44 protein-coding genes and 1 tRNA gene are annotated in these 43,880 nt (G+C 64.3%); 36 read left to right on the forward strand and 9 right to left on the reverse strand.

The window, feature by feature from the left end:
* The 6 genes from mbhE to RBT42_RS13185 form a co-directional block, all read left to right on the forward strand.
* On the forward strand, positions 1 to 1,947 hold a 1,947-nt coding region (gene mbhE, locus RBT42_RS13160), incomplete at its 5' end, for a hydrogen gas-evolving membrane-bound hydrogenase subunit E (protein ID WP_320365850.1).
* Between the two features lie 8 nt (positions 1,948 to 1,955).
* The gene (locus RBT42_RS13165) at positions 1,956 to 2,294 is read left to right on the forward strand and encodes a Na+/H+ antiporter subunit C (RefSeq protein ID WP_413785903.1); all 339 of its coding nucleotides are present in this window, start codon (positions 1,956 to 1,958) and stop codon (positions 2,292 to 2,294) included.
* Positions 2,291 to 3,928 carry a monovalent cation/H+ antiporter subunit D gene (locus tag RBT42_RS13170; RefSeq protein WP_320365852.1) on the forward strand — a complete coding sequence of 546 codons (1,638 nt, stop codon included), beginning with the start codon at positions 2,291 to 2,293 and terminating at the stop codon, positions 3,926 to 3,928. Before RBT42_RS13165 ends, RBT42_RS13170 begins: the two co-directional genes overlap by 4 nt.
* Positions 3,925 to 4,434, forward strand: a complete 510-nt coding sequence (locus tag RBT42_RS13175; protein WP_320365854.1) for a Na+/H+ antiporter subunit E — start codon at positions 3,925 to 3,927, stop codon at positions 4,432 to 4,434. Before RBT42_RS13170 ends, RBT42_RS13175 begins: the two co-directional genes overlap by 4 nt.
* On the forward strand, positions 4,431 to 4,700 hold the full coding sequence (locus RBT42_RS13180) for a K+/H+ antiporter subunit F (protein ID WP_320365855.1): 270 nt from the start codon (positions 4,431 to 4,433) through the stop codon (positions 4,698 to 4,700). The genes RBT42_RS13175 and RBT42_RS13180 overlap by 4 nt, the downstream gene beginning before the upstream one ends.
* Before the next feature lie 22 nt (positions 4,701 to 4,722).
* Positions 4,723 to 5,079, forward strand: coding sequence for a Na+/H+ antiporter subunit G (locus RBT42_RS13185; protein WP_320365857.1), 357 nt, complete (start codon positions 4,723 to 4,725; stop codon positions 5,077 to 5,079).
* 33 nt (positions 5,080 to 5,112) lie between these two features.
* On the opposite strand, the gene RBT42_RS13190 is transcribed toward RBT42_RS13185, so the two are convergent.
* Complete coding sequence (locus RBT42_RS13190; RefSeq protein ID WP_320365859.1) at positions 5,113 to 5,712, reverse strand: TIGR00645 family protein; 600 nt, start codon at positions 5,710 to 5,712, stop codon at positions 5,113 to 5,115.
* 142 nt (positions 5,713 to 5,854) lie between these two features.
* On the opposite strand from RBT42_RS13190, the gene acs reads away from it, so the two are divergent.
* Positions 5,855 to 7,831, forward strand: coding sequence for an acetate--CoA ligase (gene acs, locus RBT42_RS13195; RefSeq protein ID WP_320365861.1), 1,977 nt, complete (start codon positions 5,855 to 5,857; stop codon positions 7,829 to 7,831).
* Positions 7,832 to 8,086: 255 nt separating this feature from the next.
* Complete coding sequence (locus tag RBT42_RS13200; protein WP_320365863.1) at positions 8,087 to 9,742, forward strand: MFS transporter; 1,656 nt, start codon at positions 8,087 to 8,089, stop codon at positions 9,740 to 9,742.
* Between the two features lie 97 nt (positions 9,743 to 9,839).
* On the opposite strand, the gene RBT42_RS13205 is transcribed toward RBT42_RS13200, so the two are convergent.
* Positions 9,840 to 10,160, reverse strand: a complete 321-nt coding sequence (locus RBT42_RS13205; RefSeq protein ID WP_320365865.1) for a c-type cytochrome — start codon at positions 10,158 to 10,160, stop codon at positions 9,840 to 9,842.
* 118 nt (positions 10,161 to 10,278) lie between these two features.
* Between RBT42_RS13205 and RBT42_RS13210 the strand changes: the two genes are divergently transcribed.
* Together RBT42_RS13210 and ilvD are read left to right on the forward strand one after the other, a co-directional pair.
* Complete coding sequence (locus RBT42_RS13210) at positions 10,279 to 10,533, forward strand: TIGR04438 family Trp-rich protein (RefSeq protein WP_320365867.1); 255 nt, start codon at positions 10,279 to 10,281, stop codon at positions 10,531 to 10,533.
* Positions 10,534 to 10,611: 78 nt separating this feature from the next.
* Positions 10,612 to 12,462: a dihydroxy-acid dehydratase gene (gene ilvD / locus RBT42_RS13215; RefSeq protein WP_320365869.1), complete on the forward strand. Its 1,851-nt coding sequence runs from the start codon at positions 10,612 to 10,614 to the stop codon at positions 12,460 to 12,462.
* On the opposite strand, the gene RBT42_RS13220 is transcribed toward ilvD, so the two are convergent.
* Complete coding sequence (locus RBT42_RS13220) at positions 12,453 to 13,793, reverse strand: chloride channel protein (protein ID WP_320365871.1); 1,341 nt, start codon at positions 13,791 to 13,793, stop codon at positions 12,453 to 12,455. The genes ilvD and RBT42_RS13220 overlap by 10 nt on opposite strands.
* A 22-nt stretch (positions 13,794 to 13,815) precedes the next feature.
* On the opposite strand from RBT42_RS13220, the gene RBT42_RS13225 reads away from it, so the two are divergent.
* From RBT42_RS13225 to lgt, 3 genes are all read left to right on the forward strand, one after another.
* Positions 13,816 to 14,331 carry a MarR family winged helix-turn-helix transcriptional regulator gene (locus tag RBT42_RS13225; protein ID WP_320365873.1) on the forward strand — a complete coding sequence of 172 codons (516 nt, stop codon included), beginning with the start codon at positions 13,816 to 13,818 and terminating at the stop codon, positions 14,329 to 14,331.
* A gap of 195 nt (positions 14,332 to 14,526) precedes the next feature.
* Positions 14,527 to 15,288 (forward strand): 4-hydroxy-tetrahydrodipicolinate reductase, encoded by a 762-nt coding sequence (locus RBT42_RS13230; RefSeq protein WP_320365875.1) that lies wholly within the window; start codon positions 14,527 to 14,529, stop codon positions 15,286 to 15,288.
* Between the two features lie 39 nt (positions 15,289 to 15,327).
* Positions 15,328 to 16,146, forward strand: a complete 819-nt coding sequence (gene lgt, locus RBT42_RS13235; protein ID WP_320365877.1) for a prolipoprotein diacylglyceryl transferase — start codon at positions 15,328 to 15,330, stop codon at positions 16,144 to 16,146.
* A gap of 131 nt (positions 16,147 to 16,277) precedes the next feature.
* Here lgt and RBT42_RS13240 read toward each other — a convergent pair whose 3' ends face one another.
* The 4 genes from RBT42_RS13240 to RBT42_RS13255 all read right to left on the reverse strand — a co-directional run bounded on the left by RBT42_RS13240 (position 16,278) and on the right by RBT42_RS13255 (position 20,180).
* On the reverse strand, positions 16,278 to 17,078 hold the full coding sequence (locus RBT42_RS13240; protein WP_320365879.1) for an ABC transporter ATP-binding protein: 801 nt from the start codon (positions 17,076 to 17,078) through the stop codon (positions 16,278 to 16,280).
* 25 nt (positions 17,079 to 17,103) lie between these two features.
* Positions 17,104 to 18,012 carry a nitrate ABC transporter permease gene (gene ntrB, locus RBT42_RS13245; protein ID WP_320365880.1) on the reverse strand — a complete coding sequence of 303 codons (909 nt, stop codon included), beginning with the start codon at positions 18,010 to 18,012 and terminating at the stop codon, positions 17,104 to 17,106.
* A gap of 18 nt (positions 18,013 to 18,030) precedes the next feature.
* Complete coding sequence (locus RBT42_RS13250) at positions 18,031 to 19,275, reverse strand: CmpA/NrtA family ABC transporter substrate-binding protein (protein WP_320365882.1); 1,245 nt, start codon at positions 19,273 to 19,275, stop codon at positions 18,031 to 18,033.
* Positions 19,276 to 19,547: 272 nt separating this feature from the next.
* The gene (locus RBT42_RS13255) at positions 19,548 to 20,180 is read right to left on the reverse strand and encodes an ANTAR domain-containing response regulator (protein WP_320365885.1); all 633 of its coding nucleotides are present in this window, start codon (positions 20,178 to 20,180) and stop codon (positions 19,548 to 19,550) included.
* Between the two features lie 88 nt (positions 20,181 to 20,268).
* Here RBT42_RS13255 and tsaD point away from each other — a divergent pair, with 88 nt between their 5' ends.
* From tsaD to RBT42_RS13370, 23 genes are all read left to right on the forward strand, one after another.
* Positions 20,269 to 21,384 carry a tRNA (adenosine(37)-N6)-threonylcarbamoyltransferase complex transferase subunit TsaD gene (gene tsaD / locus RBT42_RS13260; RefSeq protein WP_413785901.1) on the forward strand — a complete coding sequence of 372 codons (1,116 nt, stop codon included), beginning with the start codon at positions 20,269 to 20,271 and terminating at the stop codon, positions 21,382 to 21,384.
* Positions 21,385 to 21,543: 159 nt separating this feature from the next.
* The gene (gene rpsO, locus RBT42_RS13265; RefSeq protein ID WP_320365887.1) at positions 21,544 to 21,813 is read left to right on the forward strand and encodes a 30S ribosomal protein S15; all 270 of its coding nucleotides are present in this window, start codon (positions 21,544 to 21,546) and stop codon (positions 21,811 to 21,813) included.
* A 204-nt stretch (positions 21,814 to 22,017) separates the two neighbouring features.
* Positions 22,018 to 24,306 (forward strand): polyribonucleotide nucleotidyltransferase, encoded by a 2,289-nt coding sequence (pnp, locus tag RBT42_RS13270; RefSeq protein ID WP_320365889.1) that lies wholly within the window; start codon positions 22,018 to 22,020, stop codon positions 24,304 to 24,306.
* 5 nt (positions 24,307 to 24,311) lie between these two features.
* Positions 24,312 to 25,058, forward strand: coding sequence for a triose-phosphate isomerase (tpiA, locus tag RBT42_RS13275; RefSeq protein ID WP_320365891.1), 747 nt, complete (start codon positions 24,312 to 24,314; stop codon positions 25,056 to 25,058).
* A 38-nt stretch (positions 25,059 to 25,096) separates the two neighbouring features.
* Positions 25,097 to 25,450, forward strand: coding sequence for a preprotein translocase subunit SecG (gene secG / locus RBT42_RS13280; RefSeq protein ID WP_320365893.1), 354 nt, complete (start codon positions 25,097 to 25,099; stop codon positions 25,448 to 25,450).
* Between the two features lie 127 nt (positions 25,451 to 25,577).
* Positions 25,578 to 25,662 (forward strand) — tRNA-Leu (locus RBT42_RS13285).
* 242 nt (positions 25,663 to 25,904) lie between these two features.
* Positions 25,905 to 26,264 (forward strand): NADH-quinone oxidoreductase subunit A, encoded by a 360-nt coding sequence (locus RBT42_RS13290; RefSeq protein ID WP_306563584.1) that lies wholly within the window; start codon positions 25,905 to 25,907, stop codon positions 26,262 to 26,264.
* Positions 26,265 to 26,309: 45 nt separating this feature from the next.
* Positions 26,310 to 26,786 (forward strand): NuoB/complex I 20 kDa subunit family protein, encoded by a 477-nt coding sequence (locus RBT42_RS13295; protein ID WP_035035151.1) that lies wholly within the window; start codon positions 26,310 to 26,312, stop codon positions 26,784 to 26,786.
* A 14-nt stretch (positions 26,787 to 26,800) separates the two neighbouring features.
* Positions 26,801 to 27,412, forward strand: coding sequence for an NADH-quinone oxidoreductase subunit C (locus RBT42_RS13300; RefSeq protein ID WP_320365903.1), 612 nt, complete (start codon positions 26,801 to 26,803; stop codon positions 27,410 to 27,412).
* A gap of 17 nt (positions 27,413 to 27,429) precedes the next feature.
* A complete protein-coding gene (locus RBT42_RS13305; protein WP_320365905.1) occupies positions 27,430 to 28,683 on the forward strand; it encodes an NADH-quinone oxidoreductase subunit D in 1,254 nt (417 codons plus the stop codon).
* A gap of 15 nt (positions 28,684 to 28,698) precedes the next feature.
* Positions 28,699 to 29,184, forward strand: a complete 486-nt coding sequence (gene nuoE, locus RBT42_RS13310; protein WP_320365907.1) for an NADH-quinone oxidoreductase subunit NuoE — start codon at positions 28,699 to 28,701, stop codon at positions 29,182 to 29,184.
* A 12-nt stretch (positions 29,185 to 29,196) separates the two neighbouring features.
* Positions 29,197 to 30,540 (forward strand): NADH-quinone oxidoreductase subunit NuoF, encoded by a 1,344-nt coding sequence (gene nuoF, locus RBT42_RS13315; protein WP_320365909.1) that lies wholly within the window; start codon positions 29,197 to 29,199, stop codon positions 30,538 to 30,540.
* Between the two features lie 14 nt (positions 30,541 to 30,554).
* Positions 30,555 to 32,870: an NADH-quinone oxidoreductase subunit NuoG gene (nuoG, locus tag RBT42_RS13320; RefSeq protein WP_320365910.1), complete on the forward strand. Its 2,316-nt coding sequence runs from the start codon at positions 30,555 to 30,557 to the stop codon at positions 32,868 to 32,870.
* A 19-nt stretch (positions 32,871 to 32,889) separates the two neighbouring features.
* Positions 32,890 to 33,948, forward strand: a complete 1,059-nt coding sequence (gene nuoH / locus RBT42_RS13325) for an NADH-quinone oxidoreductase subunit NuoH (RefSeq protein ID WP_320365912.1) — start codon at positions 32,890 to 32,892, stop codon at positions 33,946 to 33,948.
* 12 nt (positions 33,949 to 33,960) lie between these two features.
* Positions 33,961 to 34,455, forward strand: a complete 495-nt coding sequence (gene nuoI / locus RBT42_RS13330) for an NADH-quinone oxidoreductase subunit NuoI (protein ID WP_320365914.1) — start codon at positions 33,961 to 33,963, stop codon at positions 34,453 to 34,455.
* 6 nt (positions 34,456 to 34,461) lie between these two features.
* The gene (locus tag RBT42_RS13335; protein WP_320365916.1) at positions 34,462 to 35,109 is read left to right on the forward strand and encodes an NADH-quinone oxidoreductase subunit J; all 648 of its coding nucleotides are present in this window, start codon (positions 34,462 to 34,464) and stop codon (positions 35,107 to 35,109) included.
* Positions 35,106 to 35,417, forward strand: coding sequence for an NADH-quinone oxidoreductase subunit NuoK (gene nuoK / locus RBT42_RS13340; RefSeq protein WP_320365918.1), 312 nt, complete (start codon positions 35,106 to 35,108; stop codon positions 35,415 to 35,417). The genes RBT42_RS13335 and nuoK overlap by 4 nt, the downstream gene beginning before the upstream one ends.
* 17 nt (positions 35,418 to 35,434) lie before the next feature.
* Positions 35,435 to 37,438, forward strand: coding sequence for an NADH-quinone oxidoreductase subunit L (nuoL, locus tag RBT42_RS13345; protein ID WP_320365919.1), 2,004 nt, complete (start codon positions 35,435 to 35,437; stop codon positions 37,436 to 37,438).
* 16 nt (positions 37,439 to 37,454) lie between these two features.
* Positions 37,455 to 38,942, forward strand: a complete 1,488-nt coding sequence (locus RBT42_RS13350) for an NADH-quinone oxidoreductase subunit M (protein ID WP_320365921.1) — start codon at positions 37,455 to 37,457, stop codon at positions 38,940 to 38,942.
* Between the two features lie 13 nt (positions 38,943 to 38,955).
* Positions 38,956 to 40,437, forward strand: a complete 1,482-nt coding sequence (gene nuoN, locus RBT42_RS13355) for an NADH-quinone oxidoreductase subunit NuoN (protein WP_320365923.1) — start codon at positions 38,956 to 38,958, stop codon at positions 40,435 to 40,437.
* A 39-nt stretch (positions 40,438 to 40,476) separates the two neighbouring features.
* Positions 40,477 to 40,782: a DUF2818 family protein gene (locus tag RBT42_RS13360; RefSeq protein WP_320365925.1), complete on the forward strand. Its 306-nt coding sequence runs from the start codon at positions 40,477 to 40,479 to the stop codon at positions 40,780 to 40,782.
* Between the two features lie 24 nt (positions 40,783 to 40,806).
* Positions 40,807 to 41,412 (forward strand): NUDIX hydrolase, encoded by a 606-nt coding sequence (locus tag RBT42_RS13365; RefSeq protein WP_320365927.1) that lies wholly within the window; start codon positions 40,807 to 40,809, stop codon positions 41,410 to 41,412.
* A gap of 22 nt (positions 41,413 to 41,434) precedes the next feature.
* Positions 41,435 to 41,980, forward strand: a complete 546-nt coding sequence (locus tag RBT42_RS13370; protein WP_320365929.1) for a DUF1178 family protein — start codon at positions 41,435 to 41,437, stop codon at positions 41,978 to 41,980.
* A gap of 40 nt (positions 41,981 to 42,020) precedes the next feature.
* Here the strand turns inward: RBT42_RS13370 and RBT42_RS13375 are convergent, their stop codons facing one another.
* Both RBT42_RS13375 and RBT42_RS13380 read right to left on the reverse strand, forming a co-directional pair.
* On the reverse strand, positions 42,021 to 43,496 hold the full coding sequence (locus tag RBT42_RS13375; RefSeq protein WP_320365930.1) for an FAD-binding oxidoreductase: 1,476 nt from the start codon (positions 43,494 to 43,496) through the stop codon (positions 42,021 to 42,023).
* The coding region (locus tag RBT42_RS13380) for a DUF2069 domain-containing protein (protein WP_413785902.1) at positions 43,493 to 43,880 on the reverse strand (388 nt) is incomplete at its 5' end. The genes RBT42_RS13375 and RBT42_RS13380, both read right to left, overlap by 4 nt.

A 43,880-nucleotide genomic window follows, 5' to 3' on the forward strand; every position in this document is an offset into this window, starting at 1 on the left:
CTGCTGGCCTATTCCACCATCAGCCATCTGGGCCTGATCACCTTCCTGATCGGCCTGGCCTCGCCCTTGTCGGCGGTGGCGGCGGTGTTCCACATCCTCAACCACGCCACCTTCAAGGCCGCGCTGTTCATGACGGCGGGCATCATCGACCACGAAACCGGCACCCGCGACATGCGTCGCCTGGGCGGGCTGATGGGCCTGCTGCCCTGGACCGGGACCCTGGGCATCGTGGCGGCGGCGGCGATGGCCGGCATCCCGCTCACCAACGGCTTCCTCTCCAAGGAGATGTTCTTTGGCGAGGCCTTGACGGCCCAGTTCGGCGGGGCCTGGTTCACCGGCACCTGGGTGGCCGTGGTGGCCACGCTGGCGGGCGCCTGCTCGGTGGCCTATTCGCTGCGCTTCGTGCACGATGTGTTCTTCAATGGGCCGGTGCAGGATCTGCCTCATCCGCACCCGCACGATCCGCCCTGGCTGATGCGCCTGCCGGTGCTGCTGCTGGTGATCGTGGCCCTGGCGGTGGGCCTGTTCCCGGCCCACACCCTCGGCCCCCTGGTCGACGTGGCGGCCCGCGCGGTGCTGGGCGGCCCGACCCCGCCGTATCACCTGGCCTTGTGGCACGGTTTCAACGTGCCCTTGCTGATGAGCGGGCTGGCGCTGCTGGGCGGCGTGGTCTTTTACGTCGGGCTGCAGCGCCACTGGAAGCTGCACCTGCACCATCCGCGTGGCTGGACGGGGCGTCTGTTTTTCAACCAGTCGCTCAATGGTCTGATCCGCGGCGCACAGGCCCTCATCCGCCTCACCGACATCGGCTCGCTGCAGCGCCATGTGGCCTGGATGCTGGTGAGCGTCATGGTCGTGGCGGCCTGGCCCTTCATCGAAACGGCCTTGCCGCTGGAGGCCGGGCAGCGGGCCTTGTTGCCCGCGCCTGCCTCGGCGATCGCGGTGTGGGTCATCTTGCTGGTGGGCAGTGCCGCGCTGGTGCTGGGGCACCGCGAGCGCTTCAAGGCCGTCTTGCTGACCGGCGTGGTCGGCATGGTCACAGCGCTCACCTTCCTGGCCTTGTCGGCGCCTGACCTGGCCTTGACACAACTGTCGGTCGAGGTCGTCTCCACGGTGATCATGCTGATGGGTCTGGCCTTGCTGCCCGCGCGCACGCCGCGCGAGTCGTCTGGCGGGCGCCGGCTGCGCGACGCCACGCTGGCCTCGGTGGCCGGTCTGGGCGTCGCCTTCCTGTGCTGGATGGTGCTGACGCGCGACCACGATGCGATCTCCTGGTACTTTCTGGCGCAGTCCTTGCCCGGCGGGGGCGGCACCAACGTGGTCAACGTGACCCTGGTGGACTTCCGGGGCTACGACACCTTCGGCGAGATCACGGTGCTGGGCATCGCGGGTGTGGGTGTGCTGGCCATGCTCGATAGCTTCAAGGTGCGCCGTCCGGCACAGGACGAGGGCGGTCGTCCCTGGTCCTTTGCCCGACAGCCTTTGCTGCTGCGCGTGGCGGCCCGCCTCATCTTGCCCATGGCTTTGGTGATGTCGGTCTACATCTACTGGCGCGGGCACAACCTGCCGGGCGGTGGCTTCATCGCCGGCCTGATCACCGCCGTGGCGCTGGTGCTGCAGTACATGGCGCAGGGGCAGGAGCGGGCCGAGGCCCTGCTGCACGGCGCTCAAGGGCGGCGTTTCACCCGCTGGATTGGCACAGGCCTGGCCATTGCCGGCCTGACTGGGATCGGGGCCTGGCTGTGGGAGCGCAATTTCCTGACCAGTGCGCATGGCCATCCGCATGTGCCGGTGTTCGGTGAGCTGCCCTTGGCCAGCGCGGCGCTGTTTGATCTGGGGGTCTACATCACGGTGGTCGGTGCCACGATGTTGACCTTGTCCGTGCTGGGTCACGCCAGCAAGGATGGGCGGGGCGCTGCGGCGCTCCCTGAGAGGAGTCGGGCATGACGGTGAGTCTGGAATTTCTGGTGGCCAGCGGTGTTGGCTGGGTCACCGCCTGCGGCATCTACCTGATGCTGCGCGGGCGCACGTTTCCGGTGGTGCTGGGCCTGTCCTTGCTGGGCTACGCGGTCAACGTCTTCATCTTTGCCATGGGTCGCCTGTGGTGGAACGCTCCGGCCGTGGTCGGCCAGGAACGCATGGCCGACCCGCTGCCGCAGGCCCTGGTGCTGACGGCCATCGTGATCGGCTTTGCCACCACCGGCTTCATCGTCGAAATGGCGCTGCGCAGCCGTCATGAGTCGGGCACTGACCATGTGGATGGGGCCTCTGCCGGCGGGGAGGAGCGCGCATGAGCGGTCTGTTCTCGGCGGTGTGGCCGCATCTGTCCATCTTGCCGGTGCTATTGCCGGCCTTCACAGGCATGGCGCTGCTCTTGTTGGGTGATGCTCCCAGTGGTCACGGCCAGGCTCGCCACAAGTGGGCGCGGCGCCTCAGCCTGAGCTCGGTGGCCTTGGGCTTGTGGATCGCGGTGTCTCTGATGGGCGAGGCCAGCACGGGCGCCTTGCAGGTCTATCGCCTCGGTGAGTGGCCTGCGCCCTTCGGCATCGTGCTGGTCATCGACCGGCTCTCGGCCCTGATGCTGGTGCTCACGCAGCTGGTGGCGCTGCCGGTGCTCTGGTACGCCAGTGGCGGGTGGGACACGCATGGGCGCTACTTCCATGCCATCTTCCACTTCCAGCTGATGGGGCTGTGTGGCGCCTTCGTCACCGGTGACATCTTCAACCTCTTCGTGTTTTTCGAGATCCTGCTGATCGCGTCTTATGTGCTGATGGTGCACGGTCAGGGCAAGGGGCGCTTCCAGGCCGGGGTGCATTACGTCGTCCTCAACCTGCTGGCATCGGCCCTGTTCCTGATCGGGGTGTCCTTGCTGTACGCGGTCACCGGCACGCTGAACCTGGCCGACCTGGCCTTGCGGGTGACGCAGCTGTCGGGCATGGAGGCCGTGCTGGCGCGCAGCGCCGCCCTGATCCTGCTGGTGGTGTTTGGCTTCAAGGCGGCCTTGCTGCCCCTGTCGCTGTGGCTGCCGGGCACCTATGCTGCGGCGTCGGCGCCGGTCGCGGCCCTGTTTGCCATCATGACCAAGGTGGGCGTCTATGCCATCTTGCGCGTGCATGGTGTGATCTTCGGGGACGCCGCCGGCGAGGTGGCCCGCGTGGCCGAGCCCTGGTTGCTGCCCCTGGCCATGGGCACCAGCGTGCTGGGGGCGCTGGGCGCCTTGGCGTCGCGCACCTTGCCACGCCTGGTGGCCTGGTTGACGGTGGCCTCGGTGGGCACCATCCTCGCGGCGCTGGGCCTGTTCACCCCGGCCGCCTGGTCGGCCGCGTTCTACTACCTGGTGCACAGCACGCTGGTGGTGGCGGGCCTGTTCCTGCTGGTCGAGCTGGTGGCCGCGCAGCGCGGCGATGTGGCCGACGCCCTGGCGCCGGCCAGTCCGGTGGCGCAGCCGGTGCTGCTGGGCTTGATGCTCTTGCTGGCGGCCGCCTCGGTGGCAGGCTTGCCACCCTTGCCAGGCTTCCTGGGCAAGGTCATGTTGCTCAAGGCTGCCTGGAGCACCCCCATGCAGTCCTGGGTCTGGGCGGTGGTGCTGGGCGTGGGCTTCCTGTCCTTGCTGGCACTGGCGCGGGCCGGCAGCCTGTTGTTCTGGAACGTGCGTCCTGACCTGCCGGCGGCCGCTTCGGGGGCCAGCCCACGCCTGGTCATGCCCACGCTGATCCTGTGCCTGATGGGGGTCGTGATGAGCATCTTCGCTGCCCCTTTGCAGCGCTACACCGATGCCACGGCAGCCCAGTTGCTCGATCGCCAGGGCTATTCCCGCGCGGTGCTGGGTGTCGATCCAGCCACGGGCGAGGTGCCGGTGAGCGTGCGCCCCTACCGCATGCCCGAACCAGCCGTCCCGACGACCCCTTCTCCGGAGGCGCAACCATGACGACCACGGTTCACCCCTCGGCCTGGCAGCGCGCGCGCCGGCCGGTCCTGTCGGTGCTGCTGGCACTGGCCTGGTTGATGCTGCAGCAGTCACTTGACCCGGGCAACCTGCTGACGGCCTGTGTGCTGGGCTGGGGTTTGCCGCGTCTGCTGGCGGGCTTCCTGGGCCCCGCCGCGCAGCCGCGCGCCTTCGGGCGCACGGTGCAGCTCACGCTCACGGTCCTGTGGGACATCCTGGTCTCCAACATCACCGTGGCGCGCCTGGTGCTGCACCCGCGCAGTGCGCCGCAACCCGCCTGGGTGCGCGTGCCGCTCACGCTGAAGCAGCCCACGGCGCAGGCTTTGCTCGCGTCCATCATCACGATGACGCCGGGCACCGTCTCGGCCATCATCGACGAAGAGCAGGCCTGCATCTGGGTGCACGCCCTCGATTGCGACGATGCCGCCGGCGTGGCCGCTGACATCCACCGTCGCTACCAACAGCCCCTGATGGAGATTTTCGGATGATCGAAACGGCGCTGCAGATCTGCGTGGCGGCCGTGGCCGTGTCCATGCTCTTGTGTACCTGGCGCTTGTGGCGCGGCCCGACCGCCCCGGACCGCATCCTCGCCATGGACACGCTCTACATCAACGTGGTGGCGCTGGTTGTGCTGCTAGGCCTGACCTGGCAAACCACGCTGCTGTTCGAGGCCGCGCTCATCGTGGCCATGCTGGGCTTCGTGTCCACCGTCGCCCTGGCGCGTTTCATCACGCGCGGCGACGTGATCGAGTGAGCTCGCTCTGGAGACCTGAACCATGAACCTGACACCCGCTGTGTGGCTTGAAGCCCTGGCCGCCTTGCTCTTGCTCGTAGGGGCGGTCTTCCTGCTCGTGGGCGCCCTGGGCATGGTGCGCTTTCGCGACTTCTTCATGCGCCTGCATGCGCCCACCAAGGCCTCGACGCTGGGGCTGGGTGGCGTGTTGCTGGCCAGCATGCTGATCCAGGCGCTGCGGGGGCAATTCAGCATCCATGAGATGCTGATCACCTTCTTCATCTTCCTGACCGCACCTGTGTCGGCCAACCTCATGGCCAAGGCGGCACTGCATCTGCGCGTGCCGTCCAAGGCCGGGCATCAACCGGTCGACGAGGCCGAATCGCCGCGCCAGGGGTGAGCCCTGGCGCCGGCTGCGGCGCGCCCGTCTGTGTCAGTGTTCGCCCGTGTGTGTGGCCTGGTGCAGCAGCTTGTCTGTCATGGCAATGGCCATGGCCGAGAAGAGGAAGGCCACGTGGATCACAGTCTGCGAGATCAGCACCTTGTCCGAGTAGTTGTCGGCATTGATGAAGGTCTTGAGCAGGTGGATCGACGAGATCCCGATGATGGCCGTCGCCAGCTTGACCTTCAGCACCGAGGCGTTCACATGGTCCAGCCATTCCGGCTGGTCGGGATGCCCCTCCAGATTCAGGCGTGAGACAAAGGTTTCGTAGCCGCCGATGATCACCATGATCAGCAGGTTCGAGATCATCACCACGTCGATCAGCCCCAGCACGACCAGCATGATCGTCGTCTCGGTCAGGTGAGTGGGCGCCACCTCAGCCTTCTGGCCCGAGGCCTGGAAAATCAGCTTGAGCGCGTCCTGATTCCCGAACGCAGCCTCGATCAGGTGCACCAGTTCCACCCAGAAATGGAACACGTACACCGCTTGTGCCAGGATCAGGCCGATATACAGCGGCAACTGCAGCCAACGGCTGGCAAAAATGAAGGAGGGCAAGATGCCCGCTTTGAGGGGTTGACGAGGTGTGCTCATGGGCTGTCGGGAAAATCCGGGGTGTGGAATTTTAAAGATAGGCGCATTGTCGCGGGTTGGCAGGGGCCAATGCGCATGATGTGACGCTCCTGTCAATCGATCAGTCAGCGCCATAAGCGCTGCCACCCCAGGAGAACCCACCATGACTGGTACCAACCAGACCCCCAGCACCCTCCACCCCGTTCCCGAGGCCTTTGCACACAACGCCCACATCGGCAGCCGCGCCGCCTACGACGAACTGTGCGCCGAAGCACAGAACGATTACGCCGGTTACTGGTCGCGCCTCGCCCGCGAGTTCCTGACCTGGCACAAGCCCTTCACGCGGGCACTCGACGAGAGCCACGCCCCGTTCTACCGCTGGTTTGACGACGGCCAACTCAACGCTTCGTACAACTGCCTGGATCGCCATGTCGAAGCCGGTCGGGGCGACAAGGTGGCCATCATCTTCGAGTCAGACGATGGCAAGGTGTCCCACGTTACCTACCAGGATCTGCTGTCGCGTGTGAGCCGCCTGGCCAACGCGCTGAAGGCGCAAGGGGTGAAGAAGGGTGATCGCGTGGTGCTGTACCTGTCCATGTCGGTCGAAGGTGTGGTGGCCATGCAGGCCTGCGCCCGCATCGGCGCGACCCACTCGGTGGTCTTCGGTGGCTTCTCCGCCCAAAGCCTGCGCGATCGCATTGAAGACGCGGGCGCCGTCATGGTCATCACCGCCGACGAGCAACTGCGTGGCGGCAAGTCCCTGCCCCTGAAGGCCATCGTGGATGAGGCCATCGGTCTGGGTGGCTGCGACAGCCTGCGCCAGGTCATCGTCTGCCGCCGCACCGGCGGCAACATCAACATGGTGGCTGGCCGCGACGTCTGGATGGACGACGTCCTGAAGAGCGAAAGCGACGTCTGCGCGCCCGAATGGGTCGACGCCGAGCACCCGCTCTTCCTGCTCTATACCTCCGGCTCGACTGGCAAGCCCAAGGGCGTGCAGCACAGCACCGGCGGCTACCTGCTGCACGCGGCGCTGACCACGAAGTGGACCTTCGACATGAAGCCCGACGACGTGTTCTGGTGCACGGCCGACATCGGCTGGATCACGGGTCACACCTATGTCGCCTACGGCCCCCTGGCGCTGGGCGGCACCCAGGTTGTGTTCGAAGGCGTGCCCACCTTCCCGGATGCCTCGCGCTTCTGGCGCATGGTCCAGGCCCACAAGGTCACGATCTTCTACACCGCGCCCACCGCGATCCGTGCCCTGATCAAGGCTGCCGAATCCGACGCTGCCGTGCACCCGCGCAACTTTGACCTCAGCAGCCTGCGCCTGCTGGGCACCGTGGGTGAGCCGATCAACCCGGCTGCCTGGGAGTGGTACCACCGCGAAATCGGTGGCGGCCGCTGCCCCATCGTGGACACCTTCTGGCAGACCGAGACCGGTGGCCACATGATCACCCCGCTGCCGGGTGCCCATGAACTGACCCCGGGCTCGTGCACGCTGCCCTTCCCCGGCATCGATGCCGCCGTGGTGGACGAAACCGGCAAGGAAGTGCCGTGGGGGCAGGGCGGTGTGCTGGTGGTGCGCAAGCCCTGGCCATCCATGATCCGCACCATCTGGAACGACCCCGAGCGCTTCAAGAAGAGCTACTACCCCGATGACTTCGGTGGCAAGTACTACCTGGCCGGCGACGGCGCCATCCGCGATGCCGTGACCGGCTACTTCACCATCACCGGTCGCATCGACGACGTGCTGAACGTCTCGGGTCACCGCATGGGCACGATGGAAATCGAGTCGGCGCTGGTGTCGCATCCGCTGGTGGCCGAGGCGGCCGTGGTGGGCCGCCCCGACGACCTGACCGGCGAAGCCATCTGTGCCTTCGTGGTGCTCAAGCGTCCACGGCCGGAGGGCGACGAGGCCAAGCAGATCGCCACCGAACTGCGCAACCATGTGGGCCACGCCATCGGCCCGATCGCGAAGCCCAAGGACATTCGCTTTGGCGACAACCTGCCCAAGACCCGCTCCGGCAAGATCATGCGCCGCCTGCTGCGTGTGGTGGCCAAGGGGGAGTCGGTCACGCAAGATACGAGCACGCTCGAGAATCCCGCCATCCTTGATCAATTGTCCCAGGCTAATTGATGGGGGATACCTGAAAAGGTATTGATCAAATATATGTAAAGCCGCCGCCGATGTCATTCGGTGGCGGCTTTTTCATTTACGGCTTGAACCTTGGTTTGGTGGTCAGGGGTATGCGTACAAACACCTAGGCGTGGTATGCGTTCTGCGTATCCCTTCCTAGCATTCCCCCTTATTCACATGGGAGGCAAAGCCCCCTAAATTCGGGGTCGAGCTTGCCAAAAGCAGGCTCGTCCCTGTAAACAAGGAGCACCCAATATGGCAAGCACCAAAATCAAAGATGCGCCGATGACGGCCGAGGAGCGGAAAGTTATTTTCGCTTCCAGCTTGGGCACGGTTTTCGAATGGTATGACTTTTACCTCTACGGCTCCTTGGCGGCCATCATCGCCAAACAATTCTTTGCGGGCCTCGATCCGACATCGGCATTCATTTTCGCGCTGCTGGCTTTCGCGGCGGGCTTCATTGTTCGCCCCTTCGGTGCTCTGGTCTTCGGTCGCCTCGGCGACATGATCGGCCGCAAGTACACCTTCCTGGTCACCATCTTGCTGATGGGGGTCTCCACCTTCATCGTGGGCATCTTGCCCAACTACAACACCATCGGTGTGGCCGCCCCCGTCATCCTGATCGCCCTGCGTCTGCTGCAAGGTCTGGCGCTGGGTGGTGAGTACGGTGGTGCCGCCACGTATGTGGCCGAGCATGCCCCGCACGGCCGCCGCGGTGCCTACACCGCCTGGATCCAGACCACGGCCACGCTGGGTCTGTTCCTGTCGCTGCTGGTCATTCTGGGCACCCGTACTGCGGTGGGCGAAGAGGCCTTCGCAGACTGGGGCTGGCGCGTGCCGTTCATCGTGTCGATCGCTCTGCTGGCCATCAGCGTGTGGATCCGCATGAGCATGCAAGAGTCGCCCGCCTTCAAGAAGATGAAGGAAGAGGGCAAGACCTCCAAGGCCCCGCTGTCCGAGTCCTTCGGTCAATGGGCCAACCTGAAGATCGTGCTGATCGCGCTGTTCGCGTTGGTCGCCGGTCAAGGTGTGGTCTGGTACACCGGTCAGTTCTACGCCCTGTTCTTCCTGACGCAAGCGCTGAAGGTCGACGGTGCCACGGCGAACATCCTGGTGGCCGTGTCCCTGCTGATCGCCACGCCGTTCTTCGTGATCTTCGGCACCCTGTCTGACAAGATCGGCCGCAAGCCCATCATCCTGGGGGGCTGCCTGATCGCTGCCTTGACCTACTTCCCGCTGTTCAAGGCCCTGACGGAAGCCGCCAACCCTGACCTGGCTCACGCTCAGGCCAATGCGCCGGTGACCCTGGTCGCGAACCCCGCCGAGTGCTCTTTCCAGTTCAACCCGACAGGCACCGCCAAGTTCACCAGCTCGTGCGACATCGCCAAGCAGGTTCTGGCCAACAACTCGGTGAACTACGAGAACGTGGAAGGCACCGGTACGGCCCAGATCAAGGTGGGCGAGAAGGTCATCGAGTCCTACTCTTCCGTGGGCCTCTCGCCTGAGGAAGCCAAGGCCAAGGATGCTGCGTTCAAGAAGAGCGTGGTCGACGCGGTGCGTGAAGCTGGCTATCCGGCCAAGGCCGACCCTGCCAAGCTGAACAAGCCTCTGGTCGTCGGTATCCTGACCCTGCTGGTGATCTACGTGACCATGGTGTACGGCCCGATTGCGGCCATGCTGGTGGAAATGTTCCCGACCCGCATCCGCTACACCTCGATGAGCCTGCCGTATCACATCGGTAACGGCTGGTTCGGCGGCCTGCTGCCCACCACCGCCTTCGCCATCGTGGCCCAGACCGGCAACATCTACAACGGCCTGTGGTACCCCATCATCATCGCGATGATGACCTTCGTGCTCGGGGTCTTCCTCGTGAAAGAAACCAAGGACGTCGACATCTACAAGGACGACTGATGCCTGCGCGGCGCATGGGCCACAAGCCTGTGTACCGCGGATCTGCAACAGCCGATTTGATGCCCTCCCATGCGGAGGGCATCGTCATTTCAGAGGCTCACTTCAGCGACAGGATCCAGCTGCTGAGTTGCTTGGCTTCGGCGGAGCTCACCTGACTTTGCGCTGGCATGGGCCCCATCGGCATCTTCCAGACGCCGCCGCCGCCCTTGAGCACCTTCTCGGCCAGTTTGGCGTCCATGCCTTTCTGGCCGCGGTATTTGAGGGCGACATCCTTGAAGGAGGGGCCCAGCACGGGTTTGTCCACCCCATGGCAGCTCAGGCAGGCTTTGCGTTTGGCCAGTTCCTGGTTGGCGAGGGCGGGCGTGACCGCTGTGGCGCTCAGGCACAGGGTCAGGAGGCTCAATGCGGCAATCTTCATGGATTTCCTTTCCGCGCGCGGTCATTCCAGTTGAGAATGACTGAACAATAACGTGAAATCCCGCAGGGGGGTGGACCGTGGTGCTTCGTGCCAGTTTCTCGGCAGAAGGAGAGATGCGATGTGGTTTGTGGCAATTGGCGTCGTGATGGCGCTCATGCAGTTTTTCGGGATTGGCCCTTTGGCCAGCTGGACCTGGGCCAACGATTGGTTCATGTTGCTCCTGCCTTTCGCCTTGGCCGTGGCCTGGTGGGCCTGGTGCGATGCCACGGGCTATACCAAGCGCAAAGCCATGGAGCGCGATGACGAGCGCCGTGACGCGCGTCGCCAGAAAGCCATCGATGCGCTGGGCCTGAAACGGGGCGGTCGCAAGTAAGGCCATCCGGCCGCAGGGGCGGATGGTGCGGGCTAAAATCGTTCTTTCACAGAGAACCCACCAGCCCGGAGCCCCTCCATGCCTCAGTACCGTTCCCGTACCTCCACCGCCGGCCGCAACATGGCCGGTGCCCGTGCCCTGTGGCGTGCCACCGGCATGAAGGACGGTGACTTCGAGAAGCCGATCATCGCCATCGCGAACAGCTTCACCCAGTTCGTGCCCGGCCACGTGCACCTGAAGGACCTGGGCCAATTGGTCGCCCGCGAGATCGAGGCCGCCGGTGGCGTGGCCAAGGAATTCAACACCATCGCCGTGGACGACGGCATCGCCATGGGGCACGGCGGCATGCTGTATTCGCTGCCCTCGCGCGACCTGATCGCCGACAGCGTCGAGTACATGTGCAACGCCCACACCGCCGACGCGCTGGTGTGCATCTCCAACTGTGACAAGATCACCCCGGGCATGCTGATGGCCGCGCTGCGCCTGAACATCCCCGTGATCTTCGTCTCCGGCGGCCCGATGGAAGCCGGCAAGGTCAAGCTAGAAGGCAAGGTCATCTCGCTCGACCTGGTCGACGCCATGGTCAAGGCCGCCGACAAGCACTGCTCCGACGAGGAAGTGGCCGCCGTCGAGCGCTCCGCCTGCCCGACCTGTGGCTCCTGCTCCGGCATGTTCACGGCCAACTCCATGAACTGCCTGACCGAAGCCCTGGGGCTGTCCCTGCCGGGCAACGGCACCACGCTGGCCACCCACGCCGACCGTGAGCAGCTGTTCCGCAAGGCCGGCCGCACCATCGTTGAGCTGGCCAAGCGCTACTACGAGCAAGACGACGAAACCGCGCTGCCGCGCAACATCGCCACCTTCCAGGCGTTTGAAAACGCCGTGGCGCTCGACGTCGCCATGGGCGGCTCCACCAACACCGTGCTGCACCTGTTGGCGGCCGCCCGCGAGGCCGGCGTCAACTTCACCATGGCCGACATCGACCGCATGTCGCGCAAGGTGCCTTGCCTGAGCAAGGTCGCCCCCGCCGTGCCCGATGTCCACATCGAAGACGTGCACCGTGCCGGCGGCATCATGGCCATCCTGGGTGAACTCGCCCGCGGCGGCCTGCTGCACACCGACGTGCCCACCGTGCACAGCCGCACCATGGCCGATGCCATCGCGCAGTGGGACGTGAAGGTCACCAACGACGAGGCCGTGCACCACTTCTACAAGGCCGCACCCGGTGGCGTGCCCACCCAGGTGGCCTTCTCGCAAGACAGCCGCTGGAAGAAACTCGACCTCGACCGTGAAAAGGGCGTGATCCGTTCCAAGGAACACGCCTTCACGCAAGACGGCGGCCTGGCCGTGCTCTACGGCAACATCGCCGAGAAGGGCTGCATCGTCAAGACGGCCGGCGTGGACGAGTCCATCTGGAAGTTCACCGGCAAGGCCCGCGTGTACGAAAGCCAGGAAGACGCCGTCGAAGGCATCCTGGGCGAAGAAGTGCAGGCCGGCGATGTGGTCATCATCCGCTACGAAGGCCCCAAGGGCGGCCCTGGCATGCAGGAAATGCTCTACCCCACGTCCTACCTGAAGAGCCGTGGCCTGGGCAAGGAATGCGCCCTGCTGACCGACGGTCGCTTCTCGGGTGGCACCTCGGGCCTGTCGATCGGCCACGCCTCGCCGGAAGCGGCGCAGGGCGGCGCCATCGGCCTGGTCGAAGACGGTGACACCATCGAAATCGACATTCCCAACCGCCGCATCCACCTGGCCATCAGCGACGCCGACATGGCCACTCGCCGTGCCGCCATGGAAGCCAAAGGGTCGGCCGCCTGGAAGCCCGCCAACCGTGAGCGCGTGGTCTCGGCCGCGTTGCAGGCCTACGCCCTGATGACCACCTCGGCCGACACCGGTGCGGTGCGCGACATCACCCAGCTTCAGCGCTGAGCGTCCGGTGGCGTGGGGCTCAGCCGTTTGAGCTGAGCCGCCGCCATCGCGCCATACATCGGCGGGCTGATGACCCGCGACACGCCACTGGCGACCACACTGCAGGCCATGAGACTGAGCACCAGTCCATGGCCTTCAATCATTTCCATCACGATGATGAAGGCCGTGATCGGGGCCTGCGTCACCGCGGCCAGAAAACCGGCCATGCCCAGGGCGATCAGCGCGGGCGTGTTCAGGTGGCCCGTCAGCTGGGCGATTTCGTTGCCGATGCCCGCACCCAAGGCGAGGGCGGGTGCGAAGACGCCACCAGGGACACCGCTCCAGGCCGACAGCCAGGTGGCGATGAAGCGCAAGGGCACATAAAACCCATTGGTCGGGTCTTTGCCTTCGAGCAGGGCATGGGTCGCGTCATAGCCGCTGCCTGACGAGGCGCCTTGGCTGATCACACCAATGATGGCGATCACCAAGCCACAACCGGCCGCAAAGCGCACTGGGTAGCGTTGCCGCCATTGGCTGAAACGATCGGTGCCGCCGCGCGCGGCCTGCACCAGCGGGCGAGCAAACAAACCGCCCAACAAGCCCGTGGCCACCGCGATCAACAGGCCGGGCCACAGCGCCGACCAGCCAAAGTCCCCCACCGAGATCTGACCGAAATAGCTGACGTTGCCGAACACCGACATGCCGATCAGGCCCGCCAGCACGATGGCCGCGATCAACAGGCCGCTGGAGCGATGCTCGGGCCGGCGTGACAGCTCTTCAATGGCGAACATCACCCCGCCCAGGGGCGTGTTGAACGCCGCTGCAATGCCGGCGGCGCCACCGGCCACGATCAGGCCATGGTCGTTGATGCTGCTGCGCTGGGGCAACCAGTGGCGGGCCGCGTGCATGATGCCGGCGCCCACCTGCACCGAAGGCCCCTCGCGGCCTGTGGCCAGGCCAGCCAACAGGCCGCCCACGGTGAGCACGATCTTGGCTGCCGCCAGCTTCAGCGAAATGAAGAGGTGACGTTGCCCGGGCGGCGTTTGCACATCCAGCGCCGCCAGCACCTGGGGAATGCCCGAGCCTGCCGCACCGGCAAAATAGCGGTTCGTACACCACACCAGGGCCGCGGTCACCGCCGGTGTCCACGCCAAAGCCAGCCAGGGCGAGTATGCTGTCAGCGCAAAAAACGCTGCCAGGGCGTGCTCGCTCAGCCAGGTCAGCAGCACCACACTCAAGCCCGCCAAGGTGGCAAAGCTCAGCACCACCGCGCGTGCGGCCCAGGGGCGCCAATCGGCCAGTTCCTTGGCGTGTTCGGCGGTCTCGTCAGGTGGGGTGTCGGGCGGCGTCATGTTTCATTCACTACAGGTTTTCATGTCCAGACTCAGCCTTCCGTCAGATTCCGAGTCCGATTCGGTGGCGCTCGCCCCGGAGGCTGCCATTGTCCTGCGGCAGTTCCGCGTGGTGTTCAACGCCGTCAAATCGCACTTCCAGCGTGTCGAGTCCCAGTCTGGCCTGGGCGGTGCGCAATTGTGGGCGCTGAGCATCGTGTCTCGCCACGCCGGCACCGAGGTCGGGGCCCTGGCCCACGCCATGGACATCCACCAGTCCACTGCCAGCAACCTGGTGCGCGCTCTGGTGAAAAAGGGCCTGATCCGCAGCGCCCGCGACGAAGAGGATCGCCGGGTCGTGCACCTGCACGCCACGCCGGAAGGCTACGCCTTGCTGGCCCAGACCCACGGTCCTTTCGCAGGCCTGCTGCCCGACGCCTTGCAGCGACTCGACCCAGACACCCTGGTGCGTTTGCATGCGGATCTGGGTCAACTCATTGCCCAACTGGGCGTCGAAGAAGTGGGGATGGCGGCGCAAACACCCCTGGCTGAGCTGTGAAAGCATTTGTCACAATATAATGGCGGGGTAACGAAGGCGCGAACACGCGTCGTTGCAACACCAGTGATATGGAGTGTCTTGAAGGGCCTGCTTCACCGCAGGCCCTTTTTTTTGCTTCATCATCTTGAAACTTGTATATTTGCACAAATGTAATTGCAACAACAAGGCGTGTCGATATCGAATGAGGAGAAGCACATGATCAAAGTGGGATTGATTGGCTACGGCAAGGCGGGGCAGGCGGTGGCGGAGGTCCTGAAGCAGGATCCCCGTTTCGAGCTGGTCTGGATTGCCAAGCGCAACCCGGTGCCCGAAGGGCAGCCGCAGCCGCTGGGACTGCCTGTCTTCGCGATGTCGCAGGGCAACTTTGGCGAGTGGCTGGACGCTCATCCGGTCGATGCCCTGGTTGACTTCTCGACAGCCGAGTCGATCCACCTGTACGGCGAAGAAGTGCGACAGCGCCACCTCACCCTGGTCAGTGCCATCTCGGCCTACAGCGATGAGGACCTGGCCTACGCCCGTACCCTGGGCGAGCAGGCCCGCGTGCTGTGCTCGCCCAACATCACACTGGGCATCAACTTCCTGATCCTGTCGGCGCGGATGCTGCGTGGCATCGCACCGTTTGCCGATGTCGAGATCCTGGAGCAGCACTTCCGCGAGAAACCCGAGATGTCGGGCACCGCGCGCAAGATCGCCCAGACGCTGGATCTGGAGCACGATCGCATCACCTCGCTGCGCCTGGGGGGCATCGTCGGGCTCCATGAGGTCATTTTCGGCTTTCCCCACCAGACGGTGCGCATCACCCACGAGTCCATCCGCCGCGAAGCCTTCGGCACCGGCGCGGCCTTTGCGCTGGGTGAACTCAGCCAGCGCCCCTACGGTTTCTACACCTTCGACGATCTGCTGATGCGGATGATCCGCGAGCAACTGACCCAGCCAGACGTCTTGACGTCGTCTTGATGCCGCGAACGGTCGCAGACTTGCGCTATCGTTCGCCCCATGCTGATTCACCCACAATTCGATCCGATCGCCATTGCCCTGGGGCCGCTCAAGGTCCATTGGTACGGGCTGACCTATCTGGCCGCGTTCGCCCTGTTCTACCTGTTCGCCAGCGCGCGGGCCAAGCAGCCCTTCTTCGCGCAGCGGGGATGGGACCGCCAGATGGTCGAAGATGTGCTCTTCTTCGGCGTGATGGGGGTGGTGTTGGGGGGGCGCCTGGGCTATGTGCTGTTCTACAAGCCCGGGTACTATTTCAGCCACCCGTCTGAGATCCTCGCCGTCTGGCAAGGCGGCATGGCGTTTCACGGTGGCTTGCTGGGCGTGATCACCGCCATGGCCATCTATGCCAAGCGCCAGGGGCGACACTTCTTCGAGGTGGCCGATCTGGTGGCGCCCTGTGTGCCCATCGGACTGGCGGCCGGTCGCTTGGGCAACTTCATGAACGGCGAGTTGTGGGGCCGCGCGGCCGATCCCAGCTTGCCCTGGGCCATGGTCTTTCCGCAGTCGGGCACCGAGATCGCCCGTCACCCCTCCCAGCTCTACCAGTTCGGTCTGGAGGGTTTGCTCCTGTTCGTGCTGCTGTGGGTGTACGCGCGCCGTGCGCGGCCGCTGGGTGCGGTGTCGGGCATGTTCCTGATGGGCTATGGCGTGTTCCGTTTCACGGCCGAGTACTTCCGCGAGCCCGACAGCTTCCTGGGTCTGCTCACCTTCAACATGAGCATGGGCCAGTGGCTGTGCGTGCCCATGATCCTGGTGGGGGCGCTGTTTTGGGGCATGGCGCAAAAAAACGCCTTCCGGTCCGAGGACCGAAAGGCGTAAAGAGGTCGGCGGCATCTTCGCGGACCACAGACCCCCGCTGAGGAAGACCACCCGGCTCTGGCGAATCAGGTGATCGACGGAGGTCACGCAAGCCTCGTGCCAGATGCATTGGCCGGTATCTGAAGGCCCGCTCAAGCCGCCTGGCGGTCTGCCACGCCGTGCCGCGTGTACAGAAAGTCCAGCACGGCCTTGCGACAGGCGATGTGGGTCGGGTCTTCGGCCAGCGCCACGCGGTTGCGAGGGCGCGCCAGCGGCACCGGCAAGACCTCGCCAATCGTGGCGGCCGGGCCGTTGCTCATCATCACGATGCGGTCCGACAGCAGCACGGCCTCGTCCACATCGTGCGTCACCATCACCACGGTGCAGTGCGCCTTGGCCACGATCTTGAGCAGCTCGTCTTGCAGGTGGGCGCGGGTGAGGGCGTCCAGGGCGCCAAAGGGCTCGTCCATCAGCAGCACCTTGGGCTCCATCGCCAGGGCACGGGCAATGCCCACGCGCTGCTTCATCCCGCCCGAGATCTCGTGCGGCCGCTTGTGCGTGGCATGGTCCATGCCCACCAGAGCCAGGGCGTCGGCGACGCGCTGCTTGAGTTGCTCCTTGCTTTCCTTGCTCCCGAACACCCGCTCCACCGCGAGGTAGACGTTGTCGTGACAGCTCAGCCAGGGCAGCAGCGAGTGGTTCTGAAACACCACCGCCCGTTCGGGGCCGGGGCCGGCAATCTCGCGGCCGTCACAGATCAGGCCGCCTTGCGTGGGCGTCAGCAGGCCGGCGATCAGGTTGAGCAAGGTGGACTTGCCGCAGCCCGAATGCCCGATCAGGGTGATGAACTCCCCCTGCGCGATGCCCAGGTTGATGTCACTGAGCGCATGGAAGCGCCCCTTTTTGGTGTGGAACACCATTTCGGCGCGATGGATGTCAATGAAGTGGGTCATGACGTGCTCCTGTCAGGTGTTGGGGTCATTCAAAGCTGAAGCGCTTGGCGATGGCCACCAGCGCCTGCTCCAGCAACAGGCCGACGATGCCGATCACGAAGATCGCAATGAGGATGTGCTGGACATTGAGGTTGTTCCACTCGTCCCACACCCAGAAGCCAATGCCCACGCCACCCGTCAGCATCTCGGCGGCCACGATCACCAGCCAGGCTGTGCCCACCGACAGGCGCACGCCCGTCAGCATGTAGGGCAGCACCGAGGGCAGCAGGATCTTGGTGGTGATCTTCCACTCGCTCAGGTTCAGCACCTTGGCCACGTTCAGGTAGTCCTCGGGCACGCGCTGCACACCCACGGCGGTGTTGATGATCATCGGCCAGATCGAGCAGATGAAGATCGTCCAGATCGCGGCCGGATCGGCCGACTTGAACACCAGCAGGCCAATCGGCAACCAGGCCAGGGGCGAGACCGGGCGCAGCAGGCTGATGATCGGGTTGAGCATGCTGCTGGCAATCTGCGAGCGTCCGATCAGGAAGCCCAAAGGAATCCCCACGAGCGCCGCCAGGCCGAAGCCGATGCCCACGCGCTGCAGCGAGAACAGGATGTTCCAGCCGATGCCCTGGTCATTCGGTCCGTTGCTGTAGAACGGATCTGCGAACAGCACGACAGCGGCCTGCCAGGTTGCCAGCGGCGTAGGGAAGGTGCTGCTGTTTTGCGTCAGCAGGGCCCACACGCCGACCAGCAAGGCGATGCCTGCCAGCGGGGAGACCATGCGCAAGGCCCACCCCAGCCAGTCCACGGGGGGCTTGGCGGGAGCAGGGGCAGAGGCCGGCGCCGCCTTCTGGGCGGGCGCAGGCGCGATCTGCGCGGGGGAGGTGGCTGTCGCCGGCACGGCGTCATCGACCTCCGAGGGGCTGTGAAAGACGGCACTGACCATGATGGGCTCCTTTCAGTCTCAGGCTTTGATGGCGAAGCTGTCGGCGTACTTGGCCGGGTCCTTGCCCGTCCAGACGACACCGTCCATCAACTTGCTGGTGCGCATCGGGTCCTTGGGCACCGAGATGCCCAGACCGCTGGCGGCCTGCTTGTACAACTCGATCTGGTTGATTTGCTTGGCCACGCCCAGGTAATCGGGGTGGGTCTTCAGCAGGCCCCAGCGCTTGTGCTGTGTCAGGAACCACATGCCATCCGACAGATAGGGGAAGTTCACCTTGCCGTCGTTGAAGAACTTCATGTGGTTGGGGTCGTCCCAGGTCTTGCCCATGCCGTTCTGATAGCGGCCCAGGATGCGCTGGTTGATCGCATCAACGCCCGTGTTCACATAGGACTTGGCCGCAATCGTCTCGGCCATCTTGAGCTTGTTTTGCAAGCCGGCGTCGATCCAGCGGCTCGCTTCCAGCACGGCCATCATCACGGCGCGGGCGGTGTTCGGGTACTGCTTCACGAACTCACCGGTGCAGCCCAGCACCTTCTCGGGGTGGTCCTGCCAGATGTCCTGTGTCGTGTTGGCCGTGATCCCGATGCCGTCCATGATGGCGCGGTGGTTCCAGGGCTCACCCACGCAGAAGCCATCCATGTTGCCCACGCGCATGTTGGCCACCATCTGCGGCGGCGGCACCGTGATCAACTTGGCGCCCGACAGCGGGTTGATGCCCGCCGCAGCCAGCCAGTAGTGCATCCACATGGCGTGGGTCCCGGTGGGGAAGGTGCCTGCAAACGTGTATTCGCGCTTCTCGCGTGCCATGAGCTTGGCCAGCGACGGCCCATCGACCGCGCCCTTCGAGGCCAGCGCCTTCGACAAGCTGATGGCCTGCCCGTTGTTGTTCAGGCTCATCAGCACGGCCATGTCTTTCTTGGGACCGCCAATGCCCAGGTGCACGCCGTAGACCAGGCCGTACAGCACATGGGCCATGTGCAGGTCGCCGTTGACGAGCTTGTCGCGCACGCCGGCCCAGGAGGCTTCCTTGGTCGGGATGATCTTGACGCCGTACTTCTTGTCGAAGCCCAGCACCGAGGCCATCACCACCGAGGCGCAATCGGTCAGCGGAATGAAGCCGATCTTCACCTCGCTCAGCTCGGGCTTGTCCGAGCCTGCGGCCCAGACGGCGGACTGCAGTCCGGGCACAGCGCCCACCGCGCCAGCGGCGGCAGCGCTCTTCAAGATGGTGCGGCGCGTCATTTTCAGATCCTGGGTGTTCATGGTGCAAGACTTTCCCTGTGGACAAACAAAAAAGGTGCCAACCGTCGCGCAGGCTCATCCATGGATGGGCACACGCGTCAGAAGACACCTTTGTCGGAGGCTCGTCAGCCCTTCGTCGGGCCGTCAAGACTGCAAAATCGCCGTTGACTTTGCTTGAGGGGGTTAATGCAAACCCTGTGCCAGGTCTTTTCAGGGGCTTGGGCCCTGCTGCGCGTGCGATGCCGCGGTGAGCTGCCTTGTGCTGGTGCGCCCGCACGCCAAGCTGGGGCGGCTCACCCCAGCAGGTCGGCGGCATCAATCAGGCGCTGCGCCACGTCCACCAGTTTCAAGCCCTTGTCCATGGCAGCCTTGCGCAGGCGCGCGTGGGCCTGCGGTTCGGTCAGCCCCTGGCGGCTCATCAACAGGCCCTTGGCGCGGTCCAGCACCTTGCGGTCGGCCAATTCCGAGCGCGCATCGGCCAACTCCCGGCGCAGCGCCTCTTCCATCTCGAAGCGCGCCATCGCCACATCGAGCACCGGCTTGATGCGCTCGGCCGGGGTGCCTGCCGCCACATAGGCCGACACGCCCGCCGCCACCGCCTTGCGCAGGTAGTCTGTGTCCTCCTCGCCCGAGAACATCACGATCGGGCGACGCTCATCGCGCGTGGCCATCACCACGTGCTCCAGAATGTCGCGCCCTTGCGACTCGGCATCCACGACGATCAAATCCGGCTGAATCTGCCCGATGCGCTCGGGCAAAAAGGCATCGCCGGGCAGGGTGGCGACCACGTTGCAGCCGGCTTCCAGCAGGGCAATGCGCAGCACCCGGGCGCGCTCGACCTCGGCCTGCTCCTCGTCATCCGGCTCGGCAGACAAGGACAAAGGCAGGACGATCACCACACGCAGGCTGGCCAGGTTCGCATTCATGATCTCATGGCATGCAACAACCGCGCCCGGAAACCTGGGTTTCGCGCGCCAGCGTGGCGAGAACAGGTGGGTCCCCTACACTGGCGGGATGTCGTCCACGCCTGCCACCCTGAACGCCCCCGTGTCTGCTGACCTGAAGCGCCCCTGCCTCATCCTGGGGGTCGAGTCCTCCTGCGATGAAACCGGCCTCGCGCTGGTCCAACTGCCGGCCGAGGGTGAGCCCCGCCTCCTGGCCCACGCGCTGCACAGCCAGATCGACATGCACCAGGCCTACGGGGGCGTCGTGCCCGAGCTGGCTTCGCGCGACCACATCCGCCGCGTGATCCCCCTGGCGCGCCAGGTGCTGGCCGAATCCGGTCAAACGCTCGCCGACATCGACGTGGTCGCCTACACACGCGGCCCCGGCTTGGCTGGCGCCTTGTTGGTCGGTGCCGGCATGGCCTGCGCCCTGGGCACAGCCCTGAACAAGCCGCTGCTCGGCGTGCACCACCTCGAAGGTCACCTGCTGTCTCCCTTCCTGTCGGTGGACCCGCCCGAGTTCCCCTTTGTTGCCTTGCTTGTGTCTGGCGGCCACACCCAATTGATGCGTGTCGATGGGGTGGGGCGCTACGAGATGCTGGGCGAAACGGTGGACGACGCCGCCGGTGAGGCCTTCGACAAGTCCGCCAAGCTGATGGGCTTGCCCTATCCCGGCGGCCCCCACCTCTCGCGCCTGGCCGAATCGGGTGATCCGAAAGCGTTCGAGTTGCCCCGCCCGATGCTGCACAGCGGCAACCTCGATTTCTCGTTCGCGGGCCTGAAAACGGCCGTGCGCACCCATCTGGTGCGCCTGGGCTGGCTGGACCGTCCCGATCTGCTCGCCGCGCCCGAGGCGCAGCCCGTGCTGGCCAACCTCGCCGCATCCGCCCAGGGCGCCATCGTCGAGGTGCTGGTCAAGAAGGTGCTGCTGGCGCTGAAGTCCACCGGCCTCAAGCGCGTGGTCGTGGCCGGCGGCGTCGGGGCCAACCGCCTGTTGCGCGCCCAGCTGGACCAGGCCTGCGCCCGCCGCCAGATCCGTGTGCACTACCCCGAGATGCACCTGTGCACCGACAACGGCGCCATGATCGCCCTGGCGGCCGCCATGCGCATCCAGAGCGGGCAGGCGCGTCTGAGCACCGAGCCCAGCTTCGACGTCAAGCCGCGCTGGGATTTGTCCAGCATCTGACTTCTTGCTATACTCGCGGGCTTGTCGTCTCGAAAGAGTGGCAAATCCTCGCACGACCTGGGTCGGTTTCACCCGGAGTCGCAAGTCCAACGCAGAAACCAAAGGCAGCCGGCCCACAGGTCAGCGCCCCAGGTCTGCACATGTTTTCAAGGAAACACCATGTCCGTCGCAGACATCAACACAGCCGCCATCGTCAAGGACAACGCTCGCAGCGCCAACGACACCGGCTCTCCCGAAGTGCAAGTGGCCCTGCTGACCGCTCGCATCGTCGAACTGACCCCCCACTTCAAGGCCAACAAGAAGGACCACCACGGTCGTCGCGGCCTGCTGCGCATGGTCAGCCGTCGTCGCAAGCTGCTGGACTACCTCAAGTCCAAGGATGCCGACCGCTACGTCGCCCTGATCCAGAAGCTGGGCCTGCGCAAGTAAGCACCGCATGACGACAAAAAGCCTGTCTGGATCCTCCAGCACAGGCTTTTTGTTTTTTAACGCCAGCCACTCGACTCCTGCGAACGCTGTGTCATTCCAACGAGGCTGAGGCCTCAACCTCGCTGGAATGGCATCGCGATTGAGTGACGGCACCCCTGACGGGCGGCATGTGTTGCCCGTCCAAACCAACCGGAGAACTCATCCATGACCATGTTCAACAAAGTCACCAAGACCTTCCAATGGGGCAAGCACACCGTCACGATGGAGACGGGTGAAATCGCCCGTCAAGCCACCGGCGCCGTGCTGGTCGACATCGAGGGCACCGTCGTGCTGGCCACCGTCGTGTGCGCCAAGACCGCCAAGCCCGGCCAGGACTTCTTCCCCCTGACCGTCGACTACCTCGAAAAGACCTACGCCGCCGGCAAGATCCCGGGCAGCTTCTTCAAGCGCGAAGCCAAGCCTTCCGAGTTCGAAACCCTGACCTCGCGTCTGATCGACCGCCCCATCCGCCCGCTGTTCCCCGAAGGCTTCTACAACGAAGTCCAGCTGGTCATCCACGTGGTCTCGCTGAATCCCGAAGTGTCGGCCGACATCGCCGCCATGATCGCTTCCAGCGCCGCGCTGTCGATCTCGGGCATCCCCTTCAACGGCCCCATCGGTGCCGCTCGCGTGGGCTACATCAACGGTGAGTACGTGCTGAACCCCAGCATCACCGAGATCGCCAACTCCAAGATGGACCTGATTGTCGCCGGCACCGAAACCGCCGTGCTGATGGTCGAATCCGAAGCCGACCAGCTGTCGGAAGACGTCATGCTGGGTGGTGTGGTGTTCGGTCACGAGCAAGGCAACATCGCCATCAACGCCATCCACGAACTGGTGCGCGATGCCGGCAAGCCGGCCTGGGACTGGCAGCCTCCTGCCAAGGACGAAGACTTCATCGCCAAGGTCAACGGCCTGGCCGAAGATAAGCTGCGTGCCGCCTACCAGATCCGCTCCAAGCAAGCCCGTACGCAAGCTTGCCGTGCCGCTTATGCCGAAGTGAAGGCCGCCCTGACCGCCGAAGGCATCGCCTTTGACGCCGTCAAGGTCGAAAGCATGATGTTCGACATCGAAGCCAAGATCGTGCGCAGCCAGATCCTGGCCGGTGAGCCCCGCATCGACGGCCGCGACACCCGCACCGTGCGCCCCATCGAAATCCGCACCGGCGTGCTGCCCCGCGTCCACGGCTCGGCCCTGTTCACCCGTGGTGAAACCCAGGCGCTGGTCGTCGCCACCCTCGGCACCGAGCAAGACGCCCAGCGCATCGACGCCCTGACCGGTGACTTCCGCGACACCTTCCTGTTCCACTACAACATGCCTCCGTTCGCCACCGGCGAAACGGGTCGTGTCGGCTCGCCCAAGCGCCGCGAAATCGGCCACGGTCGTCTGGCCAAGCGCGCCCTGGTGCCGCTGCTGCCCGCCAAGGAAGAGTTCGCCTACACCCTGCGCGTGGTCTCCGAAATCACCGAGTCCAACGGCTCTTCGTCGATGGCTTCGGTCTGCGGCGGCTGCCTGGCCATGATGGACGCCGGCGTCCCGATGAAGGCCCACGTGGCCGGCATCGCCATGGGCCTGATCAAGGAAGGCAACAAGTTCGCCGTCCTGACCGACATCCTGGGTGACGAGGATCACCTCGGCGACATGGACTTCAAGGTGGCCGGCACCACTGGCGGCATCACCGCCCTGCAGATGGACATCAAGATCCAGGGCATCACCAAGGAAATCATGCAGGTTGCCCTGGCTCAGGCCAAGGAAGCCCGTCTGCACATCCTGGGCAAGATGACCGAGGCCATGGCCGGCGCCAACACCGAAGTCTCGGAGTTCGCTCCCCGCCTGTACACCCTCAAGATCAACCCGGAAAAGATCCGTGACGTGATCGGCAAGGGCGGCGCCACCATCCGTGGCCTGTGCGAGGAAACCGGTTGCCAGATCAACATCGCCGAAGACGGTGTCATCACCATCGCCTCGACCGACGCTGAAAAGGCCGACTTCGCCATCAAGCGCATCAACGAGATCACTGCCGAAGTCGAAATCGGCAAGACCTACGAAGGCGCCGTCACCAAGCTGTTCGACTTCGGTGCCTTGGTCAACCTGATGCCCGGCAAGGACGGTCTGCTGCACATCAGCCAGATCGCTCACGAGCGCGTCGAGAACGTCTCCGACTACCTGAAGGAAGGTCAGATCGTCAAGGTCAAGGTTCTCGAGACCGACGAGAAGGGCCGCGTCAAGCTGTCCATGAAGGCCCTGCTGGAGCGTCCGGAAGGCATGCCCGAGCGTGAAGAGCGCGGCGACCGCGGTGACCGTGGCTCGCGTGGCGACCGTGGCCCCCGTGGTGATCGCGGCGACCGCGGTGACCGTGGCGAGCGCCGTGAGCGCGCCCCCCGTGCCGAGCAACAGCCTGCCGAGCAAGGCGAGGGCGGTGCCGCTGCGGAACAGCAACAACAGCAGCAGTGAGCGTCATGAAGAAACTGGTCGTTGGCAACTGGAAGATGCACGGTAGCCGTGCCTTCAATGCAGAGCTGATTCAGGGTCTTCTGGTGGCCGACCTGGCCACCACGGCGCCCAACGCGGATGTGGCGGTGTGCCCGCCCTTCGTGTTCCTGGCGGATGTGGCCGATGCCCTGCAAGGCACGGCCATCGCCGTCGGCACGCAAGACATCTCGGCGCAGACCCAGGGTGCGTACACCGGCGAAGTCGCGGGTCCCATGATCCGCGAGTTCGGCGCCACCTACGCCATCGTGGGTCACTCCGAGCGTCGCAGCTACCACGGTGAAAGCGACCAGCTGGTCGCTGACAAGGCCAAGGCCGCGCTCGCGCACGGTCTGGTGCCCATAGTGTGCGTGGGCGAAACGCTGGCCGAACGTGAGGCGAACCAGACCGAAGCGGTCGTGGGTCGCCAGCTGCAGGCCGTCATCGACACCCTGGGCGCCGACATCGCCCGCGTCGTGGTGGCGTATGAGCCCGTCTGGGCCATCGGCACCGGCAAGACCGCTTCGCCCGCTCAGGCACAAGCGGTGCATGCCAGCCTGCGCGCCCAACTGGCCAAGGCCACGTCCAGCGCAGCTGACATCCCCTTGCTGTATGGCGGCAGCGTCAAGCCCGATAACGCGGTCGAGCTGTTCTCGCAGCCCGACATCAACGGTGGTCTCATCGGCGGCGCCGCACTCAAGGCGGCTGACTTTGCGGCCATCGCTCGCGCGGCCTGACCGGTTCGCGCGTCAAGACTGACTCTGGAGTTTCATTCATGCAACAAACCTTGATGACCTTGGTGCTGCTGCTGCAAGTGCTCTCCGCGCTGGCCATGATCGGCCTGGTGCTGGTGCAGCACGGCAAGGGGGCCGATATGGGCGCCTCCTTCGGCAGCGGTGCGTCCGGCAGCCTGTTCGGTGCCACCGGCAGTGCCAACTTTCTGTCTCGCTCTACCGCTGTGGCCGCCACGATCTTCTTCGTGTCGACCCTGGCGCTGGCTTACTTCGGCAACCTGCGTGGTGCCGCCTCGCAAGGCGCCAGCATCCTGGAGCAGGCTGCTTCGGCGCCGGTCGCGGCTTCGGTGCCTTCTACGCCGGCTTCCGGTGCAGCGCTGATTCCGTCGAAGTGATGAATCTGATGTCCTCTTGTGGGGCATCGGTTCAACAAGCCGATTTTTCGGTTTAGAATGTGAGTCTTCGGTGAGCAAACCTCACGCAAGCCGAAGCAAACAACAAGCGGACCCAAAAGGTTCATTGGCCGACGTGGTGAAATTGGTAGACACGCTATCTTGAGGGGGTAGTGGCGAAAGCTGTGCGAGTTCGAGTCTCGCCGTCGGCACCATAAGATTTCTAAACGAGTCTTTGCGCCCCCTATGATCAGCATCGGTAATTCTTCCCCAGCTGGTCACTTGGCGGTGGCACTTGCCCTCACAGGCATGTGTCCAAGGCGTGAAGCGCTCCGGTGGGCGCGCTTTGGTTGATGTTCCGTCAGGATCCTCCTGATGGCCATGATGCCGGGCGCGCTTTTCTTTTGTCTGTGTGGTCCAATCACACAATTTGTTCCATCTGAGGCCCCACATCATGATGAACATTGAGCAATACCTGCCGGTCATCCTTTTCATTCTGGTCGGCGTCGGTGTCGGTGTCGCACCCCAGTTGCTGGGCTTCCTGCTCGGCCCTCGTCGCCCTGACGAGGCAAAGAACTCCCCCTACGAATGCGGCTTCGAGGCTTTCGAAGACGCCCGGATGAAGTTCGATGTGCGCTACTACCTGGTCGCCATCCTCTTCATTCTGTTCGACCTGGAAATCGCGTTCCTGTTCCCTTGGGCTGTGGCGCTCAAGGAAGTGGGCATGACAGGCTTCCTGACCGTCATGCTCTTCCTGGGCATCCTGGTCGTGGGCTTCGTCTACGAATGGAAGAAGGGTGCGCTCGACTGGGAGTGATCCCGTCTCGCTCGTCCCCCACAGGAATCTGAAGAGGTAATACACATGGGTATCGAAGGCGTCTTCAAAGAGGGCTTCATCACCACGTCGGCCGACACGCTGATCAACTGGTCCAAGACCGGATCGCTCTGGCCGATGACGTTTGGTCTGGCCTGTTGCGCGGTCGAGATGATGCACGCCGGTGCGGCGCGCTACGACATCGACCGTTTTGGCATGTTGTTCCGTCCCAGCCCCCGTCAGTCCGACCTGATGATCGTGGCCGGCACGCTGTGCAACAAGATGGCGCCTGCCCTGCGCAAGGTGTACGACCAGATGGCCGAGCCCCGCTGGGTGCTGTCCATGGGTTCCTGCGCCAACGGCGGTGGCTACTACCACTACAGCTACTCGGTGGTGCGCGGTTGCGACCGCATCGTGCCGGTGGACGTGTACGTGCCGGGCTGCCCTCCGACGGCTGAAGCGCTGCTCTACGGCATCCTGCAGCTGCAGGCCAAGATCCGCCGCGAAAACACCATTGCCCGCTGATCAGGAGCCATTGCATGAGCCAGAAACTCGCCAACCTGCAAGCCACCCTGGAACGCATCCTGGGCGACAAGATCAAGCGCCTGGACAGCATCAAGGGTGAACTGACCCTGACCGTGTCCGCCGCTGACTACCACGACATCTGCCTGACCCTGCGCGACCACGCCGAGCTGAAGTTCGAGATGCTGGTCGACCTGTGCGGCATGGACTACTCCACCTACAAGGACGGCGGCCCCAGCATCTACGCCGACGGCCCGCGCTTTTGCGCCGTCACGCACCTGCTGTCGGTCAGCAAGAACTGGCGTCTGCGCCTGAAGGCCTTTGCCCCGGACGACGACTTCCCTGTGCTGGCCTCCGTCACCGATGTGTGGAACAGCGCGAACTGGTTCGAGCGCGAAGCCTTTGACCTGTACGGCATCATCTTCGACGGTCACAACGACCTGCGCCGCATCCTGACGGACTACGGTTTCATCGGTCACCCCTTCCGCAAGGACTTCCCGACGACCGGCTACGTCGAAATGACTTACGACGAAGCGCAAAAGCGCGTGGTCTACCAGCCCGTCACCATCGAGCCGCGCGAGATCACCCCGCGCATCATCCGCGAAGACAACTACGGTGGTCTCCACTGATGCACAAGGCCTGAGTCATGTCAGAAATCAAGAACTACACCCTGAACTTCGGTCCGCAGCACCCGGCCGCGCACGGCGTGCTGCGTCTGATCCTCGAGCTGGACGGCGAAGTCATCCAGCGTGCCGATCCGCACATCGGCCTGCTGCACCGCGCCACCGAGAAGCTGGCTGAGTCCAAGACCTTCATCCAGTCGCTGCCCTACATGGACCGACTGGATTACGTGTCGATGATGTGCAACGAGCACGCCTACTGCCTGGCCATCGAAAAGATGATGGGCATCGAGGTGCCGGTGCGTGCGCAGTACATCCGCGTGATGTTTGCCGAAATCACGCGCGTGCTGAACCACCTCTTGTGGTTGGGCGCTCACGGTTTCGACTGCGGCGCCATGAACATCCTGATCTACTGCTTCCGTGAGCGCGAAGACCTCTTCGACATGTACGAAGCCGTCTCGGGTGCCCGCATGCACGCGGCCTACTTCCGTCCGGGTGGCGTCTACCGCGACCTGCCGGACACGATGCCGCAGTACAAGGTCAGCAAGATCAAGAACGCCAAGACGATCGCTCGCATGAACGAGAACCGTCAAGGTTCGCTGCTCGACTTCATCGACGACTTCACGCAGCGTTTCCCCAAGATGGTCGACGAGTACGAGACCTTGCTGACCGACAACCGGATCTGGAAGCAGCGTACCGTGGGCATCGGTGTGGTGACGCCCGAGCGCGCCATGCAGATGGGCCTGACTGGCGCCATGCTGCGTGGCTCTGGCGTCGTGTGGGACCTGCGTAAGCACCAGCCCTACGACGTCTACGACCAGCTCGACTTCGACATCCCCGTCGGCACCAACGGTGACTGCTACGACCGCTATGTGGTCCGCGTCGAAGAGCTGCGTCAGTCCAACCGCATCATCAAGCAGTGCGTGGACTGGCTGCGCGCCAACCCGGGTCCGGTCATCACCGACAACCACAAGGTGGCGCCGCCCTCGCGTGTCGAAATGAAGACCTCGATGGAACAGCTGATTCACCACTTCAAGCTGTTCACCGAAGGCTTCCACGTGCCCGAAGGCGAAGCCTACGCCGCCGTCGAACACCCCAAGGGCGAGTTCGGCATCTACCTGGCTTCCGACGGTGCCAACAAGCCCTACCGCCTGAAGATCCGTGCCCCCGGCTTCCCGCACCTGGCTGCCCTTGACGAAATGTCCCGTGGCCACATGCTGGCCGACGCCGTGGCCATCATCGGCACGATGGACATCGTGTTCGGTGAAATCGACCGCTAAGTGACCGAGCTAATCATGCTGAGCGAACAAACCAAAGCGCGCTTCGACCGCGAAATCGCCAAGTACCCGGCTGACCAGCGTCAGTCGGCGGTCATGGCCTGTCTGTCCATCATCCAGCAGGAGCAGGGCTGGGTCTCGCCCGAGGCCGAGCAGGCCATCGCCGATCACATCGGCATGCCCGCCATCGCCGTGCACGAAGTGACCACGTTCTACAACATGTACAACCAAAAGCCCGTGGGCAAGTACAAGTTGAACGTGTGTACCAACCTGCCTTGCCAGCTGCGCAATGGCCAAGGCGCCCTGCAATACCTGTGCGACAAGCTGGGTGTGGAAGACGGTGGCACCACGGCCGATGGCCTGTTCACCGTGTCGCATTGCGAGTGCCTGGGTGCTTGCGCCGACGCACCGGTGGCCCTGGTCAACGACCGTCAGATGGTCAGCTTCATGAGCAACGACAAGCTCGACGAGCTGGTCGATGCGCTCAAGGCTCAGGCCAAGTGAGGGGGAGACAAGATGCTTGACCTTTCCAAATTCCAGGCGACCGGCAAGGAAACCGTTTTCCACGGCCGCCACATCGAGCCCCAGATCTACGCGGGCATTGACGGCACCAACTGGGGCCTGAAGGACTACGAGTCGCGCGGCGGTTACGCGGCGCTGCGCAAGATCCTGGGCAAGGACGGCGGCGAAGGCATGACCCAGGATCAGGTCATTGCCGAAGTCAAGGCCTCGTCCCTGCGTGGTCGTGGTGGCGCCGGCTTCCCCACCGGTCTGAAGTGGAGCTTCATGCCCCGCACCTTCCCGGGCCAGAAGTACCTCGTCTGCAACTCCGACGAAGGGGAGCCGGGCACGGCCAAGGACCGCGAGATCCTGCGCTACAACCCCCACACCGTCATCGAAGGCATGATCATCGCGGCCTACGCGATGGGCATCACCGTGGGCTACAACTACATCCACGGCGAGATCTTCGAAGCCTATGAGCGTTTCGAAGCCGCCCTGGAAGAAGCCCGCGCGGCCGGCTACCTCGGCAACAACATCATGGGCAGCGACTTCAGCTTCCAGCTGCACGCACACCATGGTTTCGGCGCCTACATCTGCGGTGAAGAAACCGCACTGCTGGAATCGCTGGAAGGCAAGAAGGGCCAGCCCCGCTTCAAGCCGCCTTTCCCGGCCAGCTTCGGTCTGTACGGCAAGCCGACCACCATCAACAACACCGAAACCTTCGCGGCCGTCCCCTGGATCATCCGCAACGGTGGCGAGGCCTTCCTGGCCGTGGGTAAGCCCAACGCCGGTGGCACCAAGCTGTTCACCATCAGCGGTGACGTCGAGTTGCCTGGCAACTACGAAATCCCGCTGGGCACGCCGTTCTCCAAGCTGCTGGAGCTCGCCGGTGGCGTGCGCGGCGGCAAGAAGCTCAAGGCCGTGATCCCCGGTGGTTCGTCGTCGCCCGTCATCCCCGGCCACATCATGATGGACGTGACGATGGACTATGACGCCATCGCCAAGGCCGGCTCCATGCTGGGTTCGGGCGCGGTCATCGTGATGGACGAAACCCGCTGCATGGTCAAGGCCCTGCAACGCCTGTCCTACTTCTACATGCACGAGTCCTGCGGCCAGTGCACCCCTTGCCGCGAAGGCACGGGCTGGCTGTGGCGCATGGTTGATCGCATCGAAACCGGCCGTGGTCGTCCGGAAGACATCGAACTGCTGGACAACGTGGCCGAGAACATCCAGGGACGCACCATTTGCGCCCTGGGCGATGCGGCTGCCATGCCGGTGCGCGCCTTCATCAAGCACTACCGCGATGAGTTCGTGCACCACATTGAGCACAAGTCCTGTGTTGTGCCGTCCTACATCTGAACTGGACAACAGTCATGGTTGAAATCGAAATCGACGGACAGAAAGTCCAGTGCCAGGAAGGCAGCATGGTGATGCATGCGGCTGAGCAATCTGGCACCTACATCCCGCACTTCTGCTATCACAAGAAGCTCTCGATCGCTGCGAACTGCCGCATGTGCCTGGTCGACGTCGAAAAGGCGCCCAAGCCCATGCCCGCCTGCGCCACGCCCGTGACGCAAGGCATGATCGTGCGCACCAAGAGCGAGAAGGCCATCAAGGCTCAGCAGAGCGTGATGGAGTTCCTGCTGATCAACCACCCGCTCGATTGCCCGATCTGCGACCAGGGCGGTGAGTGCCAGTTGCAAGACCTGGCTGTGGGTTACGGCGGCAGCGCCTCTCGCTACAACGAAGAAAAGCGCGTGGTCTTCCACAAGGAAGTCGGCCCGCTGATCTCGATGGAAGAGATGAGCCGCTGCATCCAGTGCACCCGCTGCGTGCGTTTCGGCCAGGAAGTGGCCGGCGTCATGGAGCTGGGCATGGTCAACCGCGGCGAGCACTCGGAAATCGAGACCTTCGTCGGTCAGACCGTGGACTCCGAACTGTCGGGCAACATGATCGACCTGTGCCCGGTCGGTGCCCTGACCAGCAAGCCTTTCCGCTACAGCGCCCGCACGTGGGAGCTGTCGCGTCGCAAGAGTGTGAGCCCGCACGACTCCACCGGTGCCAACCTGATCGTTCAGGTCAAGAATGGCAAGGTGCTGCGCGTGGTGCCGCTCGAAAACGAAGATGTCAACGAGTGCTGGATCGCCGACCGCGATCGTTTCAGCTACGAAGCCCTCAACAGCGACCAGCGCATCACCAAGCCCATGCTCAAGCAGGGCGGGCAATGGCGTGAAGTCGACTGGACCACGGCCCTGGAATACGTGGCCCAAGGTCTGAAGTGCATCAGCAAGGAACAAGGCGCCAACACGATCGGCGCCCTGGCCACCGAGCACAGCACCGTTGAAGAGCTGTACCTGCTGGCGCAACTGATGCGCGGCCTGGGTTCCGACAACGTCGACACCCGCCTGCGTCAGGCTGACTTCACCACCGGCGCCGGTGCGCGTTGGCTGGGTCTGCCGATCGGCGAGCTGTCTACACTGGACCGCGCCCTGGTCGTCGGCTCCTTCCTGCGCAAGGATCACCCGCTGTTCGCCTCGCGTCTGCGTCAGGCCGCCAAGCGCGGTGCCCAGGTTTCCGCCATCGGCGGCGTGAACGACGACTGGCTGCTGCCCGTCGCCAACCGCGTGACCGTGGCCCCGAGCGCCTGGGTGCAAGCCCTGGCCGACGTTGCCGCTGCCGTGGCGGCCGAGAAGGGCGTGAGCGCCCCGGTCGCAGGCAATGCCACCGAGGCGGCCAAGGCCATCGCCGCGTCGCTGCTGTCCGGCCAACGTGGCGCAGTGTTGCTGGGCAATGCCGCCGTGCAACACCCGCAAGCCTCGTCGCTGCAGGCCCTGGGCCAGTGGATCGCCGAGCAGACCGGCGCCAAGCTGGGCTTCTTCGGTGAGTCGGCCAACTCGGTCGGTGCACAACTGGTCGGTGCCCAGCCTCAACAAGGCGGCCTGAACGCAGGTCAGATGCTGGCAGGCAAGGGTCTGAAGGGCATGCTGCTGCTGGGCGTCGAGCCCGAGTTCGACGCTGCCAACCCCGCTGCCGCCATGGCCGCGGTGCAGGGCGCCGAAATGGTCGTGTCGCTGTCGTCGTTCAAGACCTCGGCGATGGACTACGCCGATTGCATCCTGCCGATCGCGGCTTTTGCCGAAACGTCGGGCACCTTCGTGAACGCCGAAGGTCGCGTGCAGAGCTTCCACGGTTCGGTCAAGCCTCAAGGCGATGCCCGTCCGGCCTGGAAGGTGTTGCGCGTGCTGGGCACGATGCTGGGTGTGGCCAACTTTGGTTTCGAGACCTCGGAAGAGGTCAAGGCCGCCGCCCTGGGTGACCTGGCTGCGCTGCCCGCCAAGCTGAACAACGCCACCTCGGCGGCCATCCAGCTGGGTGCGTCCACCGGTGGTCTGGAGCGTCTGGCCGACGTGCCCATCTACAGCGCTGACGCCCTGGTGCGCCGCGCCCCCGCGCTGCAAGCGACGGCCGACGCCAAGTGCCCGGTCGCCAGCCTGCCGCAAGCCCTGTGGGCCGAGCTGGGCCTGTCCCAAGGTGCGCAGGTCAAGGTCACGCAAGACGGCGCGTCGGCGGTGTTGCCGGCTGCCCTGGACGCCAGCCTGCCTGCCAACGTCGTGCGCGTGCCCGCTGCCACGGCGGCCACCGCCACCCTGGGTGCTTCCTTCGGCGCAGTCCGCGTCGAAAAGGCCTGAAGGGTAGGGGAGACAACAGATGATTGATACCCTGTACAACGCTGGTGCCGCCAACCTGGGCGCAGCCTGGCCCGTGGTCTGGTCGCTGATCAAGATCGTGGCGCTGGTGCTGCCGCTGCTCGGTTGCGTGGCTTATCTGACCCTGTGGGAGCGCAAGGCGATTGCCTGGACGCAGATCCGTCCCGGTCCCAACCGCACGGGTCCGCTGGGCTTGCTGCAGCCGATCGCTGACGCCGTCAAGCTTATCTTCAAGGAAGTGATCATCCCGACGGCGGCCAACAAGAGCCTGTTCTTCCTGGGCCCGATCATGACCATCATGCCGGCCCTGGCCGCATGGGCCGTGATCCCCTTCGGTCCGGAAGTCGCGCTGGCCAACGTCAACGCCGGCCTGCTGTTCCTGATGGCCATCACCTCGCTGGAAGTCTATGGCGTGATCATCGCCGGCTGGGCCTCGAACTCGAAGTACGCCTTCCTGGGTGCGCTGCGCGCCTCGGCACAGATGGTGTCCTACGAAATCGCGATGGGCTTCTGCTTCGTGATCGTGCTGATGACCGCCGGCTCGCTGAACATGTCCGACATCGTGCTGAGCCAGGGCAAGGGCCAGTTCGCAGAAATGGGCCTGGGCTTCCTGTCGTGGAACTGGCTGCCGCTGCTGCCGGTTGTGGTCGTGTACTTCATCTCCGGCTTGGCCGAAACCAACCGCCACCCCTTCGACGTGGTGGAAGGTGAATCGGAAATCGTGGCCGGTCACATGATCGAGTACTCGGGCATGTCGTTCGCCATGTTCTTCCTGGCCGAATACGCCAACATGATCCTGGTCTCGACCCTGTGCGCGATCCTGTTCTTTGGGGGCTGGCTGGCACCGGTGGAGTTCCTGAGCTTCATCCCGGGCTGGATCTGGCTGGGCATCAAGACCTTCATCATCGTGACGATGTTCCTGTGGGTGCGTGCTTCCTTCCCCCGCTTCCGTTACGACCAGATCATGCGTCTGGGCTGGAAGATCTTCATCCCTGTCACGCTGATCTGGCTGGTGATCGTTGGCGGCTGGATGATGTCGCCCTGGAACATCTGGAAATAAGGGGCCATCGAAATGTCTGCTACGTCCCTCAAAGAGTTCGTGACCAGCTTTTTCCTGCTGGACATGTTGAAAGGTCTGGCCCTGACCGGTCGTCACTTCCTGAAGCCGCACATCACCGTGCAGTTCCCGGAAGAAAAGACCCCGCTGTCGCCTCGCTTCCGTGGTCTGCACGCTCTGCGCCGTTATGACAACGGCGAAGAGCGCTGCATCGCCTGCAAGCTGTGCGAAGCCGTCTGCCCGGCCATGGCCATCACCATCGAGTCCGATGTGCGTGATGACGGCTCGCGCCGCACCACCCGCTACGACATCGACCTGACCAAGTGCATCTTCTGCGGCTTCTGCGAAGAAAGCTGCCCGGTGGATTCGATCGTGGAAACCCACATCTTCGAATACCACGGCGAGAAGCGCGGCGATCTGTACTTCACTAAGGACATGCTCCTGGCGGTGGGTGATCGCTACGAAAAGGAAATTGCAGCCAACAAGGAGGCGGACGCGAAATACCGCTGACCCGTTATGGACACCTTAAGCCTACTTTTCTATACCTTCGCCTTCGTGCTGGTCTACGCGGGTTTCCGCGTGATCACCGCCAAGAGCCCGGTGACCGCCGTCCTGCATCTGGTGTTGGCGTTCGCCAGTGCTTCGTGCGTGTGGATGTTGCTGCAAGCCGAGTTCCTCGCCATCTCCCTCGTGCTCGTGTACGTGGGGGCGGTGATGGTGCTCTTCCTGTTCGTGGTGATGATGCTCGATATCAACACCGATTCGCTGCGTCGCGGCTTCTGGAAGCATGTGCCGGTGGCCGGCCTGATCGGCGTCCTCATCGTGCTTCAGATGTCGTTCGTGCTGACCCGCGGTTTCGACCTGCCCGTCGCCAAGACCATGCCGCCTGAGGTGGCTGCAGTGCCCAACGCCAAGGCGCTGGGCATCGAACTGTTCAGCAACTATCTGTTCCCCGTGCAGGTCGCGGCCGTCATCTTGCTGGTGGGCATCATTGCCGCCATCGCCCTGACGCTGCGCAAGCGCAAGGATGCACGCTTCCAGAAGCCGGCCGAACAGGTCCGCGTCAAGAAGGCCGACCGCCTGCGCGTGCACAAGGTGGCTGCCGTGGTGGAGGCCCCTGCGGTCGAAGCCGATGCCAACAACCAGGCTGGAGGCCAAGCATGACGTCGATCACCCTTGGACACTATCTGTCGCTGGGCGCGATCCTGTTCACGATGTCGATCATCGGCATCTTCCTGAACCGCAAGAACCTGATCGTGCTGTTGATGGCCATCGAGCTGATGCTGCTGGCCGTGAACCTGAACTTCGTGGCCTTCTCCCACTATCTGGGTGACATGGCCGGTCAGGTCTTCGTCTTCTTCATCCTCACCGTCGCGGCCGCCGAGTCGGCCATCGGTTTGGCCATTCTGGTGCTGGTCTTCCGTAATCGCCACGCGATCAACGTGAGCGAGCTGGACACCCTCAAGGGCTGATCGGGAGAGATACAACAATGTCTGAACTTTCTCTCAATTCGCTGCTGGCGGTGCCCCTCGCACCGCTGGTCGGCTCGATCGCTGCCGGCTTGTTCGGCAAGACGATTGGTCGTCGCGGCGCCCACCTGCTCACCATCCTGGGTGTGCTGATCTCGTTCATCATCTCGGCGATGACGCTCAAGGCCGTCGCCGTCGATGGGGCCAGCTTCAATGGCACCGTCTACGAGTGGATGACCCTGGGCACGCTCAAGATGGAAGTCGGCTTCATGGTCGACGGTCTGACCGCGATGATGATGTGCGTGGTGACCTTCGTGTCGCTGATGGTGCACATCTACACCATCGGCTACATGGAAGAGGACGACGGCTATCAGCGCTTCTTCAGCTACATCTCGCTGTTCACCTTCTCGATGTTGATGCTCGTGATGAGCAACAACCTGCTGCAGCTGTTCTTCGGCTGGGAAGCGGTGGGCCTGGTGTCGTACCTGCTGATCGGTTTCTGGTTCAAGAAGCCCACGGCCACGTTCGCCAACATGAAGGCCTTCCTGGTCAACCGTGTCGGTGACTTCGGCTTCATCCTGGGCATCGGCCTGCTGCTGGCCTACACGGGCACGCTCAACTACACCGAGCTGTTCGCCAAGGCCAACGACCTGACCGCGTTGACGCTGCCCAAGACCGACTGGGCGCTGATCACCGTGATCTGCATCTGCCTGTTCATCGGTGCGATGGGCAAGTCGGCGCAGTTCCCGCTGCACGTGTGGCTGCCTGACTCGATGGAAGGCCCGACCCCGATCTCCGCGCTGATCCACGCCGCCACCATGGTGACGGCCGGTATCTTCATGGTTTCGCGCATGTCGCCGCTGTTCGAGCTGTCGGATGCCGCACTGAACTTCATCGTGGTCATCGGCTCGATCACCGCGCTGTTCATGGGTTTCCTGGGCATCATCCAGAACGACATCAAGCGTGTGGTGGCGTACTCCACGCTGTCGCAGCTGGGTTACATGACCGTGGCGCTGGGCGTTTCCGCCTACAGCGTCGGCATGTTCCACGTGATGACCCACGCCTTCTTCAAGGCCCTGCTGTTCCTCGGTGCTGGTTCCGTGATCATCGGCATGCACCACGATCAGGACATCCGCAACATGGGTGGTCTGTGGAAGCGCATGCCCATCACCTGGATCACCTTCCTGCTGGCCAACCTGGCGCTGATCGGCACGCCGTTCTTCTCGGGTTACTTCTCGAAGGACTCGATCATCATGGCGGTCGAAGCCAGCAACCTGCCTGCCACCGGCTTTGCCGAGTTCGCGGTGCTGGCTGGCGTCTTCGTCACGGCGTTCTACAGCTTCCGTGTGTACTTCCTGGTCTTCCATGGCAAGGAAAACTTCCACCACAAGCCTTTCCCGGGTGAGCACGACCACCATGACGACGACCACGGCCATGCCCATGAGCCGCACGAGTCGCCCTGGGTGGTGACGGCACCGCTGGTGCTGCTGGCCATCCCCTCGGTGGTGATCGGTTTCCTGACCGTCGGCCCACTGCTGTTCGGTGACTTCCTGAAGTCGGCGATCTTCGTGGACGCCGCCAAGCACCCGGCGATGACCGAGCTGGCCTCGCACTTCCACGGCGCGACCGCCATGGCGCTGCACGGCTTCCAGGCTGCACCGTTCTGGCTGGCTCTGGCCGGTGTGATCACGGCTTACGTGTTCTACATGGTGGCCCCGCAGATCCCGGCCACCCTGGCCAAGGTGCTGCGCCCGCTGATCGTGATCGGCGAGAACAAGTACTACCTGGACTGGTTCAACGAGAAGGTCCTCGCCGCCGGAGCGCGACTGATTGGTCGCATCTTCTGGAAGGTGGGTGACGTGGCGCTGATCGACGGCCTGATCGTCAACGGCTCTGCCAAGCTGGTGGGCCTGATCGGCTCGCTGACTCGCCTGTTCCAGACGGGTTACCTCTATCACTACGCGCTGGTCATGATCCTGGGGGTGCTCGCCCTCATGACGTGGTTCGTGTTCCTGCAGCACTGAGCGCGAGGAACGGTTCATGCAAACAACCTCCAATATCCTCTCTCTGGCCATCTGGATTCCGGTGGCTTTCGGGATCCTGTTGCTCGTGGCTGGCCGTCAGCAACACGCCGGCATCGCCCGCTGGATCGCGTTGATCGGTTCGGTCATCAGCTTCCTGGTGACCCTGCCCTTGATGACCGACTTCGACACGACGACGGCAGCGATGCAGTTCGTCGAGAAGGCCGCCTGGATTGAGCGCTTCAATGTGTTCTACCACCTGGGCGTTGACGGCATCTCGATGTGGTTCGTCCCGCTGACCGCCTTCATCACCATCATCGTGGTGCTGGCCGGCTGGGAAGTCATTGAAGACCGGCCGCACCAGTACTACGGCGCCTTCCTGATCCTGTCGGGTCTGATGGTGGGCGTGTTCTCGGCGCTCGACGGCATGCTGTTCTACGTGTTCTTCGAGGCCACGCTGATCCCGATGTACATCATCATCGGTATCTGGGGCGGTCCGCGTCGCGTGTACGCCGCCTTCAAGTTCTTCCTGTACACCCTGCTCGGCTCGCTGCTGATGCTGATCGCTCTGGTCTACCTGTACTACAAGTCGGGTGGCAGCTTCGACATCCTGACCTGGCACAAGCTGCCGCTGCCGTTCACGTCGCAGGCCTTGCTGTTCGGTGCGTTCTTCGCGGCGTTTGCTGTGAAGGTGCCGATGTGGCCGGTGCACACCTGGTTGCCGGACGCCCACGTGGAAGCTCCCACCGGTGGTTCCATCGTGCTGGCCGCGATCATGCTGAAGCTGGGTTGCTACGGTTTCCTGCGTTTCATGCTGCCGATCGTGCCCGATGCCTCGCATCAGTTCGCCCCGATCGTCATCGGTCTGTCGCTGATCGGTGTGATCTACATCGGTCTGGTCGCGATGGTCCAGCAGGACATGAAGAAGCTGGTGGCCTACTCGTCCATCGCCCACATGGGTTTCGTGACCCTGGGCTTCTTCATCTTCAACGAGCTGGGCATCGTTGGTGGCCTGGTGCAGATGATCGCCCACGGCTTCGTGTCGGGCGCCATGTTCTTCAGCATCGGTGTGCTGTACGACCGCGTGCACTCGCGTGAAATCGCCAGCTACGGCGGCGTGGTCAACACCATGCCCAAGTTCGCGGCCTTCGCTCTGCTGTTCTCGATGGCCAACTGCGGCCTGCCGGGTACCGCTGGTTTCGTGGGTGAGTGGCTGGTGATCCTGGGTGCCGTCGAGTACGACTTCCTGATCGGCTTGCTCGCTGCCACGGCCCTGATTTTCGGCGCGGCTTACACCCTGTGGATGTACAAGCGCGTGTACTTCGGTGCCGTGACCAACGACCACGTGCGCGAGCTGAAGGACATCAACGCCCGCGAATTCCTGATTCTGGCCGTGCTGGCGGCCGCCGTGCTGTGGATGGGCCTGCAGCCCAAGCCCTTCACCGATGTGATGCACGTTTCGGTGACGGAGCTGATCAAGCACGTCTCCCTGAGCAAGTTGAACTAAGGGCCGACACAAAATGACTGATTTGAACTGGCTCGCGGTGACCCCCGAGATCGTCCTGCTGGGCATGGCCTGCGTGGTGGCGATCCTCGATCTGTTCGTCACCTGCCCGCAGCGCAAGCCTACCTACTTCCTGACCATGCTGTCGCTGGCGGTGGTGGCAGGCTTGCACCTCAGCGCGCTCGACAGTGGCGCATCGGTGTACGCCATGCAACGCATGGTGGTGACCGATCCGATGGGTCACCTGTTGTCGTTGTGTGCGACCCTGGCCGTGATGGGCACCCTGGTGTACGCCCAGAGCTATGCCGCCAGCCGTGACCTGCTCAAGGGCGAGTTGTTCTCGCTGAGCATGCTGTCGCTGCTGGGCATCTCGATCATGATCATCGGCAACAACTTCCTGGCCATCTACCTGGGCCTGGAGCTGATGTCGCTGTCGCTGTATGCCCTGGTGGCCCTGCGTCGTGACGATGCCAAGGCGGTCGAGGCCGGCATGAAGTACTTCGTGCTGGGTGCCCTGGCTTCGGGCTTCCTGCTCTACGGTCTTTCGATGATGTACGGTGCCACCGGTTCGCTGGACATCGCCGAGGTCTATCAGGCCACGCTGACCGGCGAGATCAACAAGCAGGTGCTGGCTTTTGGCGTGGTGTTCATCGTTGCGGGCCTGGCCTTCAAGCTGGGTGTGGTGCCATTCCACATGTGGGTGCCTGACGTCTACCAAGGCGCCCCGACGGCCGTGACCCTGCTGGTCGCTGGTGCACCCAAGCTGGCTGCGTTCGCGATCACCATCCGCCTGCTGGTAGAAGGCCTGATCAACAGTGCCACCGATTGGCAGCAGATGCTGATGATCCTGGCCGTGGCCTCGATGGCTGTGGGTAACCTGGCGGCCATTGCGCAGAGCAACCTCAAGCGCATGCTGGCCTACTCGGGTATCGCGCAACTGGGCTTCATGCTGTTGGGTTTCATCCCGAGCGTGGTGGCTGGCAACACCGTGTCGGCTGGCAACGGCTACGGCTCCTCGTTGTTCTACGTGCTGACCTACGTGCTGACCACCCTGGGCACCTTCGGCCTGATCATGGTCCTGTCGCGTCCGGGCTTCGAGTCGGAAGAAATTTCCGACCTGGCTGGCCTGCACAAGCGCAGCCCCTTGCTGGCCGGTGTGATGGCGGTGTTCATGTTCTCGCTGGCCGGCATTCCGCCGACCGTGGGCTTCTACGCCAAGCTGGCCGTGCTGCAGGCGCTGATCACCACCAACGATCCGGTCCTGCTGGGCGTGTCGATCGCAGCCGTGTTGCTGTCGCTGATCGCCGCGTTCTACTACCTGCGCGTGATCAAGGTCATGTACTTTGACGAGCCGGCAGCTCAGTCTCCCGCCATCCAAGGTGGCGCAGCACCCGCACTGTTGTCGATCAATGCGCTGGCCGTGCTGGCCCTGGGCATCTTGCCCGGTGCGCTGATGACACTGTGCGCCAATGTGATCACCCAGTCTTTGGCAGGATGATGTCGACATGAAGATGACCTTGTGTCGTCGTGAAGCACCATGACGGGCCTCGTGCCCGCATGGGCTGTGCTTCTGGTGCTGTTGGCCGCGTTGATCGCGGCCAATTTGCCTTTTCTGAACGAACGCTTGTTTGTGGTCGGGCCACGTCGCTCACCCAAGTCCGTGGCTTGGCGCCTGCTCGAGTTGCTGGTGTTTGCCTTGCTCGTGGCCCTGCTGGGCCGCGCGCTGGAGGGGCATCTCGGGCGCGTCAGCCCGTTGCGCTGGGAGTTCGTGGCGGTGTGGTTGTGCGTGTTCCTGACGCTGGCCTTTCCCGGCTTCGTGTGGCGCTATCTGCGCAAGCACTGAGATCGAGACGGAGTACCCCGGGTCATGCCCCAGTCTGAGTCCCCCTCATCCGTGCCATCTGCCGACGCCCACCTGCGTGAGGACACGCTGACGTCCGAGCCGGTCTACCAGGGGCATTTCCTGGAGTTGCGCCGGGACCGGGTCGCTTTGCCCGACGGCCGGGAGGCCACCCGTGAGTACGTGGTGCATCCGGGCGCGGTGATGATCGTGCCCATCCTGCCCGATGGTCGTCTGGTGATGGAGCGTCAGTACCGCTATCCGGTGCGTCAGACCATGATCGAGTTCCCGGCCGGCAAGCTGGACGCGGGCGAGGGCGGACTGGCCTGCGCACAACGCGAGCTGCTGGAAGAAACCGGCTACCGCGCAGCCCGCTGGGCCAAGGCCGGCATCCTGCATCCGGTGATCGGCTATGCGACCGAGGTCATCGAGATCTGGTTTGCCGACGGGCTGAGCCTGGGTGAGCGTCAGCTCGACGAGGGGGAGTTCCTCGACGTCTTCACGGCCACGCAGCAGGAGCTCGAAGACTGGATGCGTGATGGCCAGCTCACCGATGCCAAGACGGTGGTGGGCATGATGTGGTTGTTGCAGTGGCGTGCCGGGCGCTGGCCGCTGCAGTGGCAGACGGTGTGACCCCCGCGACCGGATCCTGACGATGTTGGTGGTAGACCTTCACTGCGCGCACGGTCATCATTTCGAAGGCTGGTTTGCCTCGTCCGACGACCTGGCGTCACAGCAGGCGCGCGGCTTGGTGACGTGTCCGGTGTGTGGCGATCAGGAGGTGGTGCGCCGCCCCTCCGCGCCGCGCTTGAATGTCTCGCATCTCAAGAGTGAGGACCTGCCTCCAGCAGGTCGCCGTGCCCGTGCGCATCCGGTTGCACCGGACGTTGCGGCGCCGGTGTCGGGGGCTGGCGGCGTGCCGGCGACCCGCGCTGGCGGGGACGAGGCGTCCCAGAACGCCGAGGCGGCGCTGCAGGCCTTGCAGGCCGCGTATCTGCAGGTGGTCCGCCATGTGGTGACCCAGACCGAAGATGTGGGTGAGCGTTTTGCCGAGGAGGCGCGCAGCATCCACCATGGCGACGCACCGGAGCGCCCCATTCGCGGTCAGACCTCGCCCGAGGAGCGCGAGGCTCTGCGTGAGGAGGGCATCGAGGTGCTTAGCCTGCCCATTCCCGAAGGGCTCAAGGGCCCGTTGCAGTGAGCGCCCGCCTGCGTGGGGGGGCCGGCTCGTGCGCCTGAGGTCAGGGGACCAGTCGACCTGGGTTGAAGCGATCTTCAGGGTCGAGCGCGTGCTTGATGGCGCGCATCCAGGCCGTGCGGGTGGCGCTTTGGCGTTGTCCCAGTTCGGCCCGCTTGAGCTGACCGATGCCATGCTCGGCCGAAATCGTGCCGCTCAAGCTCAAGGCCAAGTCATACACCAAGGCATGGATGGCGGCTTCGTGCTGCACGAGGAAGGCCGCGGTGTCCATGCCCAGCGGGGCCTGAACGTTGTAGTGCAGGTTGCCATCGCCCAGGTGACCGAAGCAGACGATGCGACAGCCCGGGACGAGTTGCTGCAGCGCGGCTTCGGCTTGCGTGACGAAGGCGGGAACGAGCGAGGTGGGCACGGCGATGTCGTGCTTGACCATGTGCCCTTCGATTTTCTCGGCCACCGGGATGGCTTCGCGCAGCGTCCACATCGCGCGGTATTGCGCTTCGGTCTGTGACAGCGTGGCCTGCTCGATGAGGCCTTGTTGCTGGGCTTCGTGCAGCAGGGTTTCCAGGTCGTCGGTCAAGGTACTGGCGCGACCGGTGTCGGCGGTGTCGAGCAGCACCGTCCAGGCGGGCAGGGCGGGCTGATCCGGCGTGAGCAGGGCGCGGGCCGCCTGCGCCTGTTCGGGCAGGTGGTGCAGCGCCAGGGCCACCGGGGCGTGGTGCATGACCTCGAAACCGGTGAGGCGGGCGTCGAGCAGGGTGCGGGCCTGTTGCAGCAGGCTCACGCATTGCGCCAGGGTGGCGCAGCCGACCAGCGCGGCCTGTCGGTGGGTGGGGCGGGGATACAGGCGCAGGGTGGCGGCCGTGATGACGGCGAGGGTGCCTTCGCTGCCGATCAGGAGGTCACGCAGGTCGTAGCCGGTGTTGTCCTTGCGCAGGCTTTTGAGGCCATCCCAGACTTCGCCTTCGGCGGTGACCGCCTCCAGGCCCAGGCACAGCTCGCGCGCCGTGCCATAGCGCAGCACCTGGGTGCCCCCTGCGTTGGTGGCGAGGTTGCCGCCGATGGTGCAACTGCCCTCAGAGGCCAGGCTCAGCGGGAACAGCAGCCCGGCTTCGTCTGCGGCACGCTGCACCTCGGCGAGCAGGCAGCCCGCCTGCACGGTCATGGACAGGTTGGCGGCATCGACGGCGAGCACGCGGTTGAGCCGGCCCAGGTTGAGCACGATCTGCTGGCCGCTGTCGTCCGGCACGGATCCGCCCACCAGGCTGGTGTTGCCGCCCTGCGGCACGATGCTGACCCGGTGACGGGCGCACAGGCGCACGACGGCAGCGACCTCGTCGGTGGAGCCGGGGCGCACGATGGCCAGGGCCTGACCGCGGTAACGCTTGCGCCAGTCGATCTGATGGCGATCGAGCGGATCGTGGGCGTCGGGCCTCAGAACGGCAGCAGGGCCCACCATCTGCCGCAAGGCTTCGAGCAAGGCCTCATGCTGGCCGCAGGGCGACGAGGGCGTGTCGCTCATGCGGCTGCGCCCTTCTTGGGCTTGGGAGGCAGCACGCGCAGGCGCAGGCGGATGTAGACCGAGCAGGCGGTGAACAGCAGCACGCTGAGGGCGACTTCGATGCCCGCCAGGATCTGAGACAGGCCAGCATCGCCGGTGACGCGCACCACGCCTTCGGTGAAGTACAGCCAGATCAGCAAGGTGAGCCAGCGGTAGGTGTAGAGCCGGTGCTTGAGCAGGCCGGCCACGCCCAGGCACAGGGGCAGCACCTTGAGGGCCAGCATGCCGGTGCCTTGGGGCAGGGGCGCGAGCCACAGCTCCCACGCCACCCCCAGCGCGATGAGGCCCACCAGCGCGGTCACACACAGCAGGCGCAGGCGTTCGATCGTCGCTTGGCGCTCCGGT

Source organism: Aquabacterium sp. (genome assembly GCF_034003525.1).
Taxonomy (GTDB): domain Bacteria; phylum Pseudomonadota; class Gammaproteobacteria; order Burkholderiales; family Burkholderiaceae_C; genus Aquabacterium.

Coding starts and splice junctions, on each gene's coding strand:
- RBT42_RS13170 (WP_320365852.1), top strand. CDS start 2,291: ATGAGCGGTCTGTTCTCGGCGGTGTGGCCGCATCTGTCCATCTTGCCG.
- RBT42_RS13175 (WP_320365854.1), top strand. CDS start 3,925: ATGACGACCACGGTTCACCCCTCGGCCTGGCAGCGCGCGCGCCGGCCG.
- RBT42_RS13180 (WP_320365855.1), top strand. CDS start 4,431: ATGATCGAAACGGCGCTGCAGATCTGCGTGGCGGCCGTGGCCGTGTCC.
- RBT42_RS13185 (WP_320365857.1), top strand. CDS start 4,723: ATGAACCTGACACCCGCTGTGTGGCTTGAAGCCCTGGCCGCCTTGCTC.
- RBT42_RS13190 (WP_320365859.1), bottom strand. CDS start 5,712: ATGAGCACACCTCGTCAACCCCTCAAAGCGGGCATCTTGCCCTCCTTC.
- acs (WP_320365861.1), top strand. CDS start 5,855: ATGACTGGTACCAACCAGACCCCCAGCACCCTCCACCCCGTTCCCGAG.
- RBT42_RS13200 (WP_320365863.1), top strand. CDS start 8,087: ATGGCAAGCACCAAAATCAAAGATGCGCCGATGACGGCCGAGGAGCGG.
- RBT42_RS13205 (WP_320365865.1), bottom strand. CDS start 10,160: ATGAAGATTGCCGCATTGAGCCTCCTGACCCTGTGCCTGAGCGCCACA.
- RBT42_RS13210 (WP_320365867.1), top strand. CDS start 10,279: ATGTGGTTTGTGGCAATTGGCGTCGTGATGGCGCTCATGCAGTTTTTC.
- ilvD (WP_320365869.1), top strand. CDS start 10,612: ATGCCTCAGTACCGTTCCCGTACCTCCACCGCCGGCCGCAACATGGCC.
- RBT42_RS13220 (WP_320365871.1), bottom strand. CDS start 13,793: ATGACGCCGCCCGACACCCCACCTGACGAGACCGCCGAACACGCCAAG.
- RBT42_RS13225 (WP_320365873.1), top strand. CDS start 13,816: ATGTCCAGACTCAGCCTTCCGTCAGATTCCGAGTCCGATTCGGTGGCG.
- RBT42_RS13230 (WP_320365875.1), top strand. CDS start 14,527: ATGATCAAAGTGGGATTGATTGGCTACGGCAAGGCGGGGCAGGCGGTG.
- lgt (WP_320365877.1), top strand. CDS start 15,328: ATGCTGATTCACCCACAATTCGATCCGATCGCCATTGCCCTGGGGCCG.
- RBT42_RS13240 (WP_320365879.1), bottom strand. CDS start 17,078: ATGACCCACTTCATTGACATCCATCGCGCCGAAATGGTGTTCCACACC.
- ntrB (WP_320365880.1), bottom strand. CDS start 18,012: ATGGTCAGTGCCGTCTTTCACAGCCCCTCGGAGGTCGATGACGCCGTG.
- RBT42_RS13250 (WP_320365882.1), bottom strand. CDS start 19,275: ATGAACACCCAGGATCTGAAAATGACGCGCCGCACCATCTTGAAGAGC.
- RBT42_RS13255 (WP_320365885.1), bottom strand. CDS start 20,180: ATGAATGCGAACCTGGCCAGCCTGCGTGTGGTGATCGTCCTGCCTTTG.
- tsaD (WP_413785901.1), top strand. CDS start 20,269: ATGTCGTCCACGCCTGCCACCCTGAACGCCCCCGTGTCTGCTGACCTG.
- rpsO (WP_320365887.1), top strand. CDS start 21,544: ATGTCCGTCGCAGACATCAACACAGCCGCCATCGTCAAGGACAACGCT.
- pnp (WP_320365889.1), top strand. CDS start 22,018: ATGACCATGTTCAACAAAGTCACCAAGACCTTCCAATGGGGCAAGCAC.
- tpiA (WP_320365891.1), top strand. CDS start 24,312: ATGAAGAAACTGGTCGTTGGCAACTGGAAGATGCACGGTAGCCGTGCC.
- secG (WP_320365893.1), top strand. CDS start 25,097: ATGCAACAAACCTTGATGACCTTGGTGCTGCTGCTGCAAGTGCTCTCC.
- RBT42_RS13290 (WP_306563584.1), top strand. CDS start 25,905: ATGAACATTGAGCAATACCTGCCGGTCATCCTTTTCATTCTGGTCGGC.
- RBT42_RS13295 (WP_035035151.1), top strand. CDS start 26,310: ATGGGTATCGAAGGCGTCTTCAAAGAGGGCTTCATCACCACGTCGGCC.
- RBT42_RS13300 (WP_320365903.1), top strand. CDS start 26,801: ATGAGCCAGAAACTCGCCAACCTGCAAGCCACCCTGGAACGCATCCTG.
- RBT42_RS13305 (WP_320365905.1), top strand. CDS start 27,430: ATGTCAGAAATCAAGAACTACACCCTGAACTTCGGTCCGCAGCACCCG.
- nuoE (WP_320365907.1), top strand. CDS start 28,699: ATGCTGAGCGAACAAACCAAAGCGCGCTTCGACCGCGAAATCGCCAAG.
- nuoF (WP_320365909.1), top strand. CDS start 29,197: ATGCTTGACCTTTCCAAATTCCAGGCGACCGGCAAGGAAACCGTTTTC.
- nuoG (WP_320365910.1), top strand. CDS start 30,555: ATGGTTGAAATCGAAATCGACGGACAGAAAGTCCAGTGCCAGGAAGGC.
- nuoH (WP_320365912.1), top strand. CDS start 32,890: ATGATTGATACCCTGTACAACGCTGGTGCCGCCAACCTGGGCGCAGCC.
- nuoI (WP_320365914.1), top strand. CDS start 33,961: ATGTCTGCTACGTCCCTCAAAGAGTTCGTGACCAGCTTTTTCCTGCTG.
- RBT42_RS13335 (WP_320365916.1), top strand. CDS start 34,462: ATGGACACCTTAAGCCTACTTTTCTATACCTTCGCCTTCGTGCTGGTC.
- nuoK (WP_320365918.1), top strand. CDS start 35,106: ATGACGTCGATCACCCTTGGACACTATCTGTCGCTGGGCGCGATCCTG.
- nuoL (WP_320365919.1), top strand. CDS start 35,435: ATGTCTGAACTTTCTCTCAATTCGCTGCTGGCGGTGCCCCTCGCACCG.
- RBT42_RS13350 (WP_320365921.1), top strand. CDS start 37,455: ATGCAAACAACCTCCAATATCCTCTCTCTGGCCATCTGGATTCCGGTG.
- nuoN (WP_320365923.1), top strand. CDS start 38,956: ATGACTGATTTGAACTGGCTCGCGGTGACCCCCGAGATCGTCCTGCTG.
- RBT42_RS13360 (WP_320365925.1), top strand. CDS start 40,477: ATGACGGGCCTCGTGCCCGCATGGGCTGTGCTTCTGGTGCTGTTGGCC.
- RBT42_RS13365 (WP_320365927.1), top strand. CDS start 40,807: ATGCCCCAGTCTGAGTCCCCCTCATCCGTGCCATCTGCCGACGCCCAC.
- RBT42_RS13370 (WP_320365929.1), top strand. CDS start 41,435: ATGTTGGTGGTAGACCTTCACTGCGCGCACGGTCATCATTTCGAAGGC.
- RBT42_RS13375 (WP_320365930.1), bottom strand. CDS start 43,496: ATGAGCGACACGCCCTCGTCGCCCTGCGGCCAGCATGAGGCCTTGCTC.